Raw genomic sequence first — 57,671 nt, 5'->3', positions numbered from 1 at the left:
CTCTCTGCCAAGGACGGGGATTCTGATAAGATTCTGGGCCTCAATCTGGGGGCGGATGATTATCTGTCCAAGCCCTTTAACCCCCTGGAGGCGGTGGCCAGGATCAATGCCTCGATCCGGCGCTTCTATGCCCTGGGAGCGGATATTGCCCTCGGAAGCGGAGAGGACAGGGGCAAAAAAGAGCTGCGCGTGCAGGACCTTCGCCTGGATCGGGAGGCCTGTACCCTCTACCGCGGAGAAGAGGAGATCGACCTGACCTCGGTAGAGTATCGGATTATGGATCTCTTCATGTCTCACCCCGGCAAGGTCTTTACCAAGCAGCAGATCTATGAGAGAGGCTGGGAGGAGGAGTATATCGTTGCGGACAATAATATCATGGTCTGCATCAGTAAGCTTCGCTCCAAGCTGGATGATGGGGACAACAACCACTATATCCGGACGATCCGTGGACTGGGATATCGCATGGAGAAAAAGAGATGACATCCGAGCAGCAGACCAATATGACCATTCGCCTGATCGCGGGTTTTATCGTGGTCATGCTGGTGGCGGCGGGCCTGGAGCTGCTCGTTGTTCAGCTGGTGAACCGGCTCTTTGTGCCGGGTCTGATTCTGCCGCTGATGGAGCAGGCGGGAATTCAAAGCATGACGGTCGGGCAGAGCATTTATCTCTTTTTAGGGATGATCTTTCTGCTTTTGGTTCGCCTGCTTGGTCTGATCTTTCAGGGCAGTCTGACAGAATTGGAGGATCAGATACTGGCGGTGATCGTCAGCCATGTCTTTACGGGATCGAAGGGAATGGTTCTGCCGCATCTGACGGGGGGAGGCGTCTTTCTCCTTCTGCTCGTGCTGGCGATCATGATCTTTCTCTATGCTCTGCCCTATGTGATCACAGGGGTCCTCTATGCCCGTTTCGTGATTGGGCAGATGCGTCTTCTGCAGGAAGAGCAGAGAAAAGAGCATGAGAAATTCGACGCGGACAGGAATCTGATCCTCTCAGATATCGCCCATGACCTGCGCAATCCGATCACGACGGTTTTGGGTTATGCCAGGGCACTGGAAGACGGCATGGTCACGGATCCCGCTCTGGCCAGGCGATATCTTAAGGCCATTGAGGCCAAGTCCAGGCGGGTAAACGATCTGATCAATATCCTCTTTGACTACGCGAAGATCAACTCTACGGGATTTCATTTGCAGAAGAGAACCCTGGATATCAATGAGCTGGTCCGGGAGAATACCGCTCTGCTTTTTGAAGAGGTAGAGGACAGAGGGATGGAGCTGGACGCGCAGATCAGCGAGGAGCGCTGGCAGATCCTGGCGGATCGGGTTCAATTCTCACGTGTGATCAGCAATCTGATCAACAATGCCAGTCGCCACAACCCGAGGGGGACGAGGATTCTGGTTCGCACGCAGGCCATCAGGCACACGGATAGAGCCCTCTCCTATGATCAGATGCGCCGCGGCCAGACGCAAGAGGACCGGATCCGATACGGACTGGGAGAGGGGATTCTGGTGATCATCGCTGATGACGGGCAGCCCATCCCCCGGGAGCTGGCGGAGCATATGTTCGAGCCCTTCGCCATGGGAGACAGCTCGCGCTCCAGCCGGGGAGGATCGGGCCTGGGGCTCTCAATTGCGGCCAAGATCAGCCAGATGCATGGTTACCGACTGATTTTAGACGAGAACTACCCGGGATATACGAAGGCATTTGTCATAGTGATTCCGAAGCACTGGTCGTAGAGTGCGGCCACAGTACGCCAGGGTGATCCACGGAGCATTTGTCGTAGTGATTCCGAAGCACTGGTCGTAGAGTGCGATCACAGTACGCCAGGGTGATCCACGGAGCATTTGTCATGGTGATTTCAAAGCATGAATAAGAGGGGGACGGCAGTCGTCGTCCCTCTCTTCTGTGGTGCGTAATATGCTTTTATGATAAACGCGGATTTCTGCTGACGTCTCAGAGGAGACCCGCGGAATTTTGATTAGCTGTCAGTTCTTGCCTGAATCGGCGGATTTTCCGGAAGTACCTCATTTGCCCGAGCGGCCGGACTTGCCGGAGCTGCCCGATCCACCCATACCACCGGGGCCGCCTGCGCTGCCGGATCCGCCCGAACCTCCGGGGCCGCCCGAACCTCCGGGGCCACCCGAATTGCCAGAGCCGCCCATGCCTCCGGGGCCGCCCATGCCGCGGCTGTTTACGTTCCCGGAGGTCGTGACGATGGAGTCAAGACTGATGGTCTGCCTGGAGGATCCGGTTGCGATGGTGTAGCTGTTTCCGGTCGTCATTCCGGGCGCGGAGACATAGACCGCGTTGTAGTTCTTGGGCGGAGTGTAAGAAGCCAGGACATTTCCGGAGGAATCTGTCACGGTCACAGTTTCTGAGGAAGTGTTGCTCAGCCCATAGAGGATCATGCCCTGGGTGGAGGAGGAGTCAAAGGCTTCCGCCATACCGGAGTAGCCGGTGGCGATCAGCGTTCCGCCGCTGATGACTCCCTTGGATCGATCTCCGTAGTCTAAGGTGGAGTCGCCGTTATTGGTCGCGCCGGAGACGTAGGTCTCGCCACCGTTGATATAGATATCACCGTTGGAATCAATGCCGTCGCCGGAGGCGTTGACCTCGAGCTTACCTCCGTTGATGGTGACGGAGTAGTCGCTGCTCGTATTGGAATCCCCGGCGGCATTGAGGCCGTCGTCCTTGGATGTGACATTGATGTCGCCGCCGTCGATCACAATCTGGGATCCTTCCAGGCCCTCGTTGGACTGGCTGACGACAATCTTGCCGCCGACGATGTTGAGCTTGCCGTCGGCGTGGATACCGTCATCGCCGCTGGACAGGGCCAGTGTGCCACCCGACATGTAGAAGAAGCCGGCCTCTGTGTCAGAGGAATCTGCGTGTATAGCGTCATCTGTCGCGTTGATCGTATAGGTTCCGTCGGCGATTCGGATGGAATCATTGGCCTCCAGTCCCTTGCCCTGGGCGTCGATCGTCACGGTAGACCCGGTCAGCTTGAGGTCATCCTTGCTGACGATCCCGTTTGCGGAGGACTTGACGGACAGGGAGCCCTTGCCGTTGATCACCAGATCCTGCTTAGAGAAAATGGCTCCGTCCACCTTGATGTTGCCGTCCGCGGCGAAGCTTCCGCTGCTGGTCAGACGGTTGTCGCTGCCCTCCGCCGTTGTGACGAAAACTTTGTCCGCCGTCTTGACGTAAATGGCTGCCGAGCCGGAATTGCTGATGCTCACGCCCTTCAAAACGATCTGAACCTTGGCGGTATCATCCGCCTCTACCTTGATCTGCCCGTTGGAGAGGCTGCCGGAGAAGACATAGGTGCCTTCCGATGTAATGGTAACTGTGGATCCGTCGACACTCGCTCCCTGGCCATCGACCGTAGAAGCGCTGTCAGACAGGGTGATATGGGTGGCGCTCGCGTCGTCATAGTCACCGGACAGGTCCCGGTCTGTGAAGTAATCTGAGGAAGAAGCGGCGGCAGAAGTCGCGGACGCGGTATTGCTCGTTGTGGTGCTGGAAGCAGTCTTTGAAGCGGTCTTTGCTCCACAGGCCGCCAGTCCCAGGGTCAGACCTCCGGCCATGGCGATTGCGCCAAAACGCTTGATGTTATATCTCTTAAAGTTGCTCATTTGTCACCTCCTGCTGTGAAACTGTGATTTCCAGGTTACCGTTTCGGACGCGGATCGCATCCAGCATCTCTTTTTCCCTCGCGGGATCCTTGAGCTCGATATCGTAGGTCAGTTTGAAGAGACTTCCCATGTTGCTCGTCTTGACAGAGACCAGATGGGAGGTTCTGCAATAGTTTTTGAAAATATCCCCGAGGAGGTCCGTATAGTCCAGATCCTCCGGGATAGTCACGCGCAGATTCCTGTAGAGAGATCTGCGAGTGCTCCCGAAATCAGTCTGTACCAGGGCAAAGAGGGCAGCTCCTACAAGCAGAGCGAAGAGAATCGCGTAGGCCAGATATCCCATGCCGACGATCAGGCCAGCCGCCATGGCTAAAAAGATCATGGCGATGTCCTTGGCGCTTCCGGCGACGGAGCGGAAGCGAACTAAAGAGAAGGCTCCTGCTACGCCGACCGCGGCGCCGATATTGCCGTTGACCATCATGATCACCACGCAGACGATGGCGGGAAGGAGGGCCAGAGTCAGCATAAAGGACTGGGTGTGCCGGCTTCGGTAGGCGTAGATGCCGGCCAGCCAGAGACCGATCAGAAAGGATACCCCCAGGCAGAGCAGAAAATATCCCGGGGCGATTACCGTGCTTGTTGATGTGTCGAAAATTCCGCTAAACAGCGATGTCATTGTCATGCCTCCTCTCTTCGTGTTCCGTTGGGGCGGGAAGGGAATTTCGCAATTCCTGTTCGGACAGAATTCCGTGTCCGCCGGGGATGGAGGGCATCCAATATGCCTGCCTCCCTGGTTTGTTTTTTCGCATCAGCTCTTCATAAGCTCTGCCGTACTTGGAAAAGGAGCTCCTGTAGATCTTCTCGCGGCTTAAGACTTCTACCAGCCAGAGGGGAATGGCTGCCCCTGTCTTAATCTCCATCAGCACCTGTCCGTCCTTCAGAAGGGGCCGCCCCCGAACGGGACTGTGTAAGTTGAGGTCTTCCATCCGCCAGAGAATATTCCGGTCAAAGGTCAGCCGAAAGTCCTGATTCTCTTTCGCGTAGAAAGCCTGCCGGTCATAGGAGAGGAGCATGCGGGGGGCCAGTTGGGGGTAAAGTCTGCGGCTGTAGTTGATCTCCCGCACGATCTGACTGTCCGCGGGAAGACAAGACCCTTTGATCCAGGCATTTGTCTCATCCTCGGTCAGGGCGACCCTTCGCTTATAGACTACCTTTCGGTACTTCTTCTTAAGCTCTACAAAGACCTTGTCCTCCGGGCCGACGGTTCCGTAGCTGCGGATCCGAAGCTTTTCCTTATAAACAGGAGACTCAATGGATCGGCGGACCAGAAGGAAATCAGGTGTATCCAGGTAGAGGGAGAGGTTGGTATTCCTCCCGTAGATATCCGGCACCATGTGTTCCATCATGGCTATGCGGATGGCCCGATCCATCTCCGGAGACAGGAGATACTTGAGCTCATAGCGCTTGAAAATCATCTGATCTGCCATGTTGACCTCCTTTCAGCTTGTTTCTTGTCTTGGGATGAGAAGAGAATACAGGGGGAAGTTAAAGTCAACCTAAAGTTTTGAAAAATTCGTATCCATACAATGCGCACGATGTTACCGAACCGATCATCGATTCGCTCCCAGGGGTCGCATGCAGCCTTATACGCGGCGAAAAATGCACCACGAGTGCTCCTTAGTCATGCTCTATAGTCATGAACAATGGCATATGGGAAGCCCGAGTATGCCATATACTCCACGAAGCGGTCATTATTACAAAAAAAGAAAGCCGCCGCCATATTGCATATGCAGGCAGGTGCAAATGAAAACAGGGCGTCGGCTTTTATAATAAGCATATGTAATTGTAAGAAGAGGCCTTCGAGGGAAAGCGATCTTTCGGGGAGGAGGTGGATATCCGGAGAAGAAGCAATCCTTCAGGGATAAAGAGCCTCTCCATGGGAAAGCGATCTTACAGGGAAGAAGTGGATATCCGCAGAAGAAGCGAATATCCGAAAAAGAAGTGAATTGCCTCCGGACGAAAAGAGTCTTATCGGAAGAGAATCTGCTTCAGCCGCTTGTAGGTGAAGAAAGTGATCAGGGAGACCAGACCGTACTTGATCAGATTAAAGGGGGCAACGGCGTAGACCATCATGGTAAAGAGATCGCTGATGCGGCCGTTGACCATGGTCCCCATCTTGATGATGGAATCCATGGGCATGCCGTAGAGGGTTACATACATGGGAAAAATCACGAAGTAATCAATGAAGACGAAAGCGATGGTTGTCAGAACGGTTCCCACGCAGAGCGAGAGGACTGCCCCCATCTTCCCTTTTTTGAAGCGGTAGACCAAAGAGGCGGTCAAAACGAAAACAGCGGCGCCGGCAAAGTTGGCCAGCTCACCCACAAAGGCGGTAGAGGTTCCACGGAAGAGGAGCTTTAAGATATTCTTGAGGGCCTCTATGATAATACCGGCGACAGGCCCCATCATGAAGGTGCTCAGGATCGCGGGCAGGTCGGAAATGTCGAACTTCAGGAAGGAAGGGGCAATGGGGAGCGACAGCTCAAAGAGCATGAGAATGGCGGATAAGGCGGAGAACATGGCGATGATCACCAGTCTCCTTGTGCTGAAGCCGCTTGCTTTTTGGGTTTCTTCTCCCCTAGTGGGGTTATCTCTGACAAGTGTGTCCATAATTACCTCCAATTCTGCTGCCTCCCGCAGGTCTGCTGTTTTTCCGCGGGAAATCCAAAGTTTCGGTACACCTTTGACTAGATGGAGGCCTTGCCATTGCCGAGAATGAAAAAGGACTTCCACGAGATGGTTCATCTCATGAAAGTCCTGACTGCGACCTGTGAGCGTATCCATCTTCTCCCATCCGGACTGTCCAGACATCTGCCTGCTACCGTCGGTTCCGGAATTCCACCGGGTCGGCCCCAAAGGGGTTCGCGGACTGTCACCGCCGGTCAGGAATTTCACCTGCCCCAAAGATTGTGTACACAGTGATTCTAGCCCCGGGTCCACTTACTGTCAAGCGACCTGTTTTCCAGGGGCATTTCCTGAAAATCGTGGATGGAGGCCGAGATCAGTTATCGAACCATTTGGGATGACAGGCATTTCCTGAAAATCATGGGAGGAGGACGGTAAATATCACGGACTTGCCGTCGGGACTTGTGGCCGTGATTTTCCCCTTGTGGGTCTTGACGATGGCCTTGGCCACAGCCAGCCCGATTCCATAACCGCCCGTCTTCGAATTGCGGGAGCTGTCCAGACGATAGAAGCGCTCAAAGAGGCGGGAGAGATCACCCTGGGGGATGGAATCAACCGTATTGCGAATCGTCAAAAGCTTACCCTTGGCTGTAGAGGCCAGGGTTACTTCGATGCTGCCCCCCTGGTCGGAGTACTTGAGGGCATTGTCCAACAGAAGGCTGAGCAGCTGCTGCATGGAGGCGGGATCGCATTCCAGGGAAATGGAAGGGGCGACGCTGATGGTCAGGCTGCGTCCCCTGGTCCGGGCAGGGGCGTCAAAGGATTCAGCGGCCTCCAAGACCATCTGGGAGAAGTCGACCTTCTCGATGGTCAGGCGGGGACCTTCCTCCTCCATGCGGGAGAGGAGGACCAGTTTCTCCACGAGGGCATTCAGCCGGTCAATCTGGCGGTGGTTGGAGACAGTCCACTCGGAAGTTCCATAGTCCATCTCGATCACCTCATTGTTGGCGGCCAAAACAGCCAGAGGAGTCTTGAGCTCGTGGTTGGCATCGGTGATGAACTGCCGCTGTTTGCTGTAGCTCTCAACGATGGGGCCGACTGCCCGCCTTGAGGCCGGCAGTAGCAGGAGAAAGACGAAAAGAAGACCGCCTGCGCCGGCCGCCAGACTTCCGTAGAGAAAGCTGTAGAAGGATTGCATCTGGGGCTGGGTATCCAAAAAGTAATAGGTTCTGGCGGTCGTATCCGAAGAGCCTGCCTCTTTGTCCTGGCTCTGGCTGTCGGATTTGGACTTGCCCTGGTCTGCGCTCTTTTCCTGCAGAAGATAGCGGTAGCGGCCCAGATAGCCCTGGCGGGGGAGCCCCCCGAGAGCCAGTTTCTGAGCATAGGAAGCGGCCTGCTCGGCATTGATCGCGGCGATGTGGTCTGTGTCAGAGGCCGTGACCTGATTATCCGCGGAGAGACTGACGCTGAAGTAGCGGCTGCTGAAGGGAGTCTCGGCGTCGAAATCACCGGGGGGCTTATCCTCCGGGGGCTTGCTGCCAAAGCGCCCGCCCTGTCCGGCTAAAAGGGCCAGCTTCTGATCTGCCGACTTTGTCATGGACCGGTAATTGATCAGGTTGACGGCTCCCATAATCAGGGTCAGAACGATCAGGACGGAGAGCATGGACAGACCGATGAATTTGCGGCGCAATTGTCGGAACATGGTTTATTCCTCCTCCTGAACAAAGTAGCCGAGACCCCGGGAGGCCTTGATGACGATGCCGGCGTCGATGGATTTCAACTTGCGGCGGAGATTGGAGATATTGACCCAGACCACATTCTGTTCGACATCGCTCTCAAAGCCCCAGATCTTCTCCATGAACTGGTCCGGAGATATGATCTGCCCCGGATTGGCCAGGAGCATCTCCAGGATCTGATACTCCTTGTTGGCCAGGTGCAGGCTGCCTCCGGGAGCGTTTGCCGTGCAGGTCAGCTGATCCAGGGTCAGCCTTCCAAGATGCATGCTGGCATCGGTCGCGACGGTTCTGCGGCGGGTGATCGAGCGAACTCTGGCGATGAGTTCTCTCGTGGAAAAGGGCTTGGTCAGGTAGTCGTCGGCCCCCGAGTCCAGTCCCTGTACCCGGTCATCGATTTCGGAGCGGGCAGTCAGCATGAGAACAGGGATATCATTCTGGGCGGAACGGATCTTTCGCAGCACCGTAAACCCGTCCATTTTGGGCATCATGACATCCAGGATGGCCCCGTCGTAGACGCCGGTTTCCAGGTAGTCCAAGGCGTCCCGGCCGTCATAGACAGCATCCACCTCGTAGTGGTTGGCCTTGAGAATGCGGACAAGGGCGCGGGACAGGTCGAGTTCATCCTCGGCTAAGAGCAGGCGCATGGGTTCTCCTTTCGATAGAAAATCTTCTTCCATTATACAGAATCGAAGACCCGACAGGTGGAGCAAATCATTTTGGAAGAAACGGAAAGAAATGGAAGGGGTGGAAGGAAAGAAGATTTTGGGCACGATTTGGTCATGAAGGATCAGTTGGATATGAATAAAAATACAAGAAGAAAAGAAATGCTTGCAAATTTATTCATACCCTGCTATACTCTCTAACCAGTCAGGCCGATCGTGAGAAAGACGAATGCGGCGGAGATTGAGAGAAATAAGGAGTAATGAATATGAAGATGAAAAAAATTGCAGTCCTGGGTCTGGTCATGCTGACAAGTATATCCATACTTGCAGCCTGCGGCTCGTCCAAGACAGACGACAGCGGCAAGACGGGCTCTGAGAAGAAGGATACGCTGACCATGGCTACCGCCGCCGACTTCCCTCCCTATGAGTACATGGAGGGCAATGATTACAAGGGAATTGATATTGAGCTCTCCCAGGCCATTGCCGACAAGCTCGGGGTCAAGCTGGAGATACAGAATGTTCCATTTGACTCGATTATTGCCGGCGTTCAGTCGGGCAAGTACGATTTCGGCATGTCCGGGATCACAATCAACGATGAGCGCAAGCAGTCTGTCAACTTCTCAGATCCCTACATCTCAGCGGTTCAGTCCATCATCGTCAAGAGCGACTCCTCGATTGCCGACAAGGACGCCTTAAAGGATGTCAGCAAGATCGGTGTGCAGACCGGAACCACCGGAGACTCTGACGCCACCAAGGACTATGGCGAGGACAAGATCACCCGCTACACCGTTGCCACTGACGCAATCCAGGCCCTGATGTCCGGCAAGGTAGACGCTGTTATCATCGACAACAAGCCCGCTCAGGAATATGTCAAGGCCAACGGATCTGCCTTAAAGATTCTGCCTACCGCCTATGAGGAGGAGCAGTACGCGATCGCGGTCAATAAGAGCAACGACGACCTGCAGAAGAAGATCAACCAGGCCATCAAGGATCTGAAGGCGGACGGAACCGTCGACAAGATCCTGGCCAAGTATGAGTCCAATAAGTAAGAGATCCGAGTCAGCTCCCGGATTCTCACTGACATCCGGAAGGCGGAAAATTGCAAGAACCGGTATCCTCAGCTACAATAGCTCAGGCAGCGCAAGGCAAGGGCGGCCAAGGCCGTCCTTGCCCTTGCCTGTGTATAGAGGGAAACAAATAGCCCGGAATCTGTGTCGGGAGGCCTCTTGTGACGGGAGAGGAAGGAGAAACGCATGAGTGCTTGGTGGGATGGGCTCAAGGCCCAGTTTGTCCTCAACTTCATTAATGATAATCGATGGCAGTCGCTTGTCTCTGGTCTGGGAGTTACCCTGCAGATCACGGTTTTCGCGGTGATTGTGGGAATTCTCTTAGGAGCTTTGGTGGCGACGGTTCGTTCTACCTGGGACAAGAGCGGAGAGGAGATGGGACGCCGCAAGAGTCCGGCCTATTACCTGCTCAAGGGCTTTAACGTCATTTGCAAGATTTACCTGACGGTCATCCGCGGCACGCCTGTTGTTGTTCAGCTGATGATCTCCTATTTCATTATTTTTGCCACATCCAAGAACGCGGTCGCTGTGGCCATTTTCGCCTTCGGTCTCAACTCTGCCGCCTATGTGGCCGAGATCATCCGCGGCGGCATCATGTCCATTGACGAGGGCCAGTTCGAGGCAGGCAGATCTCTGGGCTTCAATTATCCTCAGACCATGATCTATATCATTCTGCCCCAGGTATTCAAGGCGGTTCTGCCTGCCCTTCTCAATGAGTTCATCACCTTGGTCAAGGAGACCTCCGTCGCGGGCTATGTGGGGATTATGGACCTGACGAAGGCGGGCGATGTCATCCGGAGCAGGACCTATTCCGCCTTCATGCCCCTCTTTGCAGTGGCAGGCATTTATCTGGTGATTGTCATTATTCTTGAGACCGTTTTCGGTCGGCTTGAGAGGAGGCTTCGTCAAAATGAGCGCTAATACCCTGATTCAGGTCAGAGGACTTAAGAAATATTATCGCGGCGGCCTCATCAAGGCCCTGGACGATATTAATCTGGACATCGACCGGGGGGAGGTCGTGGTGATCATCGGCCCATCAGGATCCGGGAAATCTACCCTTCTTCGGTCACTCAATCTTCTGGAGATGCCCACGGAGGGACAGATTCTGGTGGACGGGGTCAATATTGCGGATCCCGGAATTGATATTAATCTTCATCGGCAGAAGATGGGGATGGTTTTTCAGCACTTTAATCTCTTCCCCAATATGACGGTCTTAAAGAACATGACCATCGCACCCATGAAGCTGAGAAAACTCTCCAAAGAGGAGGCTGAGAAGCAGGCCATGGAGCTTCTTGAGCGGGTGAATCTGTCCGATCGAGCCAATGCTTATCCCAGCCAGCTCTCCGGCGGCCAGAAGCAGCGAATTGCCATTGTCCGGGCTCTCTGCATGAATCCGGAGATTCTCCTCTTCGATGAGCCGACCTCTGCCCTTGATCCGGAGATGGTAGGGGAAGTCCTGGAGGTCATGAAGCAGCTGGCCAGGGAGGGGATGACCATGGCCTGCGTCACCCATGAGATGGGCTTTGCCAGAGAGGTGGCCTCAGAGGTGATCTTTGTGGATGGTGGCAAGATCATCGAGCAGGGCAGTCCCGCGCAGATCTTTGACGCACCGAAGAGCGAGCGCCTGCGGGATTTCCTGGCCAAGGTGCTCTGAGCCGGACTGTGAGGGCCCGCTTGAGTGGAAATTTTCTGAGCCGGACTGTGAGGGCCCGCTTGAGTGGAGATTTTCTGAGCCGGACTGTGAGGACCTGCTTGCGCGGAGATCCTCTGAGACGGACTGTGAGAATTCGCCTGTGTGGAGCCTGTCTGGGACGGATGGTGAGGGCTCCTGTTGGTGGGCTGCTGCGATAAAGGGAGAGAGCAAGAAGTATGATCAATGAAATCGGAATTAGCGTCAGCATTGTTTCCTATATGATTCTCATGCTGGCGATTGGCATCTGGTCCTCGAAGCAGAATGCCAGCACAGATGACTTCTATCTGGGGGGACGCAGGCTGGGGCCTATTGTCACAGCCATGAGCGCCGAGGCCTCGGATATGAGCTCCTGGCTTTTGATGGGGCTGCCCGGAATTGCCTATATTTCGGGGCTGGCGGATGCCAGCTGGACCGCCATAGGCCTGGCTCTGGGAACCTATCTCAACTGGCTGCTCGTGGCCAAGCGTCTGCGCCGCTACACCATCAAGGCTAATAATTCCATCACGATTCCGAGCTTCTTCGCAAATCGCTTCCGGGATAAGAGTCGGATTCTGCTGGCTGTCTCCGCCATTTGGATCCTGATTTTCTTCATTCCCTATACGGCTTCCGGTTTTGCGGCCTGCGGCAAGCTCTTTCACACCCTCTTTGGCGTTAATTATATTCTCGCCATGCTCGTGTCCGCGGCGGTGATCATTCTCTATACGATGCTGGGCGGCTTCCTGGCGGCATCTACGACGGATCTGGTACAGTCCATCGTCATGACCGTTGCCCTGGTCATTGTGGTCCTCTTCGGAATCAATGCGGCCGGCGGTCTGGACCGGGTGCTTGAGAATGCCAGAGGGATTGCGGGTTATCTGAGCCTGCGCCAGATGGGCAACAGCAACGCTCCGCAGACAGCGACCCCCTACACCTTCATGCAGGCCTTTGCCAACCTGGCCTGGGGCCTGGGCTACTTCGGGATGCCACACATCCTCCTTCGCTTCATGGCGATTGGCGACGAGAAGAAGATCAAGGTCTCCCGCCGCATTGCCTCTGTGTGGGTGCTGATTTCCATGGCGGTTGCCATCTTCATCGGCATTGTCGCCAATGCCATGAGTAAGGCGGGGGCAATCGCTGTGGCAAAGACCTCAGCTGACGCGGAGAACTCAATTATCCGGATCGCGCACCTGCTCTCAGGCAACGGCCTGGGCTTCGCCCTTCTTGCCGGAGTAATCCTGGCGGGGATCCTGGCCTGTACCATGTCTACCTCTGACTCCCAGCTTCTGGCCGCCTCATCCTCCTTCTCGGAGAATCTGCTGGTGGAAGTCTTCGGACTGTCTCTGACTGAGAAGCAGAGAGTACTGGCCGCCCGTCTGACGGTCATTGCCATCGCCCTGCTGTCTATTTTTATTGCCAGAGACCCGGATTCCTCTGTCTTTGCCATTGTTTCCTTTGCCTGGGCGGGCTTTGGTGCTGCTTTCGGACCGGTCATGCTTCTGGCCCTCTTCTGGAGACGGGCCAATCGCTACGGGGCCATCGCGGGGATGATCTCCGGGGGGGTCATGGTCTTCGCCTGGAAGTATCTGGTTCGCCCCCTGGGAGGAGTCTGGGACATTTATGAGCTGCTGCCGGCCTTTTTGGTCAGCGCCCTGCTCATGATTGCAGTCAGTCTGGTCACGCCCGCTCCCTCCAGAGAGATGACAGAAGAGTTCGATGCGGTATGCAGGGGAGACTGAGTTATTTCCACTTGTTTGGGGCCAGATTGCCGATCGCTCTTATCCGCCTGATCGCCCGGTCATTCCCGCTTGCCTGGAGGCCCGGATCTCTAAAAAGGCGCCGACAATCACTTTCTAAAGTTGCTTTCGTCTGCCTGGGGGGCCAAATTGCTGATCGCTCTTATCCGCCTGATCGCCCGGTCATTCCCGCTTGCCTGGAGGCCCGGATCTCTGAAAAGGCGCCGACAATCACTTTCTAAAGTTGCTTTCGTCTGCTTGGGGGACCAGATTGCCGATCGCCTTTGCCCGCCTGGTCGGGGTCTGGCTTCCCTGACCAAGGCCGAACAGGGCAGGTCACAGAAACCCGTGAATAAGGGTACAGAAGCCGTGGAAAGTGTAGATAAAGAGCCGCAGGAAGTGCGGATAAAGTCATTGAAGTGCGCATTTAACTGCTCTATCATAGGGTAGGCAAATGCGTTTTTTACAATAATCGAGTACTCGCACCTGGTCCCTGCCTGCCTCTACAGGGAATGCCAAAGGGCTTGCGGAAGAAGAATCCGTCACTGTAACTTTGGCATCCACATCGCAGAGCAATTGCGGAAATAAAAGTCCCGAAAGGGGAGGTAGGATCAACGGAGGTCTTTATGAATCAGAATTACAATTCCGGCGGCGGATCCGGAGACGACAAGAAGAATAGCCGGGTTCCGCAGCCAGTGATTTTGCTCTTGGTTTTCATCCTGCTGGCTATGTTTTTCACCAGTCTGGTCTACAACAGAGCCTCATCTAACAAGACAGAGGTTCCCTACACCGAGTTTTACAGGCTGGTTACTTCCGATCAGGTGGAGAAGGCGACAATCAATCGCGACCGCATTGAGTTTACCCTGAAGGATAACGCCTCCTATAAGAATGATAAGGCGCAGGAGAACTCCAAGCTGATTCAGGAGGCCACCGGTCAGGAGGTCAAGACCACTTATTTCACGGCCTATATACAGGACAGCGAGCTGATCCCGGCCATGAAACAGCACAATGTCGTGATCTCTGGCAAGCTCAATTCCGATACGACAGCTCTGATTTACAATATCGCCTCCATGGTGATCCCCCTGGCCCTGCTCTGGATCCTCTTCGCCTTCCTCATGCGCCGCATGGGAGGAGGCCTTGGGATGAATCCGGGCAAGTCCAATGCCAAGGTCTATGTGGAGAAATCGACCGGGGTCAAGTTCAAGGATGTGGCAGGCCAGGATGAGGCCAAGGAGTCTTTGGTAGAGGTCGTCGACTTCCTGCACAATCCCCGCAAGTACATTGAGATTGGGGCCAAGCTCCCCAAGGGAGCGCTTCTGGTGGGACCTCCGGGAACCGGTAAGACTCTTCTGGCCAAGGCTGTGGCGGGAGAGGCGGGCGTCCCCTTCTTCTCTCTGGCGGGTTCTGACTTCGTCGAGATGTTCGTCGGCGTGGGCGCTTCCCGCGTCCGGGATCTCTTCAAAGAGGCGCAGAAGCAGGCTCCCTGTATTATTTTCATCGATGAGATTGACGCGATCGGCAAGAGCCGTGATTCCCGCTTCGGCGGAGGAAATGATGAGCGTGAGCAGACCCTCAACCAGCTTTTGGCCGAGATGGATGGCTTTGACACATCGAAGGGTCTTTTAGTCCTGGCGGCCACCAACCGGCCGGAGGTTCTGGATAAGGCCCTTCTCAGGCCCGGCCGCTTTGACCGTCGGATCATTGTAGACCGCCCGGATCAGAAGGGGCGACTGGCCACCCTCAAGGTTCACGCCAAGGATGTGCCAATGGACGAGACGGTTGATCTGGACTCTCTGGCGACAGCCTCCGCCGGCCTGGTGGGGTCTGACCTGGCCAATATCATCAATGAGGCTGCCATCTGCGCCGTCAAGCATGGGCGCAAATTCGTCAGCCAGAAGGATCTCTTTGAGGCGTTCGAACTGGTAGCCGTCGGCGGGCGGGAGAAGAAGAACCAGGTTATGAGCGACCAGGAGCGCAAGATTGTCGCCTATCATGAGGTGGGACACGCGCTATTGGCTGCCCTGCAGAAGAATACGGAGCCGGTGCAGAAGATTACCATTGTGCCCAGAACCATGGGGGCCCTGGGCTATACCCTGCAGACTCCCGAGGAGGAGAAATTCCTGGAGACCAAGGAGGAGCTGCAGGCCCGTATTGCCACTCTGATGGGTGGGCGCGCCGCCGAGATGGTGGTCTTTGGCTCCATGACCTCCGGCGCGGCCAATGACATCGAACAGGCCACCAATATTGCCAGGGCCATGGTTACCCGCTTCGGCATGTCCGACAAGTTCGGCATGATGGGGCTGGCCACTGTCGAGAGCCAGTACCTGGATGGCCGGGCCGCTTTGAACTGCGGAGAGAATACGGCGGCTCAGATTGACGATGAGGTGCTGAGCTTTATCAATCAGGGTTATGATGAGGCGGTTCGTCTTTTGACAGAGCACAGGAATACCCTGGACCGGATTGCGGATTTCCTCTATGAGAAGGAGACCATCACCGGCAAGCAGTTCATGAAGATCTTCCGTCAGCTGGAGGGTCTGCCCCAGCCGCAGGAGGATCAGGAGGCCGTCAGCTTCGTCGAGTCCGCCATGGCCATGATGGAGGCGGATCGGGCCAGTCAGGCAGGTGAGTCCGGAGACCAGTCTTCTGCCGGGCAGGTTCCTGAGAGCGGTTACCAGGACCGGGTCAAGGAGTTTAAGCCCCAGGAGAAAGAGTCCGTCTTTCCGGAGCGCTCAGATGGGATGTCGAGACCAGAGAAAGAGACTCCCGCAGAGCGCTCAGGAGAGGTGCCGGGAGCAGCAGAAGAGTCTGCCGTGGAAAGAGCTGACGCAGAAAGAGCTTCCACGGGAAGAGACGCTTCTGAGGAGAGCAGGGATTTGGCCGAGGGCGATCCCTCTGAGAAAGAAAAGACGCCTGCTGAGTCGGCAGAAGAGGGAAAAGAGAAAGCGTGACCAGACAGGGGGCCAGGCTCCCCGTCGGATCAGATCGTTCAAGCAGAACCCGGGGAGAACAGATCCCGGGTTCTGTTTATCCATGGCTGTAGAATGCTTGCGGCGCGCGCATTCCACAGGATGGGAGGAGTCGATATGGCCAGCACGGATTTTATTCTGGAAGAGGAACTGAAGAAATTGCCGGACGCGCCCGGCGTCTATATCATGCACGACGCCACCGACCAGATCATCTATGTGGGCAAAGCGGTCAGCCTGACCAAGCGGGTGCACCAGTACTTTCAGGCCTCTCATGACGAGGGCGTCAAGAAGCGGCAGATGGTGGAGCGCATCAGCTGGTTTGAGTATATTGTGACCGACTCGGAGCTGGAGGCTCTGGTCCTGGAAAACAACCTAATCAAGGAGCATCGGCCCAAATACAATACCCTGCTCAGAGATGATAAGACCTACCCCTATATTAAGGTCACCCTGCAGGAGGCCTATCCGAGGATCCTCTTTGTCCGCAGGGTTAAAAAGGACGGGGCGAAATACTACGGTCCCTTCAGCTCGGCAGAGGCCACCCATCAGACCATTGAGCTTGTGCAGAAGCTCTACCGGATTCGCACCTGTAATCGCAGGCTCCCGGAGAACATCGGAAAGGACCGCCCCTGTCTCAACTACCACATGAAACAGTGCGACGCCCCCTGCGACGGAAAGATCTCTCAGGAGGACTACATGGAGCATGTTCATGACGCCCTCCGTTTTTTGGATGGGGATACGGGGACGGTGTCGCGGGAGCTGACAGCCAGGATGAATGACGCGGCCGCGGCAATGGATTTTGAGAGGGCGGCCGAGTACCGGGACCTGCTCAAGGCGATCGAGCACACAGCCCAGAGGCAGAAGATCACCCGATATGACGAGGAGGATCTGGACGTTATCGCCGCGGCGGTCGAGGGAGAAGACGCCGTGGTATCTGTCTTCTACATCCGGGCGGGCAAGATGATCGGCAGGGATCATTTCGCGGTCAATGTCCGGGCGGATGAGGGAGAGAAGGAGGTCTTGGGGGCATTTGTCCACCAGTTTTACGCGGGGACCCCCTTCATTCCCAGGGAGATCTGCCTGCCGATTGAAATCGATGACAGCAGGCTGACCCAGGACTGGCTCTCAGATAAGCAGGGACAGAGGGTCTATCTCAGGTATCCCAGGCGGGGGAAAAACGCCCGCCTGATGGACCTGGCCGCCAAAAACGCGCAGATGATCATGAACCGGGATCAGGAGAAGATCAAAAGGCAGGAGGGGAGAACGATCGGGGCCATGCGCCAGATTGCGCAGCTTCTGGGTCTCGAGCGCGTGGAGCGCATGGAGGCCTATGATATCTCACATATCATGGGCTTCGCCACGGTCGGATCCATGGTGGTCTTCGAGCGCGGCAGGGCCAAGCGGTCTGACTACCGGAAGTTTCGTCTCAAGACGATCGAGGGGCCGGATGACTATGCCTCCATGCGGGAGGTGCTGACCCGCCGATTCAGGCATGGCATGGAGGAGAAGGAAAAGCTGCGGGAGAAGCAGATGGATGAGAAGCTGGGAGCCTTCACAAAATTCCCGGATATTCTCATGATGGACGGGGGCAAGGGCCAGGTCCATATCGCGGAGGAGGTTCTGCGGGAGCTGAAGCTGGATATCCCTGTGGCCGGCATGGTCAAGGACGATCACCACAATACGCGGGGCATCTATTTTCACGACCGGGAGCTGCCGATTGACAAGAGCTCGGAGGGCTTTCAGCTGATCAGCAGATTGCAGGACGAAGCCCACCGCTTCGCCATCAGTTATCACAAGTCTCTGCGGTCCGCGGCCCAGGTTCACTCCTTTCTGGACGATATTCCGGGCATCGGCCCCGCCCGCCGCAAGGCTCTCATGCGCCGCTTCGATGATGCTCAGGCCATGGCGGCTGAGAGCGTAGAGGATCTGGCGGCGAGCGACGGGATGAACCGGACTTCCGCCCAGGCGGTCTGGGACTTTTTGCACAGGCATTGATGTGCTATTCTGTAACCGGTCTTTCAAATAAGGCGCCAAGCGTTCGGGAGGGATCTATGAAGAAAAAAGGAGCCAAACTCTCTGATATCGCCAGACAGCTGAGCCTGGTGAATTTCACGGACAAGATCAATCTGGAGGAGCACAGCGTGCAGATTCCGGATATTAACCGTCCTGCCCTGCAGCTCAACGGCTTTTACGAGCATTTCGAGGCGGAGCGCATTCAGCTGCTTGGCATGGTTGAAAATGCCTATTTGCGTCAGAAGTCTCCGGAGGAGCGGGCGGATATCTTTGAGACGCTTCTCTCACACGACATCCCGGCGATGATTCTCTGCCGGGGCTTTGAGCCGGAGGATTCTCTTCTGGAGGCGGCCTACCGGCACAATATTCCCCTTCTGGGGACCAGCGCGGCGACCAGCCAGTTCTCCTCGGAACTGATCTATTATCTGAACCTGCAGCTGTCCCCGGCCACCAGCATCCATGGGGTCCTGGTCGATGTCTATGGAGAGGGACTTTTGATTACCGGAGAGAGCGGCATCGGCAAGTCCGAGGCGGCTCTGGAGCTGGTTCGGCGCGGCCATCGTCTGGTGGCGGATGACGTGGTCGAGATCCGTAAGATCAATGAGCACACCCTGCGGGGGAGCGCGCCCGGTGTCCTCAGGCATCTGATCGAGCTGCGGGGAATTGGCATCATCGACGTCAAGAGCCTCTTTGGAGTGGAATGCGTCAAGGACTCCCAGAATATTGATCTGGTGATCCGTCTGCAGGAGTGGAAGCCGGACCAGGAATATGACAGGCTTGGGCTCAATGACGAGCATATGGATATTCTGGGCAAGGATGTGGTCTGCCATTCCCTGCCCATCCGCCCCGGGCGAAATCTGGCGGTTATCTGTGAGACAGCTGCCGTCAACCACCGGCAGAAGAAGATGGGCTACAACGCGGTCGAGGAGCTCTACCGCCGCATGGAGGACAACATGGGAGAGCGCCTGGACAGATAGAAAGGACAAGCATGGAACGCAAGAATGCATGGGAAAAATATCAAGGAGCTAAAGACCAGTCTCTGGTCATGAAATTCGCCGAGGACTATCGACGTTTTCTCTCGGCCAACAAGACCGAGCGGGAGTGCGTCTCCTACTTTATTGAAAAGGCGGAGAAGGCGGGATTTAGAGACCTTGAGGAGGTCATCGCTTCCGGAAGACGGCTTTCTGCCGGGGACAGGGTCTATCGTCAGCATATGGGCAAGACCCTGGCTCTTTTTATCATAGGCAGCCAGTCGCTGGCTCAGGGGATGAATATTCTGGGAGCGCATATTGATTCTCCCCGCATGGATTTAAAGCAGAATCCCCTCTATGAGGACAGCGACCTGGCTCTTTTGGACACGCATTATTACGGCGGCGTCAAGAAGTATCAGTGGGTGACTCTGCCTCTGGCCCTGCACGGGGTCATTGCCAAAAAGGACGGCAGCCTTGTTTCCGTCAATATCGGTGAGAAGCCGGAGGATCCTGTCTTCGGGGTTTCTGACCTTTTGATTCATCTATCCGCCAGGCAGCTGGAGAAGCCCGGAGCCAAGGTGGTCGAGGGAGAAGCTCTGGATGTTCTGATCGCCAGTCGCCCCCTGGAAGATTGCGATGATCAGGTCAAGGAGAGGGTCAAGGCCAATGTCCTGCGCATCCTGGCTGAGCAGTATGGAGTCGATGAGGAGGACTTTTTGTCTGCGGAGATTGAGGTGGTTCCCGCCGGGGCCGCCCGTGATTACGGAGTGGATCGGAGTATGATCATGGGCTATGGACACGACGACAGAGTCTGCGCCTATCCCTCCTTCGCGGCTATCCTGGCCTCAAAAGCGCAGGAGAGAACCCAGGCCTGTCTTCTGGTGGACAAGGAGGAGATCGGATCTGTGGGAGCTACGGGCATGCAGTCTCTCTTCTTCGAGAACACGGTGGCCGAGCTTATTGCGGCGACAGAGGATTATGAAGAGATCAAGACCAAGAGGGCTCTGATGAACTCGATGGCACTCTCATCCGATGTCTCTGCGGCCTTTGACCCCAACTACCCGGACGTCATGGAGAAGAAGAATTCCGCCTACTTCGGGAGAGGGCTGGTGATCAACAAGTACACCGGAGCCAGGGGCAAATCCGGCTCTAATGACGCTTCCGCGGAGTATATGGCAAGGATCCGCCGGATCTTTGATGACAATGAGGTCTACTGGCAGACGGCGGAGCTGGGCAAGGTTGACCAGGGCGGCGGTGGAACGATCGCCTATATTCTGGGCAATTACGGCATGGAGGTCATCGACAGCGGCGTCGCCGTTCTCAACATGCACGCGCCGTGGGAGATTGTCAGCAAGGTGGACCTTTACGAGGCCCTGCTGGGCTATCAGGCATTTCTCGCAGCGAAGGAGCTGTGAGAAGGAAGCTCCTGATAAGGGACGAGAAGCCGGCAGAAGAGGTCATAGAGAAGGACCACAGAGAACAGTCACAGAGAAAGGTTGGAAGACGGGATGCGGGATTCTTGGATGAGAGCTGTAGCAAGCGTTCTGGAGGAGAAGCAGATTCGTGTGGATGAGCCGATGTCGGCGCATACCAGCTTCCGCATCGGCGGTCCGGCGGACCTGTTTCTGGAGCCGCGGAAGGATCAGCTCTCTCCCCTGCTCGCGGCCCTGAAAGAGGCAAAGGTCCCCCTGATGATTCTGGGCAACGGCTCCAATTTGCTGGTGGGGGATAAGGGGATCCGGGGAGCGGTGATCCACATAGGAAATTCCATGAATCAGATCCGCGTCAGCGAAGATCGCATTGAGGCGGAGGCCGGGGCTCTTTTGGTCAGGGTGGCCAGGCAGGCCCAGCGGGCCGGACTCAGCGGCATGGAATCTCTGTCCGGGATCCCGGGAAGTCTGGGGGGCGCCATTATGATGAATGCCGGGGCCTATGGGGGCACGATGGCGGATGTGCTTGCCTCTGTGGAGCTTCTGACAGAGGAGGGAGAGATCCGCAATTACTCTCTGGAGGAGATGGACTTCTCCTATCGTCATTCCCGCGTCAGGGATGAGGGAGGAATTGTTCTCTCCGCCATCCTGCAGCTTACGAGGGGAGACGCGGGGGAGATCGACGCTGCCATGGCTGATCTGACAAGGCGAAGGACTGCCAGGCAGCCCCTGGAGATGGCGTCCGCCGGGTCCGCCTTTAAGAGACCGGAGGGATATTTCGCGGGCAAGCTGATCCAGGATGCCGGTCTTCGGGGCTATCGGGTCGGTCAGGCCCAGGTGTCAGAGAAGCACTGCGGTTTTGTCGTCAATCTGGGCGGAGCCTCCGCCGCGGAGGTCCGTCAGCTCATGGAGGATGTCCGGGCGAGGGTCAAAGAGAAGTTTCATGTTGACCTGGAGCCGGAAGTCAGATTTGTGGGAGAATTTTAATGCATTTACTCTTGTTGACCGGCATGTCCGGATCCGGGAAATCGACGGCCTTTAAGTTTCTGGAGGACATGGGTTATTATTGCGTGGACAATCTGCCCATTCCCCTCTTTAAGAGCTTTGTCGATCTGACCGCCAAGAATATGCCAAAGGGGCAGAAGGTGGCGGTCGGCATTGATATTCGAAGCGAAGGACATCTGGAGCGCATTGCCGATATCCTGAACGAACTGGATCGGGATGGCAAGAAGGTGGACGTCCTCTTTTTGGACGCGGACGACGAGACCCTTTTGAAGCGCTACAAAGAGACCAGGCGCAATCATCCGCTCTCCGGGTCAGAGCGCCTTTCCGCCGGGATCGCCCGGGAGAGAGGAGCCCTCTCTTATCTGCGTTACCGGGCGGACTATATCATCGACACCAGTCACCTGCTGACCAGGGAACTCAAGACGGAGATGGAGCGGATCCTGGTGGAGGATTCTGACTATAAGAGCATGATGGTGACCTTGCTCTCCTTCGGGTTCAAGTATGGGATTCCCAAGGACGCAGACCTGGTTTTCGATGTGCGCTTTTTGCCAAATCCCTACTACGTCGTCTCCCTTCGCCCCAAGACGGGGAATGATCCTGAGATTCAGGAGTATGTGATGAATTGCCCGGAGGCCCATGTTTTTCTGGACAAGCTGACGGATATGGTTCAATTCCTCATTGACAATTACATCAAGGAGGGACGCAATCAGCTGGTCGTCTGCATCGGCTGCACCGGGGGCAAGCACCGGTCGATCACCCTGACCAATCAGCTCTATGATCGCTTAAAGAAGAACAAGAACTACGGGATCAGGAAGGAACACCGGGATATTGACAAGGACCGGGCCAGAGGTAAGTAAGATGTCATTTGCATCCGAGACCAAGGCGGAGTTGATCCGCCATATTCCCAGGACCAGACATGACCGCATGGCCATGGCCGCGGCCATGCTCATGATGGAGGGAGAGGTTCAGATCAGCGGAGATCAGATCCGTCTGACCTTCCTCCTGGAGAACGAGACAATCCGATCCCTTTTCTTTACAATTATTGCCAAACTGGGTAATATGAATACTGGCGCAAAAGTGATGACCGGGGAGGAAATCTTAGACCTGCTGACCGCGCTGAAGATGTATGACGGACAGCGGATTCGGATGGAGAGGGTCGACCCCCTCCTGCTTCAGAGGGAGTGCTGCAAAAAGTCTTTTCTCGCGGCGGCTTTTCTCTGTGCAGGCTCGGTCAGTGACCCCAATAAGGCCTATCACCTTGAGATCGTCTGCAGAAGCCAGGACAGAGCCCGCCAGCTCGCGCAGGGTATGCTTTCACTGAATCTGGATGCCAGGATCATCGCCCGCAAGGGACACTGGGTGGTCTATCTGAAGGAGGGTGAACAGATTGTCACCATGCTGGGTTATATGGGAGCTCCCCTGGCCTACATGACCTACGAGAACGCCCGCATTGTCAAGGAGATGCGCAACGGGATCAACCGCCAGGTCAACTGCGAGACGGCCAATATCGGCAAGACGGTCCATGCTGCCGTTCGTCAGACGGCGGATATCGCCCTGATACGTGATCGCATGGGCTTAGAGCATCTGCCCAGGAATCTGCAGGAGATTGCCCTGGTTCGTCTGGAACATCCGGACATGACGCTCAAGGATCTGGGGGCTCTTCTGGATCCGCCGGTGGGGAAATCGGGTGTGAATCACAGATTGCGCCGGATCAGTGAAATCGCAGAGGATCTGCGGTAAAGAGCATTTGAGGATTTGTTTTTATGCGTAAGGAAGTAGTTGTATCAATGCCCCGCAGTATGGAGGCGACGCCGATTGCCCATCTTGTGCAGCTGGCCAACCAGTTCACCAGCTCCATCTACTTTGAGATGGATGGGAACAAGAAGGTCAACGCCAAGTCAATCATGGGAATGATGAGCCTGGTTTTGACCAGCGGCGCGCAGGTTACCATTGCCGCTGACGGGGATGACGAGCTTGAGGCGGTTCAGCAGTTAGAGGACTTCCTCAGTGAAAGGACCTGAGTTGGGCGGAAAGAAACTGCTCTTTATTTTCAACCCGCACTCCGGCAGGGAGCGCATTCGCGGCAATCTGACGGATATCGTCGATGTCATGTGCAAGGGCGGCTATGAGGTCAGCATCTATGCGACGCAGTGTCAGGGAGACGCGGAGGTTAAGGCCCTTGCAGAGGGAGGCGACAAGGATCTGCTCGTCTGCTCCGGCGGAGACGGAACCCTGGACGAAGTGGTATCCGGTCTCATGCGCGGCGGACACCAGGTGCCAGTGGGATATATTCCCGCCGGAACCAGCAATGATTTCGCGGCTTCTCTGCAGCTCTCGCAGGATATGGTGGAGAATGCCAGGATTGCTGTCACAGGACGTCCCTTCGCCTGCGATATCGGCAAGTTCAACGATGGCTACTTCGTCTATGTGGCCGCCTTCGGACTCTTTACAGAGGCCTCTTATCAGACCAGCCAGGAGATGAAAAACATCTTCGGACATGCCGCCTATGTTCTGGAGGGGATGCGGCAGATGGTGGATGTGCCGTCTTACTTTGTCCAGGTGGAATACGACGGCAATCGCATTTTCGATGAATTTATCTATGGAATGGTGACAAATTCTATTTCCATCGGAGGCTTCCGCGGACTGATCAATGGTCCGGTCGATCTGGATGACGGTGAATTTGAGGTTGTCCTGGTGCGGCGGCCCAGGCATCCGAGAGAGTTAAACGAGATTATCTCCTATCTGACGGGCAGAGTGAAGCAGAGTCATATGATTTACGCCTTTAAGAGCAGCCGGATCCGTTTCAGCTGTGGACAGCCCATCTCCTGGACCCTGGACGGAGAGTTCGGAGGTCAGTTCAAGGAGTCCGTGGTCGAGAACCTGCCCAGGTCTCTGCAAATCATGCTGAGGGAAAAGTCCTCCGGCTGAGGGTCTCAACAGGTCAAAAATTCTTAGAAAAATAATTTTAAAAAAGATGCAAAAAGCTATTGACAAAATGGTTAGTGAAAGCTAACATATACATCAGTTAGGGAAACCTAACCATCCTGTTGGTTCCTTTATGTATCAAATATATCGTATGCCAACGATAAACTCCCATAAATCTAACCTGTTAGATACATAAGAGAACTCCTTTGTAACTTAATAGATGCAGAAAATACCCTGTCCGATATCCGGGCAGGGTATTTTCGCTGGGGCAAGCGGAACTGGGGAACAGGAACTTTGACGAGAGCGTTTATTCAGGGCGGAGAAAGGACAGGACGGATGCCAGCCGCGTCCTCTTTTCTCTGAAATGTAACTTGCCTGAGCTAGTAGCTTGTTCTATAATACGGGCAGATACAGCCGATGCGTTTTTCGGCGGATCGAAGTTCGTTTTCAAGGTCATTGTGACAGACAAGAACGGAGGAATTTATGATTGTATCAGCTAAGGAGATGCTGGAGAAGGCCGTTGCGGGTCATTACGCAGTACCTCAGTTCAACATCAATAATCTGGAGTGGACCAAGTCCATTCTCACAGTCTGCGAGGAACTCAAGGTTCCTGTTATCCTGGGTGTATCCATGGGCGCGGGCAAGTACATGGGCGGCTACAAGACGGTAGCGGCTATGGTCTACGCGATGCATGATTCTCTCGGAATCACGGTTCCCGTTGCCCTTCATTTGGATCATGGCAATTATGACGCGGCTTACGAGTGTATCAAGGCGGGATTTACATCGATCATGTTTGACGGATCCTCTCTTCCTTTCGAGGAGAATCTGGCCAAGGCGAAGGAGCTGGTTGCGGTCGCCCATAAGCTGGGGCTCTCCATCGAGTGTGAGGTCGGAGGTATCGGCGGCGAGGAAGACGGCGTCATCTCCACCGGAGAGTGCGCGGATCCCGAGGAGTGCAAGATCATTGCAGACCTGGGCGTTGATATGCTGGCTGCCGGAATCGGTAATATTCATGGGGCTTATCCAGCGAACTGGGCAGGCCTTCAGTTTGATGTCCTTGAGGCAATCAAGGCCAAGACCGGTGATATGCCCTTAGTTCTCCACGGCGGTTCTGGGATTCCCGATGACCAGGTTCGCAAGGCTGTCTCCATGGGCGTCGCCAAGGTGAATGTGAATTCTGAGTGCCAGTGGGCATTTGCCGCCGCGACTCGTGAGTACATCGAGCAGGGCAAGGATAAGCAGGGCAAGGGCTTTGATCCCCGTAAGCTTCTGGCTCCCGGTGCTGAGGCCATCAAGAGGGTCTGCCGTGAGAGAAGTGAAGTCTTCGGCTGCGTGGGCAAGGCGTGACGTTCGCGCGGAAGCATAAGTTCATGGCGCAATGGCGTGCCGCTGGTTTTTAACGCAAAGGGGCGTTCCGTACGGTTTTCGGAATGGCCCCTTTTACCTTTTATGACAGGGGGATGTTCGCGGAGCGCGCATCTCATTGCAGAAAAAAGCTTAGTCCGACAGGAGGAAATCGCATGGATAACAAAGAGACGACATATTGCAGTGTCACAGATATATTTGGTGAGAATGTATTTAATGACACTGTGATGCGTGAACGTCTTCCAAAGAAGACCTACCAGAAGCTCAAGCAGACCATTCGTGAGGGCAGAGATCTCGATATTGAGACTGCGGATGTGGTTGCGCATGAGATGAAGGAATGGGCCATTGAAAAGGGGGCGACCCACTACACGCACTGGTTTCAGCCTCTGAATGGCGTCAGCGCGGAAAAACACGATTCCTTCATCACTGCTCCCATGTCCAATGGCAAGGTCCTCATGTCCTTCTCGGGCAAGGAGCTGATCAAGGGTGAGCCTGACGCGTCCTCCTTCCCCTCCGGCGGGCTGCGCGCTACCTTTGAGGCGAGAGGCTATACTGCCTGGGATTGCACGTCCAATGCCTTTGTCCGCCAGGACGCCGCCGGCGCGACACTCTGCATCCCCACTGCCTTCTGTGCCTATACCGGAGAGGCTTTAGACCAGAAGACCCCCCTGCTCAGGTCCATGGAAGCGATCAATGAGCAGGCCCTTCGCCTGCTTCGTCTTCTTGGCAATACCAGCTCCAAGAAGGTCATTCCCTCTGTGGGCGCTGAGCAGGAATATTTTCTGGTTGACCGCGATAATTATCTGAAGCGCAAGGACCTGATCTATACCGGACGCACGCTCTTTGGAGCCATGCCCCCCAAGGGACAGGAGATGGACGACCATTACTTTGGCGCCATTCCGGAGCGCATCGAGTCCTTCATGAAGGATGTCAACGAGGAGCTCTGGAAGCTGGGCGTTCCCTCCAAGACTCAGCACAATGAGGTGGCGCCGGCCCAGCATGAACTGGCGCCCATTTACGGGGAGTGCAATGTGGCGGTTGACCAGAACCATCTGGTGATGGAGACCTTAAAGAAGGTCGCCGTCCGTCACAAGCTGCAGTGCCTGCTGCATGAGAAGCCCTTCGCCGGAGTCAATGGATCCGGTAAGCACAACAACTGGTCTCTGGTGACGGATGACGGGATCAATCTGATCGATCCCGGGAAGAGACCCCACGAGAACACCCTCTTCCTTCTGTCTCTGGCCTGCATCCTGGCAGCTGTCGACAAACACGCGGATCTCCTCCGTGAGTCCGCGGCCGACATCGGTAATGATCATCGCCTGGGAGGTAATGAGGCTCCCCCCTGTGTGATTTCCGTCTTCCTGGGAGATCAGCTGGCGGATGTGATGGAGCAGGTTTTGGATAAGGGGGAGGCGACCCACTCCAAGAAGGGAGCCAAGCTGCAGACCGGTGTGAAGTCTATCCCGGACTTTGCCAAGGACGTGACAGACCGCAATCGCACCTCTCCTTTTGCCTTTACGGGCAACAAGTTTGAGTTCCGCATGTGCGGCTCACAGGATTCCATCGGTGAGGCCAATGTCGTCTTAAACACCATTGTCGCGGAACAGTTTGCGGATGTCTGCGACGAGCTGGAGAAGGCAAAGGACAGGGACGCCACGATTCAGAAGATCATCAAGGATTTGATGACCCGGCATCAGCGCATTGTCTTTGACGGCAACGGATATTCTGAGGAGTGGAGGAAAGAAGCAGCCCGCCGCGGACTGGCAGACATCAGATCTATGGTTGACGCCATTCCGGCCCTGGCAAGCGAAACGACGGTTGCGCTCTTTGAGCGCTTCCACGTATTCACCCGTGAGGAGCTCAACAGCCGGGTTGAGATTGAATACGACCAGTACGCCAAGGAGATCAACATTGAGGCCAAGACCATGGTCGATGTCGCCTCCAAGTCCATTGTTCCCGCGGTGATCCGTTACTCGACCAGGCTGGCGGATTCCATCAATCAGGTGTCATCCGCCTGTCCGGAGGCGGATACCTCCGTCCAGAGCACGATTCTTAAGAATACGTCCAAGCTCCTGGCCAAGACGCAGAAGGCGCTGCGGGCCCTTGAGAAGGCCGTCGCTGACGCCGATCAGCAGAGGGGCAGCGAGAAACGGGCCCAGTACTTTCATAAGACGGTGATGGCCAGGATGGATGCCCTGCGCCAACCCGTCGATGAACTGGAGATGATCGTGGACAAGGATCTCTGGCCCATGCCCTCCTATGGGGATCTGATTTTCGAGGTGTAAGGCGGTCACAGGGGCACTGTGCCCTGCATTCCCGCGGGATAAAGTGTTCTGGCGACAGATTTGACAAGAATTGAATCAGGGGGTCGGGCTTCCTTCTCCGCCGGAAGAGGAAGCCTGGCCCTCCTCTGTCTGCGTGTCAGACTGCGCGGGCATCTCGAACTGAAACTTGGGTGAAGGAGCAGTCCCGTTTAAGGCGGCGGAGGAGATGGCATAGGCCGCGTCAGGGGTATGGGCTGAGCCGTCCTTGATGAAGATGCCGCTGACAATCTGATCGGCAGGGGTTCCAGAGGCCGCGATTTTGCCGGTGCGGATGTCGATATCGACCTTGACGTGACGGTCGCAGTAGTCCGTGGGAACCGTCCCCTCAGCGAAATACTCCTTGATGATCTTGCTTCCTCTGGGGTCAGCGTTGCAGATACTGGGAAGAGGAAGCTTCCCGGAGACAGAGCAGACGGAGGCCTGTGTGATTCCCTGGGGCATATCGAAGCTTCGATCAGACTTGCCCTCGTGAATGCGAGACATAATCTTTTTCCAGATCTTCTTGCTGTAGGTGGAGGAGGTCTGGGGGGAGTTGTCATCGTAACCGCCCCAGAGTCCAACGGTGTAGTAGCCGGAGTAGCCCTCCATGAGATAGTCGCGCTCATCATTGGTCGTGCCGGTTTTGCCTGCCAGGGTGATGCCCTTGATATTGGCGTCCTTTCCGGTGCCTCTGGTCATGACGTCCTGCATGGCATTGGTCAGAAGCCAGGCGGTGGTCGGTTTGATGACCTGCTGGGGGCTGGGCGTCTCCTGAGAGAGGAGGACCTTGCCGTCCCGGTCTAGGACCTTGCTGTAGAGGTGGGGACGGATGTAGGAGCCCTTGTTGGCGATGGCGGCGTAGGCGGCGGTCAACTCCATGTTGGTGACTCCGTAAGTGATGCCGCCGATGGCCAGAGCCTGGGTGTTATCCTTATCGGAGATGGTGCTGAAGCCGAATTTCTTGATGTACTGGAAGCCCAGATCGGTCCCGATCTCGGTCAGCGCCTTGACCGTCACGATATTGATGGACTGCACGATGGCCTCTCGGTAGGTGGTCATGCCCCGGTAGGTCCGGTCGGCGTTCTGCAGAGAAGAGCCGTTCTTGTATTTGTAGGGGGCGTCATCCTGTACCGTGGCCAGAGTCTTGCCGGCGGCGTCCAGGGCTGGCGCATAGGCGGCGAGGATCTTAAAGGTAGAACCGGGCTGCCGGGTCACCTTGCTGGCGCGATTGAGGGTCTTGCTGCCTGTCTTGTCGCCGCGGCCGCCCACCAGAGCCAGGACCCTGCCGTCGGATTGGTCCATGACAGTGACGGCAACCTGGGGCTGGAGGGTGAAGGTGATCTTCTCATTGCCCTCGGCAATGCTGTCTCCCTCCTCCATGATGTCCTTTTTGTACTGGTCAATGGCGGCCTGGGCAGCCTCCTGATTGGCAAAGAGAAGATTGTAATTGGGATTGGAGGACCGGTAATAGGAGAGCATGGTCTGATCTGAGTAATTCTGGTTGCTCTTGTCGGCCTTGGTCACCGTGAGACGGTAGGAAAAAGAGTACTTGGGCTTGCCGGAGTAGTTGGAGGCCTCGTTGACTTCTTCATCGGCAATTTTCTGGATCTGCGCGTCCTGGGTGGAGTAAATGGTCAGGCCCCCGCTGTAGAGAATCTTGTAAGCCTCCGCCTCGGAGTAGTGGGCCTGGTCGACCAGATCCTGAATCACCTGATCGGTCAGAGCGTCTGTGAAATAGGAGCTGACCGTCCGGGAGGCGGATGCCGCCTCGTTGTTCGCAGCGATCCGGGGATAGACGTCATCCTCCAGGGCTGCTTTGTAAGCGTCGTCGTCGATGAAATGATCCTTGAGCATGTAGTTGAGCACCAGCTTGCGGCGGCCGGCATTCTGATCGGGATTCGTGATCGGATTATAGCGGGTCGGATTCTTGGTAGTCGCCGCGAGAACCGCGCTCTCGGACAGATTCAGGTCGGAGACCGACTTGCCGAAATAGCGCTGGCTGGCCGCTTCGACGCCGAGCGTACTCTGACCCAGGTTAATGGTGTTGAGGTAGTTCTCCAGGATGATGTCTTTGCTGGTGACCTGTTCAATCCGGGTGGCCAGAACCTGCTCCTGGATCTTGCGGTCAAACTTAGCCTTGAGGGACTGCTCTGCCGTCCAACCGGTGAAGTAGTTATTCTTCAGCAGCTGCTGAGTGATGGTCGAAGCCCCCTGCATTTTGGAACCGCCGGAGAGAAGGCCGGTGACAAGAGCGCGCATGAGGCCCTGGTAATCAACGCCGTGGTGGCTGTAGAAGCGCTCGTCCTCAATGGCGATAAAGGCCTTCTGAACAGAATCAGGGATTTTGTCGATCGTCACATAGGTGCGGTTGGCGCCGGACGCGGCAAGGCTGTCCAGCTCATGCCCTTCCTGGTCTAAAATGACAGACTTGAATCCGCTGGGGCTGATATTGACAGAAGCTGTGTCGGGCAGCTTCTGAATCAGGTGCCGGATATAGATGACGCCGCCCAGGCCGGCAATGACCAGCAGGACCAGAAGGCTGATTAAGATCGTGCGGCTAAAGACCAGCAAAAAGTGATGGCCGACACGACCTTTTCTCTGAGAGATCTGACGGACGCGGGCAGAAGTTTTATCCTTGCCGTAATTCATTGAGTCACCTCATGGAGAGGCAAATGCCTTGTCAGACGATATCCCCCCCTGCTATCATGAACAAAGTTCATTGTTGCTACACTGCGATGCGGATGTCATAAGGTCATGCCTTCACTTGAGAGGAAGCCCTCTGTGGAGACTGCCTTTTGACCATGTAATCACATTATATCAGAAAGAAAATGATCTTATGAAGGTTATTTACCAGGGCGGCCAGGCGGAAATTGAGCGAAAGAAATCCCGCTTTATCGCGCATGTGGCTTTCGCAAGCTCCGTCGGGGAGGCGCAGGCCTTCATCGCCGATATGAAGAGGCAATACTGGGACGCCAGGCATAATTGCTCCGCTTATATCATCGGAGAACCCAATCCGCTCATGCACTGCTCTGATGACGGAGAACCGGCGCAGACGGCGGGACGGCCTATGCTGGATCTTTTGATCTCGCGGGAAGTGACCGATGTCTGTCTGGTAGTGACCCGCTATTTCGGCGGGACGCTGCTCGGCACGGGAGGCCTGGTGCGAGCCTATACGGACGCGTCAAAGGCGGGACTGGAAGCCAGCCGTCTCATGGAGAAGAAGGAGGGGATTCCCCTTCGACTGTCTCTCGGATACAGCGATTACGGACGGATCGAGCATCTGATCGCAGAGAAGTCCCTCCCCCTTCTGTCTCAGGCCTTCGCCCAGGCTGTGGAGCTTGAGCTGCTGACAGATCCGGCAGGCCTGCGGGACCTGGAGGATCAGATCCGGGATATGACGGGCGGACAGGCCCGGATGCAGGAGGGCGACCCCATCAGCTACGGGATCGTGGATGGGGAGCTGGTTCTGGACGCGCAGAAACAAGGCTGAGAGGCGCAACCCGCTACTGCTGCCCGCGGAAAATTCACTGAAAGTCCGCTGTCAACTGTCCACCGAAAATTCCCGCTTGACTTCCGCAGGGCTCTTGGGTAATATATCCATTGTTGAGTTTTCAAGCGCTCAGACATTGGCCCATAGCCAAACGGTAAGGCAGCGGACTCTGACTCCGTCATTTCAAGGTTCGAATCCTTGTGGGCCAGCTCTATGGAAGACCTCGTCGATCTGCATCGGCGGGGTCTTTTCGCTGAAAGTATCCGTGCGTGATAAGGAAGTGAGGAGGTGCCATATGGAGTCAAAGAAGAAAGGGTCTCATTTTTTCGCGACCCTGTCCCGAATGAAATATATTGAGCGCTGGGCGCTCATGAGAAATGCCCGCGAGGAGACCTTAAGCGAGCACAGCCTGGATGTGGCTGTCATCGCTCATGCTCTCTGTGTCCTGGCCAATCGCCGCCACGGCCATCATGTCGATGCCGAGAGAGCGGCCCTGGTCGGCCTCTACCATGACGCGTCCGAGATTATTACCGGGGATATGCCCACGCCGGTCAAGTACGGAGATGAGCAGATCCTGAACGCCTATAAGGATGTAGAGATCAGAGCAGAGCAAAGACTGCTTGACCTTCTCCCTGAGGACCTGAGGGAGGACTATGAGGATCTTTTCTTCGGCGGCGACGATGCCGAGGAGATCTATATGAGAAAGCTGGTGAAGGCGGCGGACAAGCTCTCCGCTTTGATCAAGTGCATGGAGGAGGAAGAGGCCGGCAACCGGGAGTTTCGAACGGCCAAGGAATCCATCTGGGCAGCGGTTCAAAGGATGGCTGCGGATTATCCTGAGGTCTCTGACTTCGTAGATGTTTTCCTGCCCTCCTATGGAAAGACCTTAGACCAGCTTCTGGGGAGAGATTGATTATGTATGAGATGAGTGTAAGAATCCGCTACTCGCAGGTGGACCAGGACGGGTATCTGACCTTGCCTGCCCTCTTTGATCTCCTGCAGGATGCAGCCACCTTTCACTCCCAGGATCTGGGCTATGATATCCGCTATCTGAAGCGGGTCGGCTGCGGCTGGTTTGTCACAGATTATCAGCTGGCGCTGGAAGGCAGTACGCCCTATATCGGGGACCGCCTGACCCTTAAGACCTGGGGATATCGCTTTCGGGGTATGTTTGGCATGCGCAATATGCTGCTTGTCCGCGAGGACGGCAGCATCTACGCCCGGGTCAACAGTATCTGGGTATATATGGACCTGCGGCGCATGCTTCCATCCCGGATTCCGGACAAAATGATCAGAGATTACGGACAGGAGCCAGCCATCGATTATCCCTGGCCCTCCCGGAAGATCCGGCCGATGGAGCATTTTTTCGAGCGCTATGAATTCGCTGTAAACTCCCTACAGCTGGACAGCAACGGTCACATGAACAACACCCATTTCGTGGCGGCGGCCTGGAAAGAACTGCCGGCGGATTACGCGATCGGTTTGATCCGGGTGGAATACAAGAAACAGGCGATGCGGGGAGACCTGCTGCAGTTAAAGATGAGCTGTGAGCCGGGGCAGGAGAAAAGGGAAAATAAGATCCAGGCCCTGATGACGTCCCCGCAGGGAGAGGTTTACTGCCTGGTTGAGTTTAGCCGCAGAGAGGAGAAATGAAGATGGAATTGGGAAAGGTGAACCGGCTGACTCTGGTCAAGCTGGTGGATTTCGGAGCCTATCTGGCGGAGGGGACGAAGGATCAGGAGCGGGTCCTTCTGCCCGCCAAGCAGGTTCCTCAGGGGATTGGGCAGGGAGATTCGCTGGATGTCTTCTTATATAAAGACTCCAGCGACCGACTGATCGCGACTATGGCCAGACCGCTGGCCATGGTGGGTCAGTTCGCTCCTATGAAGGTTAAGGAGCTGACGAAGATCGGCGCTTTCTTAGACTGGGGCCTGGAGAAGGATCTGCTGCTGCCCTACCGACAGATGCTGGGCAGGGTGGAGGCAGGAGACCAGATCCTGGCCCGCGTCTATGTGGACAAGTCCCAGAGGCTGGCCGCCTCCATGAAGGAGATCTATCCCATGCTGCGCTCGGATTCCCCCTATCAGGCGGGAGATGAAGTCAGGGCCAGAGTCTACGAATTCAGCCGTGATTTCGGCACCTTTGTTGCGGTTGACGATATCTATTCCGCGATGATCCCCCGCCATGAGGACGCAAGGCAGCTGCGAATCGGGGATCAGATCAGCTGCCGGGTGACCGGGGTCAAAAGAGATGGTAAACTGGACGTCTCGATCCGGGGCAAGTCCTACGAGACCATTGGCGAGGACGCCGAGGCGATTCTACGGCTGCTGGAATCCTACGCGGGTGTCCTGCCCTTTACGGAGAAGGCCTCCTCTGAAGTGATTCGACGGGAGACAGGTCTCTCGAAAAATGCCTTCAAGAGGGCGGTCGGACATCTCTACAAAGAGGGAAGAGTCAGTATCGAGGATGGGAAAATCCGACGGACAGAAAAATTGTAACAATTCCTTCATGGTCAAGTTCACAAATAGTTCACACAAAACAAGAGGACAATGTCGAAGTGATGAGGAGGCATTTTCCCGTAAAAGCCTTAGAATTGTGGGCATCTTCGGCGAAAGAAAAGCGGGATCGAAAGAGCGCGGCCTGAACTTGACAGGTGGAGGGCAGGTCTCTATAATAAAACTCGTGCGTAATATAAATGTAATATTTATAGCAGTCATATCGTAACAGATGAAGATAGCCTAAAGTGAGGTTGTATAGATGAATGCAAATCGTAAAACAGTGAAGACAATGGCAATTGTCGCTGCAGGCTCCGCAATCGTTGCCGGCGCGGGACTCCCATCCCAGGCGGCGACTTTGCAGGATACGACGGTAGATCAGGCTCTGGAGACCAGCAAGGAGTCTGGTCAGGGAAGCCTGTCCGGTGTGTCTGCCTCCCTGATGAGCATGCTTTCTATGTCTACGGAGGCGACGGTCAGCAGTAACCAGACAGATATGGTTGCAAGCTCCGCGGTGAACAAGACCTTATATTCCAAGGTTGGAATCGCTCATACGGATTCTGTGATCAATGTCAGAGAGAGCGCTGATGACAATGCCCGCCTGGTCGGTTATCTCTACAATAACAACGCGATGACAGTTGACGCAGAGGAGAATGGCTGGCTTCATATCAGCTCCGGCGACGTCAACGGCTATGTGAAGGCCGATGGCATTACGGTGGGAGATGAGCAGACCTGCAAGAATGCCCAGACGACGGATGTCAAGGTCAGGGAGAACGGCCTGCGCCTGCGCGCGGACGCCAGCCTGGACGCGGACATCCTGTCCGGATTCGCCAAGGACACGGTAGTGACCGGCATTGATCTCTCCAAGCAGGCAGATGGCTGGATCAAGGTTCGCGCCAGTGTGGACGGTAAGGACACAGAGGGATTCGTCTCCAATGACTATGTAGACGTTGACACCCATTACAACTACGGAGAGACGGTCGAGGCGGCGGTCACCAGACAGAAGGCTGAACAGGAGGCGGCTCAGAAGGCTGCCGAGGCAGCTTCCAGGAAGACATCTGTCAGAAGAGGGACAAGCCAGAGAACCACGACTGCAGCCAGCAGCAGCCAGGCGCAGACCTCTGTCTCAAGCGAGTCTGAGGCTTCTGCCAGTGGAGCGGCTGTTGTCGCCTATGCGGCTCAGTTCGTCGGGAACCCCTATGTATGGGGAGGCACCAGCCTGACGTCCGGCGCAGACTGCTCCGGCTTCGTGCTCTCTGTCTACAAGCACTTTGGAATCAGCCTTCCTCATTCTTCTTCCGCCGACAGGAGCGTGGGACGCGCGGTATCCACTTCTGACATGCAGGTGGGCGACATCGTATGCTACAGCGGCCATGTCGGCATCTATGCCGGCGGCGGTAAGATTATCAACGCCTTAAATCCCAGCAAGGGAATCACCTATATCAATGCGAACTACGCGCCGATTCTGGCTGTTCGCCGCGTTTTATAAGAAAACGCTGAGGGGCTGTGGAGTATGTGAAAGCGGCTTGCCTCATATCGCAGATATTGATTCGATGTAAGAGTCAACGCAACTGCGGATGGGGCAGCCGGACCTTCCTTATTCCACGGCCCCTTTTTTGTTTCTGAGGGACATGGCAAATTCCCAGGTGGCTTTTATCACGATTCCTTCCTCCGGAAATGAATATATCAAAGCGAAGGGGATCGCGCAAAAAAGCACAAAAACCATTTTTGATTTCGCCGATCAGTTGATTGCTAAGGTTCCGGGCTGCAAGGAGACGATCGAATACGTGGGAGAATCTCTGATCTTGTTTGAAGTGGGATTGCACGCAATCTGTCAAGCGGGAAGGGAGGACAAACTGTAAATCATCAGCCTGCACAAGAATTGATTCAACCTGCCGGAAAAGAAAAGGCCGACTTTCCCGGGAGAGGAAAATTATCCACAGGAAGGGATCTCCAAAAGCCCGAAAAATGGACTTATACACGGACTTATCCACATTATCCACATCTGAGGGGCTCGGAAACGAGTCCTTTGTGGGGCGAAAAACAAACGGACGTTTTGTGTAAGAGGGCGAAAAATCAACTTTTGGGAGTTTGGACTTGACTTGAAAACAAAAAAGCGCTTGCGAGTCAGAGTGTCCCCAAATACCAGTAAACATGCATAAGAAAGAGAGAAAATCTTCTTTCCAATCTGCGCACTTTGTATTAGACTTGGGATGAGTATATGCAATCAGCATAAAAATGGCGGCTTCACTTGTACACTTTGTACAGGCGCGGAGGGAGAATGAGATGATTTCAAATCAAATCCTGCAGAATACCATCGATGGCCTGCATCACATCAGCAAGCACAGTCTGGCCGTGATTGACGCGGAGGGGAGCATTCTGGCGACGACCTTTCCGGAGGTGGAGGACTATGTCCCCGCGGCCAGAGAATTCGCGGCATCCCCCGCGGAGAGCCAGATCGCTCTGGGCTGCCATTTTTTTAAAGTTTTTGATGACCAGCATTTGGAGTTCATTGTCATCCTGCAGGGTGACGATGAGTCTGTCTTTATGATCGGCAGAATGGCCAGCTTCCAGATTCAGGAGCTGATGGTGGCCTATAAGGAGCGCTTTGACAAGGACAACTTCATCAAGAACCTGCTCTTGGATAACCTTCTTTTAGTTGACATTTACAATCGATCCAAGAAGCTGCACATTGAGACCAACGCCCGGCGCGTAGTCATGGTTGTTGAGACTGCGGGAAGCGAAGAGGGAGATGAGCTGGATCGGGTTCGGTCCGTCTTCTCCGGTCGGAGCAGGGATTTTGTCACGGCTGTGGATGAGCGCAATGTCGTGGTTCTCAAGGAGCTTGCGGATGATGAGGGCTACGCCGATGTGGAACGGTCCGCGGAGGTGATCATTGATTCCTTTAAGGATCGCGTGGACAAGCAGATCCGGGTCTCCTACGGAACCATTGTCGGAGAGCTCAAGGACGCGTCCCGCTCCTACAAGGAGGCCGGGATGGCCCTTGATGTCGGAAAGATCTTCTTTGAAGACCACCAGGTGATCGCCTATTCCAAGCTGGGAATCGGCCGGCTGATTTATCAGCTCCCCATTCCCCTCTGCAAGATGTTTATCCGGGAGATATTTGCCAATAAGTCCCCGGAGGATTTCGATGAGGAGACGATTGTCACAATCAATAAATTCTTTGAGAACAGCCTGAATGTGTCCGAGACTTCCCGCCAGCTCTATATTCACCGCAATACGCTGGTTTACCGGCTGGATAAGCTGGAGAAGGCAACAGGACTTGATCTTCGCGTCTTCTCGGACGCGATCACCTTCAAGATTGCTTTGATGGTAGTAAAGTATATGAAGTATATGGAGGAGCAGAACTACTAATGATCAGCTTAGAACATGTGAGTAAGACCTATGAGGCCGGCATTCCGGCTCTGGATGATATCAGTCTGCATATTGAGCCGGGAGAGTTCGTCTTTATTACCGGTGCGTCCGGATCCGGTAAATCCACCCTGATCAAGCTCATGCTGAATGAATTGAAGGCCAGCAAGGGAACCATTACGGTGGGCGGGCAGAACCTGAATAAGATGCGGCATCGCCAGGTGCCAATGTTTCGTCGTCGGATCGGCACCATTTTTCAGAACTTCCGCCTGCTGCCGGACCGCAATGTATATGAAAATGTGGCGTTTGCCATGCGTGTCACCGAGTCCAGGAAGCGGGATATCCAGAGAAGAGTCCCCATGGTTCTGACTCTGGTGGGCCTGGCATCCAAGTACAAGTCCCTTCCCCGTCAGCTCTCCGGCGGAGAGCAGCAGCGAGTGGCGATTGCCCGCGCGATTGTCAACAGTCCCAAATTGATTCTGGCTGACGAGCCCACCGGTAATCTGGACAATAAGAATGCCTGGGAGGTAATGCAGCTTCTGGAGAAGATTAACCAGGACGGGACGACGGTTGTCGTCGTAACCCATAATATAGAGATCGTCAAGGCTATGAAGAAGCGCGTCATCACGATTAAGCGCGGCTGTCTGGTCAGCGACGTGGAAGGAGGGACAAGTCCAAAGCATGTATAATATTAAGCAGGGTTTTCGAAATATCTGGCACAACAAGATGTTCTCTTTAGCTTCCATCGCGACGATGGCGGCCACCATCTTCCTCTTCGGGGCTTTTTATTCCCTGGTGACCAATTTCTCACAGATGGTCAAGGAGGCGGAGCAGGGCGTGGCAGTCACTGTTTTCTTCGTGGATGGGGTCAGTCAGGAACAGGTGGATGCCATCGGGGACGCGATCAAGGCCAGACCGGAGGTGAAGAATTACCGTTATGTCTCCGCGGATGAGGCCTGGAACTCCTTTAAGCAGAATTACTTCAAGAACAATGAAAATCTGGCGGACGGTTTCAAGGAGGATAACCCTCTGGCCAATTCCTCCAACTACCAGGTCTTCCTCAATGACGTTTCCGAGCAGGGTTCTCTGGTAGAGTACTTAAAGACAGTGGACGGTGTCCGGCAGGTCAATCAGTCAGAGGTGGCAGCCAAGACCCTGTCTGACTTCAACCGCCTGCTTAAGTATGTCTCTGTGGGCGTTGTGGCCATTCTGATCGCTGTGGCTATTTTCCTGATCAACAACACAATTACGGTCGGAATCTCCGTCCGCAAGGAGGAAATCAGCATCATGAAGCTGATTGGGGCCAAGGACCGGTTCATCCGCTCTCCCTTCATCGTCGAGGGGGTAGTCATTGGTCTCCTCGGCGCTCTGATTCCCCTGGTTGCCCTCTTCTTCATGTATCAGGGAATCGTCGGCTATGTGTCCGGCAAATTCTCTTTCCTGAGCGGAATGATGGATTTTATCCCGATCATGAGTATCTTTCGCATTCTGGTTCCCGTCTCCCTGGTTCTGGGGGTTGGAATCGGGTATCTGGGAAGCCGGATGACCTTAAAACGACATTTGAAGGTGTAAGTCTATCGGTCTGCGAAGACCTGTCGTCTCAGGGATATTTGTTATGGAAATACATCGCCCGCTTGTCTCGGGGGATGTATTTCTGCGCTCAGGAGGAAACGAAGTATGGATGAGAAGAAGCAGATCAGCAGCGAGGAGACAGAAGGAAGTCCGCGACCGGAGGAGAAGCAGACATCTATCGATTCGGGCGAGCCAGAAGGACAGAAGCAGACATCTATCGATTCGGGCGAGACAGAAGGGAAAAAGGCTCTGCCAGAGAAAGCGGGAAGAGGGTCAAGGAGAAAGGCAAGAAAGGAAAAGGGCGGATCCTTCGTCAGGGGGATTTTCACCGGCGCCCTGGCTACCCTTCTGATTCTGGCTCTGGTCCTGGGCATCAGCGTCTACTCGGCCGGCAAGGGGGACTCTGCGGTCAATCCGGCCAGCTATGCCAAGCTGATGGCCCTGGAGAAGATTATCAAGCGCTACTATTACCAGGATGTTGACAAGGATGCCATGGAGAAGGGGATGTACAAGGGGATTATGGAGGCCATGGGAGATCCCTACACGGAGTACTATACGGCCAGGGAATATGAGGATCTCATGGCTTCCATGACGGGATCCTTCGTCGGGATCGGGGTGTCCATGACGAAGACGGAGGATGGCAAGATCAAGGTCGTGACCGTTTACGATAAGTCCCCCGCCAGTGAAGCGGGTATGGTCTCCGGCGACATTATCGAGAAGGTGGGGGATCAGAGCACGGCAGATCTCTCTCTGGAGGATATTGTCGCCAAGGTCCGCGGTCAGGCGGACAGTCGGGTTGAACTGACTCTGCGCCGGGCGGATGGCAGCGAGGAAACCCTTTCCGTTGCCCGCCGCAGAATTGAGATTCCCAGCGTCTCCCATCGGATGGCGGCGGACGGTATCGGCTATGTCCGTATCGATCAGTTCAGTGAGAATACCCTGAAAGAGTATCTCGCGGCCATGGACGATCTGAAGAAACAGGGGATGAAGGGAGTCATCTTTGATGTCCGCAATAATCCGGGCGGTATGGTCACGTCCGTCACAGATATTCTGAACCATATTCTGCCGGAGGGAACCAGCGTCTATATGGTGGACAAGGAGGGGAAACGGACCGACTATCATACCGACGGCAAAGATGAACTCAAGATGCCGATTGCCGTTTTGATATCGAAGGACTCCGCCTCGGCGGCGGAGATCTTCGCCGGAGCCATCCGCGACTATCACAAGGGGACTCTGATCGGACAGACGACCTTTGGCAAGGGGATCGTGCAGCAGACCATGCGGCTGGCGGACGGATCCGCAGTCAAGATTACCGTTTCCAGCTATTACACTCCGAATGGGGAGTCCATCCACAAGAAGGGGATCCAGCCGGATGTCTCTATGGAGGATTCTGACACGAAGTCCACGGATACAGGGACCTATGATATACTGAAGGACAATGAGGTGGGACGGGCCATTGAGCTCCTGCAAGATCAGCTGAAGTAATCGCGGCTGATGCGGGAAGGGCCTCTACCACTGTCATCACACGAGATAAGAATCGGCCGTGCCGGTGGAAGGATCGCCTTATGCTGATTGAATTAGACCCCATGCGACAGGAACTGGAGAGCTATAAAGAGCCCCTGGCAGAAGTGACCAGGGCCCTGGATCTGGAATCCAAGCACCAGAAGATTGAGGAATTGAATCGTGAGATGGAGGCTCCCGACTTCTGGAATGACGCGGATTTGTCCGCCAGGAAGATGAAGGAGCTCAAGTCCTTAAAGGACGATGTTGAGATCGCCGATAAGCTGAAGAACAGCATTGAGGAGATCGGCATGCTCATGGATATGGCCAATGAAGAGGATGATGCGGACATGGTGGGAGAGATCCGCCTTATGATGGATCAGATGAAGGAGGACTTCGAGAGGGTCCGGATCAAGACCCTGCTCTCCGGAGAGTTTGACGCCAACAACGCGATAGTCACCCTGCACGCCGGCGCCGGCGGGACGGAGGCCTGTGACTGGACAGCCATGCTCTACCGCATGTATACCCGCTGGGCAGCGGCCCAGGGCTTTGAAGTGGAGGAATTGGATTATCTGGACGGCGATGAGGCCGGGATCAAGGCGGTCACCTTTCAGGTCAACGGTGAGAACGCCTATGGTTACTTAAAGAGCGAGAAGGGGGTTCACCGGCTGGTGCGGATTTCCCCCTTCAACGCCAACGGCAAGCGCCAGACCTCCTTCTCATCCTGTGATGTCATGCCGGAACTGGAGCAGGATCTGGATGTCGAGGTCAAGGATGAGGATATCCGTATTGACACCTATCGGTCTTCGGGCGCCGGCGGCCAGCACATCAATAAGACCTCTTCCGCCATCCGGATTACGCATTTTCCCACGGGGATTGTCGTTCAGTGTCAGAATGAGCGGTCGCAGCATATGAACAAGGATAAGGCCATGCAGATGCTCAAGGCCAAGCTCTATATGCTAAAGATGGAGGAACAGAAGGCCAAGGCGGAGGGAATCCGGGGAGAGGTCACGGACATCGCCTGGGGCAACCAGATCCGCTCCTATGTATTCCAGCCTTATACCATGGTCAAAGATCTGCGGACGGGTGAGGAGACCGGCAATGTCTCCGCTGTGATGGACGGGGACATTAACCTCTTTATCAACGCGTATCTGCGCTGGCTCTCTCTGGGCTGTCCGGATAGAAATGCCATGTCAGAGGACTGAGCGTTTTCCCTGCTGAATCAGAGAGGCCTGCGAGGCATAAAAGCCGCCTTTCGAAGCGTAAATGGCATATAAGAGGTTTATCCATGACAGATAAGACAGCATACTATGTTCTTAAGGAGAAGGCGGTGCCGGAGGTTTTGCTCAAGGTGGTACAGGCAAAGGATCTCCTGGACTCCGGTCGCTGCGACTCCATTCAGGAGGCGACGGCCTTTGTCGGAATCAGCCGCTCCTCCTTCTACAAGTACAAGGATGATATTTTCAAATTTCATGAGAGCAACCGGGGCAAGACCATCACGATGATGATTTCTCTGGAGGACGCGCCGGGACTTTTGTCCGCAGTCATCCGCATTGTAGCCGAGTATCACGCCAATATTCTGACCCTGCACCAGTCGATCCCGGTCAATAATATGGCCTCGATCACCCTCAGTGTGGAGGTTCTGCCGGAGACGCTGGACCTCTCTGACATGATCAATACCATTGAGAAGACCCGGGGCATCGGCTATGTCAAGATTCTGGCCAGGGAGTAGCAGGAGCCGGGAAGGGGAGAAAGCGGGGCGGGAAAGCTTCCGGGCAGTGCGCGAGTATCCCGGTGCGGCAGGCGCGGGGGACAGGAGTAAGCGGGAGCAGGTGCAGGATTCACCGGAGATTCTGCCGACGTCGGGCGGTGGAAGGGGCAGTTTTGCCAGGATATGCGAGGCCTTGAAAAAGAGGTCATAGGATAGGAAAAGAGGTATCTATGAAGGCAGCGATTATGGGATTTGGGACCATTGGTTCCGGAGTCTATGAGGTGTTGAAGGTCAATCGCCGTGTGATCGAAAGACGTGTCGGTTCTCCAATCGATGTGAAATATATTCTGGACCTGCGCGAGTTCGAGGATCAGGAGATCGCGCCGCTGATTGTCCGCGACTACAAAGAGATCGCCGCGGATCCCGAGGTCGATATGGTAGTCGAGACCATGGGCGGCGTTGAGCCGGCCTTCACCTTCGTCAAGACCATGCTTGAGGCGGGTAAGCATGTGGCCACGTCCAACAAGGCTCTTGTCGCAGATAAGGGGGCCGAGCTGATTCGGATCGCCAGAGAGCACTCGGTCAGCTTCCTCTTCGAGGCATCGGTTGGCGGCGGGATTCCCGTCATCCGTCCTCTCCTGGAGTGTCTGACCGCAGATGTGATCGAGGAGATCACAGGAATTGTCAACGGGACGACCAACTATATGATGACGGAGATGTCCGCCAATGGAACGGACTTTGATGAGGTTTTAAAAGAGGCCCAGGACAAGGGGTTCGCAGAACAGGATCCTACGGCGGATATCGAGGGCTATGACGCCTGCCGTAAGATCGCGATACTGACTTCCCTGATCGCCGGCCGCCAGGTGGACTATCAGGATATTCCGACGGAGGGAATCCGGGGGATCAGCGCCACCGATATGAAATATGCCAAAATCTTAAAGAGAAGTATCAAGCTTTTGGCCACCAGCCGCAAGGTGGGAGATACCTATGTCGCCCGTGTTGCCCCCTATCTGCTGCCCGCCAGTCACCCTCTCTCTAAGGTGGACGGTGTCTTCAATGCCATCTTTGTCCACGGGAATATGCTGGGAGACGGTATGTTCTACGGGTCCGGCGCCGGAAAGCTGCCAACCGCTTCCGCTGTTGTCGGAGACCTGGTTGAAATTGCCAGGAATCTTGACAAAAACCTGCCGATCGACTGGGAGCCGGAGGCTCTTGCGCTGGGTGATCCCCAGGAGACGGTTGAGCGCTTCTTCGTCCGCTCCAGCTCCGCTATGAGTTTGATTGAGGATACCTTCGGTCCTGTCAATTTGATTGAGGCTCAGAAGGATGGGGAGCACGCCTTTGTCACAGAACCCATGAGCGAGAAGGAATTTGCGGCGAAGACGGCGGCGATTGATCTGATCTCTATGATTCGGATGGGGTGAAATCGAAGCGGCTTCTTTCGGGAGCCGCCTGTTAAAGGGGAAGCGAGGCTTGATTATGGCAGAATATGTGATGGCGCTGGACGCGGGAACTACCAGCAACCGCTGTATTTTATTTGACCAGGAGGGGAGAATCTGCTCCATGGCCCAGAAGGAGTTTCGGCAGATGTTCCCGCAGCCGGGATGGGTCGAGCACGACGCCAATGAGATCTGGTCCACTCAGCTGGGAGTGGCGGTGGAGGCCATGTCCAAGATCGGGGCAAAGGCGGCGGATATTGCGGCAATCGGCATTACCAACCAGCGGGAGACGGTGATTGTCTGGGATAAGAAGACAGGCGAGCCCATTTACAATGCCATCGTCTGGCAGTGCCGCAGGACCAGCGCCATCGCGGATGAGCTTAAGGCCAGGGGCCTGGAGGAGACTTTTCGCAGGAAGACGGGCCTCATGATCGACGCCTATTTCTCCGCCACCAAGATCAAGTGGATCCTGGACAATGTGCCGGGCGCCAGAAAGAGAGCAAAGGCGGGAGAGCTCCTCTTCGGGACGGTCGAGACCTGGCTGATCTGGAAGCTGACGGCGGGCAGGGTGCATGTGACGGATTATTCCAATGCCTCCAGAACCATGCTCTTTAATATCAACAGCCTGGAGTGGGATCAGGAGATTTTGGAAGAGCTTGAGATACCGGCCGCTATGCTGCCGACGCCGGTTCCCTCATCGCAGATTTACGGCTACGCGGATTCCTCCTTCCTGGGAGCCGAGATCCCCATTGCCGGCGCGGCGGGAGACCAGCAGGCGGCCCTCTTTGGCCAGGCCTGCTACGCGGACGGGGAGGCCAAGAACACCTATGGGACCGGCTGTTTTCTCCTGATGAATACCGGTCAGAAGCCGGTGTTCTCCGAGAACGGCCTGGTTACGACCATCGCCTGGGGACTGGACGGCAAGGTCAACTATGCCCTGGAGGGGTCTATCTTTGTGGCGGGGGCATCCATCCAGTGGCTGCGGGATCAGATGCGGCTGATCGACTCCGCCGAGGACTCTGAGTACTGGGCCAACAAGGCCCATGGGACGCATGGCTGCTATGTGGTTCCCGCCTTCACCGGCCTGGGAGCTCCCCACTGGGACCAGTACGCCCGTGGCACAATCGTGGGAATCACCCGGGGCACCAATAAGAATCACATCATCCGGGCCACCCTGGAGTCGATCGCCTATCAGGTATGCGATGTCATCGATGCCATGCGGGCGGACTCCGGGATTGATCTGCGCTCTCTCAAGGTGGATGGCGGCGCTTCGGCCAACAATTTCCTCATGCAGTTCCAGGCGGACCTGCTGGACCGCCCGGTCAACCGTCCCTCCTGTGTCGAGTCCACCGCCCTGGGCGCCGCTTATCTGGCCGGCCTTGCGGTCGGCTTCTGGACCAGCAAGGAGGAGGTCGTCAAGAACATCCAGCTGGACCGTGTCTTTATCCCTCAGATCGAGAAGGAGGAGAGAGACAAAAAGCGCAGGGGATGGAATAAAGCGGTCAAATATGCTTTTGGCTGGGCTAAGGATTTTGCGGAGGAAGAAGAAAACTGAGAAGCCCGCAATACGTGAATTGAGGAGTTAGATATTGGATATTGCTTTAGAGCTCACAGAGGAGTTAGGAGTCAAGAAGAGCCAGGTCGAGGCGGCTGTCAGGCTGATCGACGAGGGCAACACCATCCCATTTATTGCCCGCTACCGCAAAGAGGCGACCGGAGGACTCAATGATGAAGTCCTCCGCAATCTGGGGGAGCGCCTGGTTTATCTGCGCAATCTGGAGGATAAGAAATCCAGTGTTCTGGCTGCCATTGAGGAGCAGGGAAAACTGACCGGGGAATTGAGGGCTAAGATTGAAGAGGCCAGGACTTTAGTTGTGGTAGAGGATCTCTACCGCCCCTATCGGCCCAAGCGAAGAACCCGGGCTATGATCGCCCGGGAGAAGGGCCTGACCGGTCTGGCGGAGACCATTCTGGCACAGAATCTGACAAGAGAGGCCTTAGAAGAGGCAGCCGGATATCTTGATCCCCAAAAGGATGTAACGTCGGCAGAGGAGGCTCTGGCCGGCGCGGGAGACATTATCGCCGAACAGATTGCTGACGATGCCGACCTGCGCATGACGATCCGACAGATGACCAGGGATCGGGGACGCATCGTCTCTACAGCCAGGGACGAGACTGCCAGAAGCGTCTATGAGACCTATTACGACTTTGATGAGCCCATCAGGGAAGTCCCGGGTCATCGTGTGCTGGCGATCAATCGCGGCGAGAAGGAGAAGATCCTGACGGTTAAGATCCATGCCCCCGAAGAGGATATTTTGCGGCTGATCGCCGACCGCTATATCAACGCGGAGAACGCCTACACGACGCCTGTCCTGACGGCTGTAATCGCCGATGCCTATCAGCGTCTGATTGCCCCCGCCATTGAGCGGGAGATTCGCTCCGCACTGACGGAGACCGCGGAGGACGGGGCCATCAGGGTCTTCGGCAAGAATTTACAGCAGCTGCTCATGCAGCCGCCGATTGCCGGGCAGACGGTTCTGGGCTGGGATCCCGCCTTCCGGACCGGCTGTAAGCTGGCTGTTGTCGATCCCACGGGCAAGGTCCTGGACACTAAGGTTATCTTCCCGACAGCACCCCAGAATAAGCTGGCAGAGTCTAAGAAGATCCTCGCGGCTATGATAAAAAAGTACGGTGTCAGCCTGATCTCTCTGGGCAATGGCACGGCCTCCCGCGAGTCTGAGCAGATCATCGTGGACCTTCTGGCGGAGATACCCGAACGGGTATCCTATGTCATTACCAATGAGGCAGGGGCTTCGGTCTATTCCGCTTCCAAGCTGGCCAGCGAGGAGTTCCCCGCCTTTGACGTAGGACAGAGATCCGCGGCCTCTATTGCGAGACGGGTACAGGATCCTCTGGCTGAACTGGTCAAGATAGATCCCAAGTCCATCGGCGTAGGCCAGTATCAGCATGATATGAACCAGAAGAAGCTGTCCGAGACTCTGGGCGGCGTGGTCGAAGACAGCGTCAACAGGGTCGGCGTCGATCTCAATACGGCTTCCGCCTCCCTGCTCTCTTATATCTCAGGAATCTCCGCGCCGGTCGCAAAGAACATCGTGGCTTATCGCGATGAGAAGGGGTCTTTCACAAGTCGTCGCCAACTTCTTAAGGTACCAAAGCTGGGGCCCAAGGCCTTTGAGCAGTGCGCCGGATTTCTGCGGATTCGCGACGGACAAAACCCGCTCGACGCCACCTCCGTGCATCCCGAGTCCTATCAGGCGGCGGAAGAGCTTTTAGCCAGGCTGGGGCACAGGCCGGAGGAGATCAGTCAGGGCGGGATCGCGAGAATTGCCGAGGAGGTCAGCGATATTCAGAAGATGGCCACGGAGCTGCACCTGGGGCAGATGACGCTGGAGGATATTCTGACGGAGCTTGCCAAGCCGGGCAGAGATCCCAGGCAGGATATGCCCCAGCCCATTCTGCGCCGGGACGTTTTGTCCATGGAGGATTTGAAGCCCGGCATGGTGCTTAAGGGCACGGTGAGAAATGTCGTTGATTTCGGGGCCTTTGTGGATATCGGCGTACATCAGGATGGCCTGGTGCACATTTCCCGCATATCCGATCGCTTTATCAAGCACCCGCTTGAGGCTGTCTCTGTCGGCGATATTGTGGACGTGCAGGTGGTCGCTGTTGACTTGGACAAGCAGCGCGTCGCCCTGTCCATGCGAATTGGCAGAGATGTGGACGCGCAGGGCAATCCTGTGGAAATGTCCGCCAGAAGAGATCATCCTGATCGGGATAAAAAATCCGGTAGAGGAGGGCTGGGCCACGGAGCCTCCGCCGGGAGCAATGTCCGCGGGGGCGGAGCCGTCAGCGATCGCCGAAAGAGTGGAAAAGACCAGAGAAAGCAGGATACAAAGGGCCGAGAGCATGCGGGATCAGGACGAAACCGCGGAAGAGAGGGACAGAGGCAGGACAGGAGACAGCATATCTCTGAGGGCCTGGGCAATTCCGATATGTTAAAGGCGCTGGCTAAGATCAAACTGTAAATTACCGGCTCTGTGATCTGTCTGACTTTAGATCTGTCTGATCTTATTCATGACAATGGAGGATGCGCTCCACGAATATTTCATTGTTCTGAGCAGGAGGGAAAATCCCTATGATTTACGAGACAAACAGCGAGGAAGAGACCAGAGAGATTGGCCGTATGCTGGCCGAGAGGGCCATACCCGGCGACGTCTTTACTCTTGTGGGAGATCTTGGCGTGGGAAAGACCGTCCTGACCAAGGGCTTTGCCCGGGGGCTTGGGATCCAGGACCATGTCAACAGTCCTACCTTCACCATTGTTCAGGAGTATGAGGGGGGGCGCCTTCCCTTCTATCATTTTGACGTCTATCGGATCGCTGATCCTGACGAGCTGCAAATGATCGGCTTTGATGACTATATCTTTGGCCGGGGAGTCTGTCTGATTGAGTGGGCCAACCTGATCGAGGAAGTCCTGCCTGACCGGCGCACGGAGATTCGGATTGCCAAGGACCTGTCAAAAGGACTGGATTATCGCAGGATTCAAGTTGAGGAGGTAGAGGAGTGAAAATCCTTGCCATGGACGCCTCGGGCCTGGTGGCCTCTGTCGCAGTCACAGAAGATGATCGTCTGATCGGCGAGTATACGACCAATGATAAGAAGACCCATTCGCAGACCCTTCTGCCCATGTTGGATCAGCTGGCCGGGATGATTGATCTGGATCTTAAAACCCTTGACGCGATTGCGGTAACTTCGGGTCCGGGCTCATTTACAGGCCTGCGTATCGGAGCGGCCACAGTCAAGGGTCTGGGGCAGGCCCTTGATATCCCTCTGATCCCGGTTCCGACCCTGGAGACGCTCGCCTATAACTGCTGGGGGACCGACAGGCTCATATGTCCTCTCATGGACGCCCGCAGGAAGCAGGCCTATACCGGTCTTTATCAGTCTGCAGACCGGGGACTGACGGTGCTGATGGATCAGGCCGCCATGAGTATAGAAGCGATTCTTGAGAGGGTGAATGACCGGAAGCGACCGGTTGTCTTTCTGGGCGATGGGGTACCGGTTTTTCGGCAGACGATAGAGGGCCTGTGCCGGGTTGACTATCATTTCGCCCCCCTGCACATGGCCGTGCAGAGGGCTTCCAGTCTCGCTGCTCTGGCTTATGTCTACGCCCAAAAGGGAGAATTTGTGGCGGCAGAGGACTTCCGCCCCAATTACCTGCGCCTGTCCCAGGCTGAGCGGGAGCGAAGAGAAAAGTTGGCAGCAGAGAAAAGAGGGTCTGATGTGCCGCGGAGAAGAGATCCCTGATCGAGAGATAAAAGGATTCGGGCAGAAGAAGGGTATGGGAAGAGTTCGTTTGGCGGCCGAGAGTGATCTGGATCAGATGGCGGCCATCGAGGCGGTCAGCATCCCGGACGGTTGGAGCAGGAAAGCTTTTTCCGATGCCCTAAAGAATGATCAGGCCCTGCTTATGGTTCTGACGCAGGGGGAAGCTTCAGGGGATTTAGTCCCGGCAAAGGAGAGGTCTTCAGGGGATTTTCCCGCCGGACAGGAGGAGACCGTCCTTGCGTATTTGCTCTGCTATTTCGCGGCGGACGAGGGCGAGATTGTATCGATTGCCTGCCATCCTGATGCCAGAAGGCAGGGCTGCGCGACAGAGCTGCTGACAGAATTCGAGAAAAAAGCGAGAGATCTTGGCCTCAGGGGCATTTTTCTGGAGGTGCGAAAGAGCAATGTCCCGGCCATCTGTCTCTATGAGAGAAACGGGTTTGCGTCTGTGGGCCTGAGACCGCGTTTTTACCGGCACCCTGTCGAGGACGCCCTGCTGTTGCGCCTGGATTTGCCGGAGGAAAAGGAGAAGCCATGTTAGACGTCTGTCTCTTGGGGACGGGAGGAACCATGCCCCTGCCTCGGCGCTGGCTGACAGCGCTGGTCACAAGATTCAACGGGCACAGCCTGCTCATTGACTGCGGAGAGGGAACACAGATCGCCATGAAGGAGGCTGGGATTTCCCCGAATCCCATCGATGTCATCTGCTTTACTCACTTTCATGCCGATCACATTTCCGGTCTTCCGGGCCTTTTGCTCTCCATGGGTAACGCCGATCGCACCGATCCGGTGACCCTGATCGGCCCCAGGGGCCTGGTTCGCGTGGTGACTGCTCTTCGGTCCATTGCCCAGGAGCTGCCCTTTGAGGTTCGCATGGTTGAAATTGAGGACAGGACGCAGGAGTTTGACCTCTTTGGATACCGGATTCAGGCCTTTCGGGTCAATCACAATGTGACCTGTTATGGTTATTCCCTTTCCATTCCCCGGGCCGGCCGCTTCGACGCCGATGCTGCCAGGAGGCAGGAGATTCCCCTGAAGGCCTGGAACCGCCTGCAAAAGGGCGAAAGGGTTGAGATGGATGGCAGGGTATACCGGCCTGAAATGGTGATGGGGCCTGCCCGCAGAGGGATCAAGCTGACCTACTGTACAGACTCCAGACCGACGCCGGCCATCTCTGACGCGGCTGCGGGCGCGGATCTCTTTATCTGTGAGGGCATGTACGGGGATCCGGAGGATGCCGGCAAGGCCAGGAAGAAGAAACATATGACCTTTGCGGAGGCCGCCGCTTTGGCCAGGGAGGCGAAGGCAGAGGAGCTTTGGCTGACCCATTTTTCCCCCTCTTTAGTGGGGGCGGCCCGTTATATGGATCAGGTGACAGAGATATTCCCCAATGCCAGCCTGGGCTGGGATGGAAGAAGCTGTACCCTGGATTTCCCGGAGGAATAAAGGAAGCAAGGGCCCGTAAAAATATTTGAATCGACACGGGAGAAAGCGCCATGTGCAGGCGGGTAAAGGAAGTGAGTATCCGTAAATAGCCGGGCTGACACGAGCAGGAATGCCATGTGCCGAAAAACAAAGGAAACGAGTGCCTGCGAAAATGTATATGCCGGCGGGCAGAGGAAGCAGGCATCCGTAAAAACACCTGCGCCGAGAGGGAGAGATTATGTCTGAAAAGAAGGAAATTCGTCGTATCCTCGCTGTTGAGAGCTCCTGTGACGAGACGGCGGCAGCCATTGTTGTGGATGGCCGCAAGGTTTTGTCCAATGTGATCAGCACGCAGATTCCCATTCACACCCTCTACGGCGGCGTCGTGCCGGAGATTGCCTCCCGGGCTCATACGGAGCGGATTAACCAGGTGATAGCACAGGCCCTAAAGGAGGCGGATACAGACCTGGATGGTGTGGACGCTGTTGCCGTGACCTACGGCCCCGGACTGGTGGGAGCTCTTTTGGTGGGTGTTTCTGCGGCCAAGGCCATCGCTTATGCCAAGGGACTTCCCCTCCTGGGGGTTCATCACATCGAGGGGCATATCAGCGCCAATTACATTGAGAATCCGGACCTGGAACCTCCCTTCCTGTGCCTGGTGGTGTCCGGCGGCCACACCCATCTGGTCAGGGTCAGGGACTATGGGGATTATGAGATTTTGGGTATGACCCGAGACGACGCAGCAGGAGAGGCGTTTGACAAGGTCGCCAGAGCCATTGGCCTGGGCTACCCCGGAGGCCCCAAGGTTGAGAGAGAGGCAAGAGAGGGAAATCCCGATGCCATCGCGTTTCCGAGGGCGCATGTCAATGACGGCGTCTACGATTTTTCCTTCAGCGGTCTGAAATCTGCGGTTCTCAACTATTTAAATCAGATGCAAATGAGGGGAGAAGCGGTCAATCGGGCGGATGTAGCCGCTTCCTTTCAGAAGGCCGTCGTGGGGGCGCTGGTGGATCACGCCGAGATGGCTATGGAAGAGTTCCATCTGAAGAAGATGGCCATAGCGGGCGGCGTCGCTTCAAACGGCGCCTTCCGCGAGGCCATGCAGGCGGCCTGTGATCGGCATGGGGTCAAGTTCTATCGGCCTTCCCCCATCCTCTGTACGGATAACGCGGCTATGATCGGAGCCGCTGCCTACTATGATTTTGCCAGAGGAGCTGTCAGCGGCTGGGATCTCAACGCTGTGCCGGGACTTAAGCTGGGAGAGCGTTGAGGCCATCTGCCGACATGGACGGCACAGGGCGGCGATCGGGCCGCAATGAGGATATGGGAATATGGTGAGTGCAATCATTCTTGCAGCCGGCAAGGGAAGGCGTATGGGAAGCAAGCTACCGAAGCAGTACCTGCCTCTTCTTGGACGGCCTCTTCTGGCCTATAGCCTGCTTGCCTATGAGCAATCGCTCGTAGATCGCGTCGTTCTTGTTGTGGATCCGCTTGATCGGGACCGCGCGGAGGAGATTCTTCAACGGTATCAGATTCATAAGGTGAGCGCCATTGTGGCTGGTGGCAGGGAACGCTGCGATTCTGTCTTCGCCGGTCTGCAGAAGGTGGACGACGGGGGACAGGTCCTGATTCACGACGGGGCAAGGGCGCTGATCCGGGCAGAGGAGATCAATACAGCTCTTTCCGTCGTTTCCAGGGGGGAAGCCTGCGCCATGGGGATGCCCGTCAAGGATACGATTAAGGAAGTAGGAGAGGATCAGTCGGTGATTCGCACACCGGATCGAAGCAGACTCTGGCAGGTGCAGACTCCACAGTGCTTTTTGACAGAGGAAATCAAGGAGGCTTACAGAAGGTATCTGCAGGAGGAAAGAAGCGGGGCGACAGATGACGCGGCGATCTATGAGCTGATGATCGGAAAGAAGCTCTATATGATTGAGGGCAGCTATGAGAATCTCAAGGTAACGACACCTGAGGACCTTCTGATGGCGGAGATCATTCTGCGCAGGCGAGGCTGGAGTCCGTCTCAGATTTAAGGAGAGGGCGGATTCTGCCCAATCGCCAGCGATGTGATCGACGGGAAGCATGTATTTGGCCCGCCGGAGGATATCCGGGAGGTGAAGAATGCCTATGAAGCATATGAGCGTGTTTCTGAGCTTGATCCTTACGATGTAAAGAATCTGCTTTTTGCGCATAAGCTGATGATGGAAGGCCTGGTAAAAGAAGCAGGGAGATTCCGCAGCGGCAATGTAGGCGTGTATGCCGGTGATCAGCTGATCCATGCCGGCACACCGGCGAGATACGTTCCTGATTTGGTTTCACAATTGATGACCTGGCTGAAGGAATCCAAATATCATCCTCTGGTAACAAGCTGTATCTTTCATTATGAATTTGAATTTATTCATCCCTTCGCGGATGGGAACGGACGGACCGGACGGCTCTGGCAGTCCCTGATCCTTCAGAAATGGAATGACCTGTTTGCGTGGCTGCCGGTGGAAAATCTGGTCCATGCGAATCAGACAGAATACTATCGGGTGCTGCAGAAGGCTGACAATTCTGGAGATTCCACAGAGTTTGTGGAATTTATGCTTGGTATGATCCGCAATGCCTTAAAGGAACTGAGTGAGAATCAGGGCAAGACAGACAATAATGATGTCGCAATAAATGTCGCAAGAAATGTCGTAACAAATGAGGATAAAGTGCTGGAGCTTCTCCGGCAGGACGGCAGGCTTACGGCAAAGGTCCTGTCATTATCGCTGGGACTGACACAGAGACAGGTGCAGCGCATACTGGCGAGTCTGAAAGAAGAAAAGAAGATTATCCGTTATGGAGCAAGAAAAAATGGGTACTGGAAAGTGCCGGAGTAACGGAAGCAGGGTATATGTATTTGGATATGGAGGGAATGGAAATTATCATATCAATACAATCTGTGTACAGGGAGGCTATGAGCCGAAAAATGGAGAACCCAGAATCCTTCTTATCGTACAATCGACAACTTACAAGTACGAGTCGTCGAAGCAGATGGGTGACCTCTTCGACTTAATCTGATTGCGAACACGATGAAAAATTTGAGATTGATCGTTGGATTTTGGTAATAGAATCTGCCGAGGATTGGGAGAAATATGAATGATAGGTTGAAACGATAAATCAAAGTTTGTGGAGGATATGGATATGCGGGAAAAACACTGAGGAGTGTACCAGGAGTGATTCATTATGGGAGGGCAAAGCATATGAGCAAAAAACCCCGTAAGATAGTAATCATGGGCTACAGTGGTTCCGGTAAATCCACGCTGGCAACGAAACTTGCTGACAAATATCAAATAGAAGTTCTTCACTTGGATCAGGTACACTGGCTACCCAACTGGGGTGAACGTCAGGCAGAAGACGAACAACAGATATGTAAGAGCTTTATGGATATAAAGGATGCCTGGATCATTGACGGAAACTACACCAAGCTGGAATTTGAGCGCAGATTAGAAGAGGCGGATCTCATAATTTTGCTTCTGTACGGACGAATACCATGTGCGCTGAGAGTGATAAAGAGATGGTTAACATACAAGGGAAAAACCAGGCCAGATATGGGGACTGATTGTCCGGAGAAATTCGACTGGAAGTTCCTGCGCTGGATTCTCTGGGATGGAAGAGTGGCATCTCAAAGAAATGTCTATCAGGATATAACAAAAAATATGAAGGGAAAAACTCTTGTGATCTGTAATCAGCGAGACCTGTATGAGTGTTTTGACTGGTTATAGTTATATATGTACAAGAGGCAACTTCACAGCGCATCTGAAGACAGATAGGAGACTGCATATGAAGATCCTTGTTTTAAGACGTGGGATTGCCGTGCCCTGAAAAATAGCAAAAATGGAGAAAAACGCTTTTCTTTGTTGACACTCTGAAATTTGCTGTGATAATATAATTTTCGTGCTGTTAAGGCACAGATGCTTGGAGAGGTATCGAAGTGGTCATAACGAGGCGGTCTTGAAAACCGTTTGTCCGCAAGGGCGCGTGGGTTCGAATCCCACCCTCTCCGCTGGCGGATCTTCGGATCCGACAATGATATATGGTTGAGAAATCGATCATGCTTTGGAGATGTACCCAAGCTGGCCGAAGGGGCTCCCCTGGAAAGGGAGTAGGTCGTTAACGCGGCGCGAGAGTTCAAATCTCTCCATCTCCGCTCGACAATTATCACAAACTCACCACAATGTCGCGTTGACATGCAGGAGGGAGAATGATAGTATAGTCGGTGCACTGCGCAAGGATATTTCCGCAGGAGACAGAATAAAATCTTGACAGGAAATAACAGCTGCGGTAAACTATTCCAGCTGTCACTCGAGCGGGTGCAAGCAAGAACCTTGATAACTGAACAATGAAACAACCTTGAAAGATTCTAAGAGAATCAAAGCGAATCTCAGAGCAATCTGAGGACCTTAAAAACAGTAAAGGATTAGCCAAGCTAATTCATTCTGGGAAGCATGCATCCGCGAAGAAGAATCATATGTGATCTGTTAGAGGATCTGTGTGATGAACTTAAAAGGCGGATGAATGAAGGACTTTTAACATGAGAGTTCGATCCTGGCTCAGGATGAACGCTGGCGGCGTGCTTAACACATGCAAGTCGAACGAGAAATGATATTACGATCTCTTCGGAGTGACGGTTTTATTTCGAGTGGCGGACGGGTGAGTAACGCGTGAGCAACCTGCCCTATACCGGGGGATACCAGTTGGAAACGACTGTTAATACCGCATAAGCGCACGATAAGACATCTTGTTGTGTGAAAAACTCCGGTGGTATAGGATGGGCTCGCGTATGATTAGCCAGTTGGCGGGGTAAAGGCCCACCAAAGCGACGATCATTAGCCGACCTGAGAGGGCGACCGGCCACATTGGGACTGAGACACGGCCCAAACTCCTACGGGAGGCAGCAGTGGGGAATATTGCACAATGGGCGAAAGCCTGATGCAGCGACGCCGCGTGAGTGAGGAAGTATTTCGGTATGTAAAGCTCTATCAGCAGGGAAGAAAGAAATGACGGTACCTGAGTAAGAAGCTCCGGCTAAATACGTGCCAGCAGCCGCGGTAATACGTATGGAGCAAGCGTTATCCGGATTTACTGGGTGTAAAGGGAGCGTAGGCGGCAGAGCAAGTCTGATGTGAAAGCCCGGGGCTCAACCCCGGTAGTGCATTGGAAACTGTTCGGCTCGAGTGTCGGAGGGGTAAGCGGAATTCCTGGTGTAGCGGTGAAATGCGTAGATATCAGGAAGAACACCGGAGGCGAAGGCGGCTTACTGGACGATTACTGACGCTGAGGCTCGAAAGCGTGGGGAGCGAACAGGATTAGATACCCTGGTAGTCCACGCTGTAAACGATGAATACTAGGTGTCGGTACCCGAAGGGTATCGGTGCCGTCGCAAACGCATTAAGTATTCCACCTGGGGAGTACGTTCGCAAGAATGAAACTCAAAGGAATTGACGGGGACCCGCACAAGCGGTGGAGCATGTGGTTTAATTCGAAGCAACGCGAAGAACCTTACCAAGTCTTGACATCCCGATGACAAGCGATGTAATGTCGTCTCTCTTCGGAGCATCGGAGACAGGTGGTGCATGGTTGTCGTCAGCTCGTGTCGTGAGATGTTGGGTTAAGTCCCGCAACGAGCGCAACCCTTGTTCTTAGTAGCCAGCAGGTGAAGCTGGGCACTCTAAGGAGACTGCCGGGGTGAACCCGGAGGAAGGTGGGGATGACGTCAAATCATCATGCCCCTTATGACTTGGGCTACACACGTGCTACAATGGCGTAAACAAAGGGAGGCGAAGCCGTGAGGCCAAGCGAATCCCAAAAATAACGTCTCAGTTCGGATTGTAGTCTGCAACTCGACTACATGAAGCTGGAATCGCTAGTAATCGCAGATCAGCATGCTGCGGTGAATACGTTCCCGGGTCTTGTACACACCGCCCGTCACACCATGGGAGTTGGTAATGCCCGAAGTCAGTGACCCAACCGCAAGGAGGGAGCTGCCGAAGGCAGGACTGATAACTGGGGTGAAGTCGTAACAAGGTAGCCGTATCGGAAGGTGCGGCTGGATCACCTCCTTTCTAAGAGATCGAGTAGAGTGTTGTTTCATTGTTGAGTTATCAGGCACGCGAGTGTTTGAGCGCAACTTGTCAGCTTTGCTGATGAGCGCATCTTATCGGCAGAGCCGATAAGCATGTCTTGTGGACTTCGTCCACAAGCCGGGGCATTCGCCCCGAGGATCATCAAAAACAAATGCTTACGAATGCAAGCATTCGACGCATTGTTTTTTCCGATCCTTGCGGCTCAAAGATAACTTCATATTTCTGGTGGCGATGCGCCTGGGGGGAACACCCGTTAACATCCCGAACACGATGGTTAAGACTCAGGCGGCCGACGGTACTCGGCTGGAGACGGCCCGGAAGAATAGGTGGCCGCCAGATATTTCTTTTTATTGAGAAGAAGACGATTTATTCGTCATTCGAGTGCTCAAGAGATTGAACACCGGAATGACTGATAAATTCAGTCAACCTGAGAGATCAGGGAGTACCTTGAAAACTTCATACAGATAGAAGAATTGATAAAAAGACCTTCTGGATCTGCGGATCATGAGCGGACCTGTTCGCGAATGAGATGGAGATTGCAACAGAAAGGTCGATAAATATCAAGACATCCGAGAATTAACAAACCGATCGAAAGATCAAAACACAAGCTTTTTTAAGCTGATGCAACGCTATGCATCAAAAGAATACGAGGACAAAAGCAGCGTGCGAATAACGCGCCTGGCTACTAGATTCAAGCTTCGTCTTAACAGACTCGCTTTCACCAAGGGCCATGCATGCATCGCACGTAAGACGCTAACATCGCCTGAGGGCTCGTTACCGTCTAAGTGCTCGTAGCGAGGTCAAGCAAGAAAGAGCGCAGGGTGGATGCCTTGGCACTAAGAGCCGAAGAAAGACGTGATAAGCTGCGAAAAGCCGTGGGGAGCTGCACATAAGCTGTGATCCACGGATTTCTGAATGGGGAAACCCGGCCGGACAAACTCCGGTCATCCATAGCCCAATCCATAAGCTATGGAAGGGAACCCGGTGAACTGAAACATCTAAGTAGCCGGAGGAAGAGAAAGAAACATCGATTCCGTAAGTAG

49 protein-coding genes, 3 tRNA genes, 3 rRNA genes, 1 pseudogene and 1 riboswitch (1 of these 57 running past the window's edge) are annotated in these 57,671 nt (G+C 54.9%); of the genes and pseudogenes, 49 read left to right on the top strand and 7 right to left on the bottom strand.

Annotation, left to right across the window (positions count from 1 at the left end):
• Both GCWU000342_RS07065 and GCWU000342_RS09990 read left to right on the top strand, forming a co-directional pair.
• Positions 1 to 480: the 3' portion of a response regulator transcription factor gene (locus GCWU000342_RS07065; protein WP_006906676.1), read on the top strand. The gene continues 234 nt to the left of window position 1, outside the view; 480 of the gene's 714 nt are visible here — the last part of the coding sequence; its start codon lies beyond the left edge, outside the window; the stop codon is at positions 478 to 480.
• Positions 477 to 1,736, top strand: coding sequence for a sensor histidine kinase (locus tag GCWU000342_RS09990; protein WP_006906675.1), 1,260 nt, complete (start codon positions 477 to 479; stop codon positions 1,734 to 1,736). The genes GCWU000342_RS07065 and GCWU000342_RS09990 overlap by 4 nt, the downstream gene beginning before the upstream one ends.
• 288 nt (positions 1,737 to 2,024) lie before the next feature.
• Here the strand turns inward: GCWU000342_RS09990 and GCWU000342_RS07055 are convergent, their stop codons facing one another.
• Genes GCWU000342_RS07055 through GCWU000342_RS07045 form a run of 3 tightly spaced genes read right to left on the bottom strand, consistent with a single transcriptional unit; the run spans position 2,025 to position 5,122 of the window.
• The gene (locus GCWU000342_RS07055) at positions 2,025 to 3,635 is read right to left on the bottom strand and encodes a carbohydrate-binding domain-containing protein (protein ID WP_006906674.1); all 1,611 of its coding nucleotides are present in this window, start codon (positions 3,633 to 3,635) and stop codon (positions 2,025 to 2,027) included.
• Positions 3,622 to 4,311 carry a DUF4956 domain-containing protein gene (locus tag GCWU000342_RS07050; protein WP_006906673.1) on the bottom strand — a complete coding sequence of 230 codons (690 nt, stop codon included), beginning with the start codon at positions 4,309 to 4,311 and terminating at the stop codon, positions 3,622 to 3,624. Before GCWU000342_RS07050 ends, GCWU000342_RS07055 begins: the two co-directional genes overlap by 14 nt.
• Positions 4,295 to 5,122: a polyphosphate polymerase domain-containing protein gene (locus GCWU000342_RS07045; protein WP_006906672.1), complete on the bottom strand. Its 828-nt coding sequence runs from the start codon at positions 5,120 to 5,122 to the stop codon at positions 4,295 to 4,297. Before GCWU000342_RS07045 ends, GCWU000342_RS07050 begins: the two co-directional genes overlap by 17 nt.
• Positions 5,123 to 5,338: 216 nt before the next feature.
• On the opposite strand from GCWU000342_RS07045, the gene GCWU000342_RS10515 reads away from it, so the two are divergent.
• Positions 5,339 to 5,560, top strand: coding sequence for a hypothetical protein (locus tag GCWU000342_RS10515; protein WP_006906671.1), 222 nt, complete (start codon positions 5,339 to 5,341; stop codon positions 5,558 to 5,560).
• A gap of 103 nt (positions 5,561 to 5,663) precedes the next feature.
• On the opposite strand, the gene GCWU000342_RS07040 is transcribed toward GCWU000342_RS10515, so the two are convergent.
• From GCWU000342_RS07040 to GCWU000342_RS07030, 3 genes are all read right to left on the bottom strand, one after another.
• Positions 5,664 to 6,305: an ECF transporter S component gene (locus GCWU000342_RS07040; RefSeq protein WP_045001051.1), complete on the bottom strand. Its 642-nt coding sequence runs from the start codon at positions 6,303 to 6,305 to the stop codon at positions 5,664 to 5,666.
• A gap of 168 nt (positions 6,306 to 6,473) precedes the next feature.
• Positions 6,474 to 6,607, bottom strand: a riboswitch (FMN riboswitch).
• A gap of 131 nt (positions 6,608 to 6,738) precedes the next feature.
• Positions 6,739 to 8,022: a sensor histidine kinase gene (locus GCWU000342_RS07035; RefSeq protein WP_006906669.1), complete on the bottom strand. Its 1,284-nt coding sequence runs from the start codon at positions 8,020 to 8,022 to the stop codon at positions 6,739 to 6,741.
• Positions 8,023 to 8,025: 3 nt separating this feature from the next.
• Positions 8,026 to 8,700: a response regulator transcription factor gene (locus GCWU000342_RS07030; protein WP_045000858.1), complete on the bottom strand. Its 675-nt coding sequence runs from the start codon at positions 8,698 to 8,700 to the stop codon at positions 8,026 to 8,028.
• Between the two features lie 72 nt (positions 8,701 to 8,772).
• On the opposite strand from GCWU000342_RS07030, the gene GCWU000342_RS10510 reads away from it, so the two are divergent.
• The 16 genes from GCWU000342_RS10510 (at position 8,773) to GCWU000342_RS06955 (ending at position 28,147) form a co-directional block, all read left to right on the top strand.
• The gene (locus GCWU000342_RS10510) at positions 8,773 to 8,919 is read left to right on the top strand and encodes a hypothetical protein (protein ID WP_156784525.1); all 147 of its coding nucleotides are present in this window, start codon (positions 8,773 to 8,775) and stop codon (positions 8,917 to 8,919) included.
• Between the two features lie 59 nt (positions 8,920 to 8,978).
• Positions 8,979 to 9,767, top strand: coding sequence for a basic amino acid ABC transporter substrate-binding protein (locus tag GCWU000342_RS07025; RefSeq protein WP_006906666.1), 789 nt, complete (start codon positions 8,979 to 8,981; stop codon positions 9,765 to 9,767).
• Positions 9,768 to 9,971: 204 nt separating this feature from the next.
• On the top strand, positions 9,972 to 10,706 hold the full coding sequence (locus GCWU000342_RS07020; RefSeq protein WP_006906664.1) for an amino acid ABC transporter permease: 735 nt from the start codon (positions 9,972 to 9,974) through the stop codon (positions 10,704 to 10,706).
• Positions 10,696 to 11,439: an amino acid ABC transporter ATP-binding protein gene (locus tag GCWU000342_RS07015; RefSeq protein WP_006906663.1), complete on the top strand. Its 744-nt coding sequence runs from the start codon at positions 10,696 to 10,698 to the stop codon at positions 11,437 to 11,439. The genes GCWU000342_RS07020 and GCWU000342_RS07015 overlap by 11 nt, the downstream gene beginning before the upstream one ends.
• A gap of 215 nt (positions 11,440 to 11,654) precedes the next feature.
• A complete protein-coding gene (locus GCWU000342_RS07010; protein ID WP_006906662.1) occupies positions 11,655 to 13,193 on the top strand; it encodes a sodium/proline symporter in 1,539 nt (512 codons plus the stop codon).
• Between the two features lie 623 nt (positions 13,194 to 13,816).
• Entirely contained in the window at positions 13,817 to 16,138 is a 2,322-nt protein-coding gene (gene ftsH / locus GCWU000342_RS07005) for an ATP-dependent zinc metalloprotease FtsH (protein ID WP_006906660.1), read from the top strand.
• A gap of 135 nt (positions 16,139 to 16,273) precedes the next feature.
• Positions 16,274 to 18,148, top strand: coding sequence for an excinuclease ABC subunit UvrC (gene uvrC, locus GCWU000342_RS07000; RefSeq protein ID WP_045000854.1), 1,875 nt, complete (start codon positions 16,274 to 16,276; stop codon positions 18,146 to 18,148).
• Positions 18,149 to 18,204: 56 nt separating this feature from the next.
• Positions 18,205 to 19,143 (top strand): HPr(Ser) kinase/phosphatase, encoded by a 939-nt coding sequence (hprK, locus tag GCWU000342_RS06995; protein WP_006906658.1) that lies wholly within the window; start codon positions 18,205 to 18,207, stop codon positions 19,141 to 19,143.
• A gap of 11 nt (positions 19,144 to 19,154) precedes the next feature.
• Positions 19,155 to 20,552, top strand: coding sequence for an aminopeptidase (locus tag GCWU000342_RS06990; protein WP_006906657.1), 1,398 nt, complete (start codon positions 19,155 to 19,157; stop codon positions 20,550 to 20,552).
• A gap of 108 nt (positions 20,553 to 20,660) precedes the next feature.
• The gene (gene murB, locus GCWU000342_RS06985) at positions 20,661 to 21,554 is read left to right on the top strand and encodes a UDP-N-acetylmuramate dehydrogenase (protein WP_006906656.1); all 894 of its coding nucleotides are present in this window, start codon (positions 20,661 to 20,663) and stop codon (positions 21,552 to 21,554) included.
• Positions 21,554 to 22,429, top strand: a complete 876-nt coding sequence (rapZ, locus tag GCWU000342_RS06980) for an RNase adapter RapZ (protein WP_006906655.1) — start codon at positions 21,554 to 21,556, stop codon at positions 22,427 to 22,429. Before murB ends, rapZ begins: the two co-directional genes overlap by 1 nt.
• 1 nt (position 22,430) lies before the next feature.
• Entirely contained in the window at positions 22,431 to 23,312 is an 882-nt protein-coding gene (gene whiA / locus GCWU000342_RS06975) for a DNA-binding protein WhiA (RefSeq protein ID WP_006906654.1), read from the top strand.
• 23 nt (positions 23,313 to 23,335) lie between these two features.
• Positions 23,336 to 23,593 (top strand): HPr family phosphocarrier protein, encoded by a 258-nt coding sequence (locus tag GCWU000342_RS06970; RefSeq protein ID WP_006906653.1) that lies wholly within the window; start codon positions 23,336 to 23,338, stop codon positions 23,591 to 23,593.
• Between the two features lies 1 nt (position 23,594).
• A complete protein-coding gene (locus tag GCWU000342_RS06965) occupies positions 23,595 to 24,500 on the top strand; it encodes a diacylglycerol/lipid kinase family protein (protein WP_045000850.1) in 906 nt (301 codons plus the stop codon).
• A gap of 480 nt (positions 24,501 to 24,980) precedes the next feature.
• Entirely contained in the window at positions 24,981 to 25,844 is an 864-nt protein-coding gene (gene fba, locus GCWU000342_RS06960) for a class II fructose-1,6-bisphosphate aldolase (RefSeq protein WP_006906650.1), read from the top strand.
• A gap of 173 nt (positions 25,845 to 26,017) precedes the next feature.
• Positions 26,018 to 28,147 carry a glutamine synthetase III family protein gene (locus GCWU000342_RS06955; protein ID WP_045000847.1) on the top strand — a complete coding sequence of 710 codons (2,130 nt, stop codon included), beginning with the start codon at positions 26,018 to 26,020 and terminating at the stop codon, positions 28,145 to 28,147.
• Between the two features lie 75 nt (positions 28,148 to 28,222).
• Here the strand turns inward: GCWU000342_RS06955 and GCWU000342_RS06950 are convergent, their stop codons facing one another.
• Positions 28,223 to 30,814, bottom strand: a complete 2,592-nt coding sequence (locus tag GCWU000342_RS06950; RefSeq protein ID WP_006906648.1) for a transglycosylase domain-containing protein — start codon at positions 30,812 to 30,814, stop codon at positions 28,223 to 28,225.
• Positions 30,815 to 31,001: 187 nt separating this feature from the next.
• Here GCWU000342_RS06950 and GCWU000342_RS06945 point away from each other — a divergent pair, with 187 nt between their 5' ends.
• From GCWU000342_RS06945 to GCWU000342_RS06805, 30 genes and pseudogenes are all read left to right on the top strand, one after another.
• Complete coding sequence (locus GCWU000342_RS06945) at positions 31,002 to 31,655, top strand: YigZ family protein (protein ID WP_006906647.1); 654 nt, start codon at positions 31,002 to 31,004, stop codon at positions 31,653 to 31,655.
• A 137-nt stretch (positions 31,656 to 31,792) separates the two neighbouring features.
• A tRNA-Gln gene (locus GCWU000342_RS06940) sits at positions 31,793 to 31,864 on the top strand.
• An 86-nt stretch (positions 31,865 to 31,950) separates the two neighbouring features.
• Complete coding sequence (gene yfbR / locus GCWU000342_RS06935; RefSeq protein ID WP_006906646.1) at positions 31,951 to 32,568, top strand: 5'-deoxynucleotidase; 618 nt, start codon at positions 31,951 to 31,953, stop codon at positions 32,566 to 32,568.
• A 2-nt stretch (positions 32,569 to 32,570) separates the two neighbouring features.
• On the top strand, positions 32,571 to 33,308 hold the full coding sequence (locus GCWU000342_RS06930; protein ID WP_006906645.1) for an acyl-[acyl-carrier-protein] thioesterase: 738 nt from the start codon (positions 32,571 to 32,573) through the stop codon (positions 33,306 to 33,308).
• Positions 33,309 to 33,310: 2 nt separating this feature from the next.
• Positions 33,311 to 34,153: a CvfB family protein gene (locus GCWU000342_RS06925; RefSeq protein WP_045000845.1), complete on the top strand. Its 843-nt coding sequence runs from the start codon at positions 33,311 to 33,313 to the stop codon at positions 34,151 to 34,153.
• A gap of 259 nt (positions 34,154 to 34,412) precedes the next feature.
• The gene (locus GCWU000342_RS06920; protein ID WP_006906642.1) at positions 34,413 to 35,639 is read left to right on the top strand and encodes a C40 family peptidase; all 1,227 of its coding nucleotides are present in this window, start codon (positions 34,413 to 34,415) and stop codon (positions 35,637 to 35,639) included.
• Between the two features lie 142 nt (positions 35,640 to 35,781).
• The gene (locus GCWU000342_RS06915; RefSeq protein ID WP_242649995.1) at positions 35,782 to 36,012 is read left to right on the top strand and encodes a hypothetical protein; all 231 of its coding nucleotides are present in this window, start codon (positions 35,782 to 35,784) and stop codon (positions 36,010 to 36,012) included.
• Between the two features lie 424 nt (positions 36,013 to 36,436).
• A complete protein-coding gene (locus GCWU000342_RS06910; RefSeq protein ID WP_045000843.1) occupies positions 36,437 to 37,525 on the top strand; it encodes a PucR family transcriptional regulator in 1,089 nt (362 codons plus the stop codon).
• Complete coding sequence (gene ftsE / locus GCWU000342_RS06905; protein ID WP_006906639.1) at positions 37,525 to 38,211, top strand: cell division ATP-binding protein FtsE; 687 nt, start codon at positions 37,525 to 37,527, stop codon at positions 38,209 to 38,211. The genes GCWU000342_RS06910 and ftsE overlap by 1 nt, the downstream gene beginning before the upstream one ends.
• Complete coding sequence (ftsX, locus tag GCWU000342_RS06900; protein WP_006906638.1) at positions 38,204 to 39,094, top strand: permease-like cell division protein FtsX; 891 nt, start codon at positions 38,204 to 38,206, stop codon at positions 39,092 to 39,094. The genes ftsE and ftsX overlap by 8 nt, the downstream gene beginning before the upstream one ends.
• 105 nt (positions 39,095 to 39,199) lie before the next feature.
• Positions 39,200 to 40,579: a S41 family peptidase gene (locus GCWU000342_RS06895; RefSeq protein ID WP_006906637.1), complete on the top strand. Its 1,380-nt coding sequence runs from the start codon at positions 39,200 to 39,202 to the stop codon at positions 40,577 to 40,579.
• 80 nt (positions 40,580 to 40,659) lie between these two features.
• Positions 40,660 to 41,799 carry a peptide chain release factor 2 gene (gene prfB, locus GCWU000342_RS06890; protein ID WP_006906636.1) on the top strand — a complete coding sequence of 380 codons (1,140 nt, stop codon included), beginning with the start codon at positions 40,660 to 40,662 and terminating at the stop codon, positions 41,797 to 41,799.
• An 83-nt stretch (positions 41,800 to 41,882) separates the two neighbouring features.
• A complete protein-coding gene (locus GCWU000342_RS06885; RefSeq protein ID WP_006906635.1) occupies positions 41,883 to 42,326 on the top strand; it encodes an ACT domain-containing protein in 444 nt (147 codons plus the stop codon).
• Between the two features lie 209 nt (positions 42,327 to 42,535).
• Positions 42,536 to 43,729, top strand: coding sequence for a homoserine dehydrogenase (locus GCWU000342_RS06880; RefSeq protein ID WP_006906634.1), 1,194 nt, complete (start codon positions 42,536 to 42,538; stop codon positions 43,727 to 43,729).
• A gap of 55 nt (positions 43,730 to 43,784) precedes the next feature.
• Positions 43,785 to 45,299, top strand: a complete 1,515-nt coding sequence (gene glpK, locus GCWU000342_RS06875; protein WP_006906633.1) for a glycerol kinase GlpK — start codon at positions 43,785 to 43,787, stop codon at positions 45,297 to 45,299.
• 34 nt (positions 45,300 to 45,333) lie between these two features.
• Complete coding sequence (locus GCWU000342_RS06870) at positions 45,334 to 47,790, top strand: Tex family protein (RefSeq protein ID WP_006906632.1); 2,457 nt, start codon at positions 45,334 to 45,336, stop codon at positions 47,788 to 47,790.
• Positions 47,791 to 47,900: 110 nt separating this feature from the next.
• Complete coding sequence (gene tsaE / locus GCWU000342_RS06865; RefSeq protein ID WP_006906631.1) at positions 47,901 to 48,332, top strand: tRNA (adenosine(37)-N6)-threonylcarbamoyltransferase complex ATPase subunit type 1 TsaE; 432 nt, start codon at positions 47,901 to 47,903, stop codon at positions 48,330 to 48,332.
• Positions 48,329 to 49,072, top strand: coding sequence for a tRNA (adenosine(37)-N6)-threonylcarbamoyltransferase complex dimerization subunit type 1 TsaB (tsaB, locus tag GCWU000342_RS06860; RefSeq protein WP_006906630.1), 744 nt, complete (start codon positions 48,329 to 48,331; stop codon positions 49,070 to 49,072). Before tsaE ends, tsaB begins: the two co-directional genes overlap by 4 nt.
• A gap of 34 nt (positions 49,073 to 49,106) precedes the next feature.
• Positions 49,107 to 49,634 carry a ribosomal protein S18-alanine N-acetyltransferase gene (gene rimI / locus GCWU000342_RS09985; RefSeq protein ID WP_169304668.1) on the top strand — a complete coding sequence of 176 codons (528 nt, stop codon included), beginning with the start codon at positions 49,107 to 49,109 and terminating at the stop codon, positions 49,632 to 49,634.
• Positions 49,628 to 50,539 carry a ribonuclease Z gene (locus GCWU000342_RS06850; protein ID WP_006906628.1) on the top strand — a complete coding sequence of 304 codons (912 nt, stop codon included), beginning with the start codon at positions 49,628 to 49,630 and terminating at the stop codon, positions 50,537 to 50,539. The genes rimI and GCWU000342_RS06850 overlap by 7 nt, the downstream gene beginning before the upstream one ends.
• 217 nt (positions 50,540 to 50,756) lie before the next feature.
• On the top strand, positions 50,757 to 51,788 hold the full coding sequence (gene tsaD, locus GCWU000342_RS06845) for a tRNA (adenosine(37)-N6)-threonylcarbamoyltransferase complex transferase subunit TsaD (RefSeq protein WP_006906627.1): 1,032 nt from the start codon (positions 50,757 to 50,759) through the stop codon (positions 51,786 to 51,788).
• A 61-nt stretch (positions 51,789 to 51,849) separates the two neighbouring features.
• Positions 51,850 to 52,551: a 2-C-methyl-D-erythritol 4-phosphate cytidylyltransferase gene (gene ispD / locus GCWU000342_RS06840; RefSeq protein ID WP_006906626.1), complete on the top strand. Its 702-nt coding sequence runs from the start codon at positions 51,850 to 51,852 to the stop codon at positions 52,549 to 52,551.
• An 81-nt stretch (positions 52,552 to 52,632) separates the two neighbouring features.
• On the top strand, positions 52,633 to 53,382 hold the full coding sequence (locus GCWU000342_RS06835) for a Fic family protein (RefSeq protein ID WP_242649994.1): 750 nt from the start codon (positions 52,633 to 52,635) through the stop codon (positions 53,380 to 53,382).
• Positions 53,357 to 53,557 (top strand): annotated as a pseudogene (locus GCWU000342_RS10995) (hypothetical protein); the annotation flags it as partial. The gene GCWU000342_RS06835 and the pseudogene GCWU000342_RS10995, both read left to right, overlap by 26 nt.
• A gap of 188 nt (positions 53,558 to 53,745) precedes the next feature.
• The gene (locus GCWU000342_RS06830; protein ID WP_006906623.1) at positions 53,746 to 54,267 is read left to right on the top strand and encodes a P-loop NTPase family protein; all 522 of its coding nucleotides are present in this window, start codon (positions 53,746 to 53,748) and stop codon (positions 54,265 to 54,267) included.
• Between the two features lie 195 nt (positions 54,268 to 54,462).
• Positions 54,463 to 54,548, top strand: a tRNA-Ser gene (locus GCWU000342_RS06825).
• A gap of 55 nt (positions 54,549 to 54,603) precedes the next feature.
• A tRNA-Ser gene (locus GCWU000342_RS06820) sits at positions 54,604 to 54,692 on the top strand.
• Between the two features lie 380 nt (positions 54,693 to 55,072).
• Positions 55,073 to 56,607: ribosomal RNA gene (locus GCWU000342_RS06815) — 16S ribosomal RNA — on the top strand.
• 242 nt (positions 56,608 to 56,849) lie between these two features.
• Positions 56,850 to 56,967, top strand: a 5S ribosomal RNA gene (rrf, locus tag GCWU000342_RS11095).
• A gap of 459 nt (positions 56,968 to 57,426) precedes the next feature.
• Positions 57,427 to 57,671, top strand: a 23S ribosomal RNA gene (locus tag GCWU000342_RS06805); the annotation flags it as partial.

The organism is Shuttleworthella satelles DSM 14600 (assembly GCF_000160115.1).
Taxonomy (GTDB): domain Bacteria; phylum Bacillota; class Clostridia; order Lachnospirales; family Lachnospiraceae; genus Shuttleworthia; species Shuttleworthia satelles.
Note: the sequence above shows the minus strand (reverse complement) of the source record. Positions and strands in the feature narration are given on the sequence as shown.

Excerpts from the sequence above, each read along its gene's own strand:
- GCWU000342_RS07035 (WP_006906669.1), bottom strand. The coding sequence starts at position 8,022 with ATGTTCCGACAATTGCGCCGCAAATTCATCGGTCTGTCCATGCTCTCC.
- GCWU000342_RS06920 (WP_006906642.1), top strand. The coding sequence starts at position 34,413 with ATGAATGCAAATCGTAAAACAGTGAAGACAATGGCAATTGTCGCTGCA.
- GCWU000342_RS10515 (WP_006906671.1), top strand. The coding sequence starts at position 5,339 with ATGGCATATGGGAAGCCCGAGTATGCCATATACTCCACGAAGCGGTCA.
- rapZ (WP_006906655.1), top strand. The coding sequence starts at position 21,554 with ATGCATTTACTCTTGTTGACCGGCATGTCCGGATCCGGGAAATCGACG.
- prfB (WP_006906636.1), top strand. The coding sequence starts at position 40,660 with ATGCTGATTGAATTAGACCCCATGCGACAGGAACTGGAGAGCTATAAA.
- GCWU000342_RS06885 (WP_006906635.1), top strand. The coding sequence starts at position 41,883 with ATGACAGATAAGACAGCATACTATGTTCTTAAGGAGAAGGCGGTGCCG.
- GCWU000342_RS06950 (WP_006906648.1), bottom strand. The coding sequence starts at position 30,814 with ATGAATTACGGCAAGGATAAAACTTCTGCCCGCGTCCGTCAGATCTCT.
- glpK (WP_006906633.1), top strand. The coding sequence starts at position 43,785 with ATGGCAGAATATGTGATGGCGCTGGACGCGGGAACTACCAGCAACCGC.
- whiA (WP_006906654.1), top strand. The coding sequence starts at position 22,431 with ATGTCATTTGCATCCGAGACCAAGGCGGAGTTGATCCGCCATATTCCC.
- GCWU000342_RS07045 (WP_006906672.1), bottom strand. The coding sequence starts at position 5,122 with ATGGCAGATCAGATGATTTTCAAGCGCTATGAGCTCAAGTATCTCCTG.
- GCWU000342_RS06910 (WP_045000843.1), top strand. The coding sequence starts at position 36,437 with ATGATTTCAAATCAAATCCTGCAGAATACCATCGATGGCCTGCATCAC.
- GCWU000342_RS06990 (WP_006906657.1), top strand. The coding sequence starts at position 19,155 with ATGGAACGCAAGAATGCATGGGAAAAATATCAAGGAGCTAAAGACCAG.
- tsaE (WP_006906631.1), top strand. The coding sequence starts at position 47,901 with ATGATTTACGAGACAAACAGCGAGGAAGAGACCAGAGAGATTGGCCGT.
- hprK (WP_006906658.1), top strand. The coding sequence starts at position 18,205 with ATGAAGAAAAAAGGAGCCAAACTCTCTGATATCGCCAGACAGCTGAGC.
- uvrC (WP_045000854.1), top strand. The coding sequence starts at position 16,274 with ATGGCCAGCACGGATTTTATTCTGGAAGAGGAACTGAAGAAATTGCCG.
- murB (WP_006906656.1), top strand. The coding sequence starts at position 20,661 with ATGAGAGCTGTAGCAAGCGTTCTGGAGGAGAAGCAGATTCGTGTGGAT.
- GCWU000342_RS06830 (WP_006906623.1), top strand. The coding sequence starts at position 53,746 with ATGAGCAAAAAACCCCGTAAGATAGTAATCATGGGCTACAGTGGTTCC.
- GCWU000342_RS07040 (WP_045001051.1), bottom strand. The coding sequence starts at position 6,305 with ATGGACACACTTGTCAGAGATAACCCCACTAGGGGAGAAGAAACCCAA.
- GCWU000342_RS06895 (WP_006906637.1), top strand. The coding sequence starts at position 39,200 with ATGGATGAGAAGAAGCAGATCAGCAGCGAGGAGACAGAAGGAAGTCCG.
- GCWU000342_RS06850 (WP_006906628.1), top strand. The coding sequence starts at position 49,628 with ATGTTAGACGTCTGTCTCTTGGGGACGGGAGGAACCATGCCCCTGCCT.
- GCWU000342_RS06930 (WP_006906645.1), top strand. The coding sequence starts at position 32,571 with ATGTATGAGATGAGTGTAAGAATCCGCTACTCGCAGGTGGACCAGGAC.
- rimI (WP_169304668.1), top strand. The coding sequence starts at position 49,107 with ATGGGAAGAGTTCGTTTGGCGGCCGAGAGTGATCTGGATCAGATGGCG.
- GCWU000342_RS06925 (WP_045000845.1), top strand. The coding sequence starts at position 33,311 with ATGGAATTGGGAAAGGTGAACCGGCTGACTCTGGTCAAGCTGGTGGAT.
- ftsX (WP_006906638.1), top strand. The coding sequence starts at position 38,204 with ATGTATAATATTAAGCAGGGTTTTCGAAATATCTGGCACAACAAGATG.
- ispD (WP_006906626.1), top strand. The coding sequence starts at position 51,850 with ATGGTGAGTGCAATCATTCTTGCAGCCGGCAAGGGAAGGCGTATGGGA.
- GCWU000342_RS06880 (WP_006906634.1), top strand. The coding sequence starts at position 42,536 with ATGAAGGCAGCGATTATGGGATTTGGGACCATTGGTTCCGGAGTCTAT.
- ftsE (WP_006906639.1), top strand. The coding sequence starts at position 37,525 with ATGATCAGCTTAGAACATGTGAGTAAGACCTATGAGGCCGGCATTCCG.
- ftsH (WP_006906660.1), top strand. The coding sequence starts at position 13,817 with ATGAATCAGAATTACAATTCCGGCGGCGGATCCGGAGACGACAAGAAG.
- tsaD (WP_006906627.1), top strand. The coding sequence starts at position 50,757 with ATGTCTGAAAAGAAGGAAATTCGTCGTATCCTCGCTGTTGAGAGCTCC.
- GCWU000342_RS06955 (WP_045000847.1), top strand. The coding sequence starts at position 26,018 with ATGGATAACAAAGAGACGACATATTGCAGTGTCACAGATATATTTGGT.
- GCWU000342_RS07055 (WP_006906674.1), bottom strand. The coding sequence starts at position 3,635 with ATGAGCAACTTTAAGAGATATAACATCAAGCGTTTTGGCGCAATCGCC.
- fba (WP_006906650.1), top strand. The coding sequence starts at position 24,981 with ATGATTGTATCAGCTAAGGAGATGCTGGAGAAGGCCGTTGCGGGTCAT.
- yfbR (WP_006906646.1), top strand. The coding sequence starts at position 31,951 with ATGGAGTCAAAGAAGAAAGGGTCTCATTTTTTCGCGACCCTGTCCCGA.
- GCWU000342_RS06945 (WP_006906647.1), top strand. The coding sequence starts at position 31,002 with ATGAAGGTTATTTACCAGGGCGGCCAGGCGGAAATTGAGCGAAAGAAA.
- GCWU000342_RS07010 (WP_006906662.1), top strand. The coding sequence starts at position 11,655 with ATGATCAATGAAATCGGAATTAGCGTCAGCATTGTTTCCTATATGATT.
- GCWU000342_RS07025 (WP_006906666.1), top strand. The coding sequence starts at position 8,979 with ATGAATATGAAGATGAAAAAAATTGCAGTCCTGGGTCTGGTCATGCTG.
- GCWU000342_RS07050 (WP_006906673.1), bottom strand. The coding sequence starts at position 4,311 with ATGACATCGCTGTTTAGCGGAATTTTCGACACATCAACAAGCACGGTA.
- GCWU000342_RS07015 (WP_006906663.1), top strand. The coding sequence starts at position 10,696 with ATGAGCGCTAATACCCTGATTCAGGTCAGAGGACTTAAGAAATATTAT.
- GCWU000342_RS07020 (WP_006906664.1), top strand. The coding sequence starts at position 9,972 with ATGAGTGCTTGGTGGGATGGGCTCAAGGCCCAGTTTGTCCTCAACTTC.
- GCWU000342_RS07030 (WP_045000858.1), bottom strand. The coding sequence starts at position 8,700 with ATGCGCCTGCTCTTAGCCGAGGATGAACTCGACCTGTCCCGCGCCCTT.
- GCWU000342_RS06970 (WP_006906653.1), top strand. The coding sequence starts at position 23,336 with ATGCGTAAGGAAGTAGTTGTATCAATGCCCCGCAGTATGGAGGCGACG.
- GCWU000342_RS06915 (WP_242649995.1), top strand. The coding sequence starts at position 35,782 with ATGGCAAATTCCCAGGTGGCTTTTATCACGATTCCTTCCTCCGGAAAT.
- GCWU000342_RS09990 (WP_006906675.1), top strand. The coding sequence starts at position 477 with ATGACATCCGAGCAGCAGACCAATATGACCATTCGCCTGATCGCGGGT.